Below are 57,671 nucleotides of genomic sequence, written 5' to 3' on the forward strand. Positions count from 1 at the left end.
TTGAAAGCTACGGGAGGGAAGACTGGAGGAAAAGCAGGCTGTGTATGTCACCCTATGTGGCCAGTTCCAATGAAACGCCGTTGGAGGAAGAGCAGGGAAATGGACCGCAGATGGAACTATAGACACAAAACCATGCAGGACATGAAGGAGGTGAGAAATCATAAATAGTTTTATATCGTGGGTTGGCGGTAAAAAGGCATTGCGGAATACGATTTATGAAATATCCCCCGCTCACTATGAACGCTATATTGAAGTGTTCGGAGGCGGAGGCTGGGTGTTGTTTGGACGGCCGCCCGATCCGAGGGTGATGGAGGTCTACAACGATTTCAACTCAAACCTGACCAACCTCTATTCCTGTGTCAAGAACCATACCATGGAATTTTTACGTTTGCTGGGTTTCCTTCCATTAAACAGCCGGGAAGAGTTTCTTGTTCTGCGCAGGTTCTTAGAAAAGAGGGAGTTTGATCCGGCTTTTTTAAGGGAGGAGATGGAACTGGCGCAGCATAACCTGCCGCCGATGGAGTTTGAGGAGCTGCGGTCCCTCCTCTTAGAACATGCCGGCCCGGATGATGTCCAGAGAGCGGCCGCTTTTTATAAGCTGATCCGGTACAGCTATGGGAGCGGCTGTACATCATTTGGCTGTCAGGCCTTTGACGTGCGTAAGACCTTTTCCCTCATCTGGCAGGCTTCAAACCGGCTTGCCAATACCATCATAGAAAATAAGGATTTTGAGGCGCTCATCCGGCAGTATGACCGGGAGAACGCCTTTCTTTATTGTGATCCGCCATATTTTATGACAGAAGACCATTATGAAGTGGAATTTCCGAAGGAAGACCATGTAAGACTCCGGGATACGCTGGCAGGCTGTCTGGGAAAATGGATGGTTAGCTATAATGATTGTGAATATATCCGGAACCTGTATGTCGGATACCAGATTACTGCGGTCACCCGGATCAATAACCTGGCCCAGCGCTATGACGGAGGATGTGAATTTCCCGAGGTTATTATAACGAACTATGATCCTGCAGAACGGAGAAAGTCAGGGCCGCAGCAAATGGATCTGTTTTCCGCAGGACTGCTGGGAGGTGATGACGGAAATGAATGAGATTGAGAAGCTCTGGCAGGCAAAGCAGCGGATTGAGGAAGCAACGGCTGGAAAGCAGCGTCTGACAATCGGATTTGGCGGGTGTTTAACCGTGCAGGTGGACCAGGGATGTCTGGCAGCCATCTATCTTGCCATGATAAAAAAACGGCAAAGCGGTATGTTCCACTGTGATGTAAAAGGCTATGTGCGTACCTTCAGCGGATACCGAAATGGAGCGTGCATGGACCAGCTTACAGCGGAATTGGAGGCAATGGCCTCCCTGGTCAAGGAACTGGAGCAGTTAGAAATCTGTATTGGAGAAGAAGAGCTTCTGACCTTCTGCCAGGAATTAAGAAGCCAGGAGCTGGAGAAAGAAAACCAGAAAAAGGAGGAGCCATGAGGAATGTTTTCGTAAATGGGAGAATGGCGGAGGATGGAAGCCTGGTCCTGCCGCCCGGTGCGCTGGAGGAGATTGGGGTGACCCCGGGGGATCTGGTCCATTTATCCTGCCGGAAAATGGGACTGCCCGGAGAGAATGACTTCCTGAAAAGGGAAACGGAGGAAGAACATCAGGCAGAAGAGGAAGAGGCGGAACTGGTCATCCCGCACGATTTGCTGGAGGCAGCCCAGATTCCACTGGATGCCGGTCTGGTCATACAGATGGTGCCGGGTGCCATCCTGATTGGAGATGAAGATCCCATGGAGGTAGTGCGGGGACCATTGTTGGAGATTCTGTCCCTGTTTGGAATCTCGGAGGAGGAAGTAAATCAGGCCATTGAGGAAGGAGGATACTACGATGAGTAAACCGGTGTACAAGCTAATGGATCACAGGGGTAGGGTGTTGATTCCCAAGGAGTTTCGGGAGGCTGCCGGCATGGAGTATGGCGGCATTCTTGCCCTGAATCTTTGTGACGGACAGGTCATGGTCCGGAAGGTGGAGTTAATTGAAGTTGGAGACCAGTCGCCGGAGGCGGTAGAAGCCTATGTGCGCGCCGCCATTAAGACCATGCCGGATTCCATCCGGTTAAGCCTGATCTCAGACCTTTCAGGTTTGGTACAGCAGAAGGGGGAATAGAGATGGAAAAAGGAATCTATACAGAATCGGATTGTATCGAGACAGGAACCTCCTGTTCCATCAAAGGGAAAGTCATTGTGCTGAAAGCTTCCGCTCTGGGGGAGGACAGCCCGAGCCAGCTTTGCTACTGTGTCGGGGGTGACGGGGCGGATGCAGATGCGGTCAATCAGTCCGTATTTGTCATTGATTTGTATCAGGGTGAGTATGCCAGATGGAGACGGTCCGATGTGGTGGGAGTCTTAAAGCCGGAATTACTTTCGGAGCATGAGCGCCTGCAGCTGTCACAGATCCGTCCGGCAGGGGCGCTGCCGTTAGAAGAGCATGAGCCGCGTTACAGCGGCTATAGCTTCCTGCCGGATGGGAGATATACAACGGGGGTGTGGCTCTGCAGTGAGAAAGAGGTCGAAGACTATGTGGAGATGCAGCTCCCCTACCAGCACCGGATCATGATCTGTGACAGGAATGATTTCTGCGTGTTGGAGATTGAGGAGGGGACTGTGTTATTTCCGACTGCGGAGGATATCAAAGCGATGGAGCAGGAGCAGGGGGATGTTTCGGGAACGATGGATATGACATGATGGAAGGAGGCGGACAGGATGCGCGGAATCCAGATTGAAGACGGAGGTATCCTGTACTTCGGAAATAAGGCAGGATATATCCGGAACAGAAAGGCGGTCATTGATCCCATCTTTAAAGGGGAAGCAATGGAGCGGTTCCTGAAAAAACAGGGAAGTATTGAGACGGTCGAATGGGTGGGAGGTGTGTATGACCGTCTGATGAACGGGTGCAGTGAGACACAGGGAGAAGGGGTTTTAAAGAACTGCCGGATCTGGCAGCTGAAGCCGGAGGTAAATGTTCATATGAAGTTCATTGGATATGATGCACTGCTCCGGAAATTTGGGGAACCGGAGCCGCAAAATTACCGGGCTGTCTACGATGGAGAAATCGGAACCAATGACCTGGATGGGATTTGTGCAAAATTCAGTGGGGAACAGAAAATCCCGGAGTATGATGGGCATGTGATCACCATTTCTGATGTGATCGAACTCTATGACGAGGAGGGAAGCCTTTTTTATTACGTGGATACCAATCAATTTAAGCCGGTCGCGTTTGGAGGCCCGGAACCGGTACAGACGCAGATGATGCAGATTTAACGATGAAAAAAGGGCGGCAGCGATGCTGTCTTTTATTATTTTAATCCAAGGAGGAAGAGTGAAAAATAAAGTGGATTTTTGGGCGCACTTATATAAGGGTTCATAAAACCCCTGATTTTGCGATTGTTTGACAATAGAATAAAGATTAGTTATCGTTGCGCTTCACTAACTTAGAACTATCGTAACCAAGACTTTCAAGATAGGCAAAAACATTGTTTTCATTCAGAACAACACGCTCTACATGGTTTTGAGGCTTCATCAATTCCTCATAGTCAGCAGGGGTAAAAGGTTTCTTTTCCGAGACCATATGGTAAATACAGACCATCATCATTCTTGCGATGGCAATGATTGCTTTCTTATGGCCACGACGCTTTTTGATTCGCCCATATTTGATTGCAAAATAAGGCTGCTTTTTGTTTTTGATTGCGGCAAGGGCACACTGTACCATCATCGGTTTCAAGTAAGCGCCTGCTTTGGCAATTCGGACAGATTTTTTCTTACCTGCGGATTCATTGTTGGAAGGAGAAAGTCCACACCAGGAACAGAGGTGTTTGGCATCATCAAAAATGTTCATGTCAACGCCTGTTTCTGCGAGAACAATGGTGGAACTTAACTCTGTCATGCCGGGCATGGTGCTGACAAATTCCACAAACTCATAATAAGGTTTGATACGGACATAGAGTTCCACTTCGGTCTGGGTAATCATACCGTCAAGATATTCCAGATGGCCAAGGGCCAGTTCCAGTTTTTTTGCCTGGTCTGTTTCAATGTTGCAGCCTCTGATTGCTTCGATGATTTCATCAGACTTGGCTTTGGCCCCTTTTTTTATCAGTTTTCGGACAGCCTTTTCGTCAATGGAATCAGCGGTATGCTCCAGCAGATAAGACATGATTTCGGTTGCTGTTTTGCCGAAAGGGTCAGAAAGCACGCTGGCAATGCCGACATTGGAAACGGTCATACAGTTCTGGATGCGGTTCTTCTCAGAGGATTTCATGCAGACCAGCTTAAAGCGGTATCTGGCAAGTTCCCGGAGCTGGCGGAAATCCTTGGGAGGGATAAAGGAACATCTGACAAGGTCAAATTTGTAGAGGTCGGCAATCCATTTTGAATCCTTTTTGTCCGTTTTCTTGCCTTTGATAGCTTTGACATATTTGGGATGTGTAAGGCAGACCTCTATGTCCTTTTCGAGATAATTAAAAATAGGAATCCAATACTTTCCTGTGGATTCCATACAAACGTGATAACAATTATTCTCGATAAGCCAGTTGTGAAACTTTTGAATATCCGAGTTGATGGTTGAAAAGGATTTTTGCCTGTATTCGGATACTCCGTCCCTGTTAGTGATTACGATGGTTGCAACGATAACATTTTTGTGGACGTCAAGCCCACAGCAGATGGGGTATTTTAACTTCATCATAAGTATCACCACCTTATAAAAAGGAATAGCAACAGTGACTGTCATCCTGTGACTGAATAAACATGGTTTATTACCAATGATAAGAGTCCGGGCTCAAAGTCCACTTGTTTGTGCTTGAAAGGATGACGGCACATATAATGATACGGGGTCGGAATAAATTCGCCACTCCTCCTTCCGTGCTCTGTAGTGTATTGCTATTCCCTACAGGGATTATAAATCAAATAGTGGAGAGGTACAACATTTTTTCATAACTTGTTTGTGCCTTGAGCGAAGCGAAAGGAATGACAAAAATGATGAGCAAAGCAAAAAGAAGTGTGGAATGGAATCTGTGGAGAGCGGGACAGATCCTGAAAAACCAGTCAGGGGAAGGATTTGTGGATACCGCCATTTTTTCTTAACTACAGCAACACTATATAAATGTATACGATATAGACAGTGGTTAATCCCTTTAAACATAAGGGATTGGCAGGGGAAAAGATTTAGGTGGAGACGCTGGTTTACTCCCTGTTTTATGTACACGATATAAACTATAAGGAAAGAGGTAGAATCCTATGAAAGAGAAGATGAATTCCATTAAGACAAAGGCAATAAAGCTGTATGTAAGGACAAGCGGTATCCTGGCAAACAACAGAGGGGAAGGCTACATTGACATGGCCGTTGTCATATTGATATCGGTGGTGCTTGGCGCTTTACTGCTGGCTGGATTATACGCTTTATTCGGAGACGTTGTGCTTCCTGAATTAACAAGGCGTATTCAGGAAATGTTCAATTATGCCGGATAGAGGAAGTAAATGGCATGGATTCATGGTATAGTTAGCCTGTGCCAGAGGCGCGGGAAGGATAAACCATGGAAAAACGATTTCAGGTAAAACGGTTTCTATTTGAAACCACAGCAGGAGAAGAGGTCTGCCGCTATATGCTGACAGACCGGCTTCTCCCTATGCTGGCGCCAAATCAGTACATTGAGATGAAGAGCATCAATAAACTTGGCACAGGAAAAAGTTACGCCTACAAGCTGTGCGTATACTTTAACTTTTTGCATGAGAAGCAACACACGAATTATGAGGCAGCAACCAACAAACAGGTTCTGGAGTTTGTGGATCATTTGATTTACGGGGATAAGGAAAATCTAAGAATATTGAGTCCACAGGAAAGTCTCTGTTACAGCACGCTGTCCGGATATGTGACTGCCATAACAGACTTTTACCGATGGCTTGACCAGACCTACAGTAGTGAGATGGTGTTTTACGAAGGAGAGCGCAGATGCCGGCCACAGTCCTATCTGTATGGACAGATCTACACTTACCAGTATAAATACCTGATTAACCGGATATTGCCCGATGTAAAAGGAGGCAGAGAATATATTAAATGGTATACAGATGAAGAGAAAGCGCTCCTTTGTAGCAGTTTTCGTACGCTGCGGGATGGGGCGGTGTTCCGGCTGACGCTGGAGGGATTTCGGATTGATGAAGTACTAAGTATGCGTCTCAGTAATTATCAAGCCATGGAACGGCTGATACAGCCCTCACGCTCCAAGAAGAGGCAGTCTGCGGTCAATGGGTATGAGAATAAGCTTCGTACCGTGCGGATCTATGAAGAGACGGCAAGGGTATTGAATGATTATCTTTTTGTAGAGCGGCCGTCTGCTGAAAATGAGGGCGGTATCATCAGTGATTGGTTATTCCTTACTTTACACGGGAAATCGGTGGGACAGCCGCTCACTTATCATAACTATCGCAAAATCCTGAGAGACTGTGCTGAACGTTGTGGCATCTCAGCAGTAAATGTCAGAACTCATAGTGGCAGAAGCACGAAGGTGATGGAGGTATTGGAGCATAACGTATTGCATCCGGAGCAGGAAAATTCAGATATCCAAATCAAAGCTTTGTTTGGCTGGTCGCAGATTGATTCCATTCAGCCGTATATGAACCATAACAGCGAGATTATGGCCAACGCCGCATACAAACGCCATGGTAAAAAGGATGGTGGCGGTAATGATTAAAATCACACAGAGAATTAACGCTTCTGCTGTCTGGGACATCGAGGGAACCGAGGTACGCTTTCCGTATCGGAAGGAGTATCCGGAACCGGTAATGAGGAAGAAAATTGAGGACTACCGGAGGGTTTTGGAAAGCAGGACTTATGAGCAGGACAATACTGGACTTTGCGAGGCGTTTACTGTCTTTGGAGGGATTGCTTTCGTTGCAATCGGACTATCATGCAGGGAGGAATTCCTGAGATGCTTTTCTTACTACGCAATGCAGTTTGCACGGGAGTGGGCTGATGGAGAAAAGCGTCTGAAAGCTAAATACATTGGCTATGAGTACGTGTTTGCAAAGATGCTGCAAAATGAAAAAATTACAATCCATTATGATTTTCGTTATATTTTAGATCAGGCAAATGGAGAGGATTTCTGCCAGATGAATGAAGAAGCTTTTGCAGAGTATTGGATATCAATTATGCTGCCCCTTATGAAAAGGTGTTTATCGATTGAAGAAGTGCCAAAGCGAGTGGGATATGTAAGAGTATCTAGGTATCTGATGCAGATGCCAGATCAGACGCTTGCTTATTTAAAAGATCTTGCCGACAGTTACACACAAAGGAGGGAATTAATCAGCCTTACGAAAATAAACAACTTTATTCTGGGAAATGATAGCCGGACAGAGTTTGCAGGTGCAGAACCGGATTTCCTGAAGCTGCTGAAGCAGATAACAGAGGAAGAAACAGATATTCAGAAGACACGATTTATTAAGGAAAACAGGAAAGAAATGTCGTTGCACAAAGATGTGTGGATTCTATATCAAAGACATGGAACTGGCATGAAGTTGCTGACCGTGGATTTCTGTAAGGTAAATCAGCCGTCATTCCGAAAAGAGATAAAGTGTTTCCTGAAGGTAAGGTTTTCAGGCCATATACGCGCCAGTGACAGAAGCCACATCTCCATTTTTGATGCAGTGAACCAGATTTGTGAAATGAATGACTGCATACGGTATTTTTCTGATATCGATCATATAGACGTAAAAAAGCTGCAGATATCCTTGGAGCAGGAGATGGATCAATCAAAAATCATGACCATGTTCTCTGCCTGCAGAACTTTATACCATTATCTTTGCTCAGACGAGAATGACAGTAAACTTCCTAAACCTCATAGTAATCCGTTCGAGAGCCTGCATTTTGTAAACGCTAAGAAATACCATAAGAATACACCATATATTCCGGATAAGGTAATAGAAGAACTTTCTGACCGGCTGGAGGAATTGGATGAGACAGACAGGCTGGTATTCCAGATATTCTCCGAAACCGGGATGCGGGCCAAAGAGGTGGCATTTTTAGAGGAAGACTGTCTTGAAACCGCTCGTTATAATGGGGCAGTGAAACTAAAATATATTCCTTACAAGACGCTAAAGGCCAGACGCCGCAACGGAATCGGCGAGTATCATAGTGTTTATATCTCGGCGGAGTTAGCAGAGAAAATCAAAAAACAGATTACTGCCAGTGAGAAATTTCGCAGAGAACATGCTCTTCCTTACATTTTTCTGCATCAGAAGAAAGGCTATAAGGTTGCAATGCTGAATGTGGAGTATTTCATTATGAAAATCAACAAGCTGATTTATAAATATGAGATTTGTGATGACACCGGTGAGCTTTGGAACTTCACCAGCAGACAGTGCCGCAAAACGCTAGTGGTAAACATGATTGAGAACGGCGCCACCACTATGGAACTTGTCTATCAACTGGGACATTTGAACCAGGGCACAGTCATGCAATATTATGCGGAAGTTAAATCAGCTAGATTGGCAGAAATGAATACCAAATTTTTTAAAGAGCAGTTTCACCTGTTGTTATCCAATGAACAGCTTACCACGTTCTCGGAAGAAGAGAGACGGCTCTTATATGTTGATTTTCGTTTGGGAAAGCGCCGGGTAGAATTCGGTTTCTGTACAAGGAAACTGTGCGATGGAGCATGTAAAAGCCGCAGCCGTTCTGTTCACTGTGTCAACTGTCCACATCTGTGCACGGGAATAAAATATCTGCCATTCTGGAAGGAATTGCTGCAGGCTCAGGAAGTGCGGGTGCAGGAAATAATAAAGGGCTATCAACGGGCGGAAATTGCAGATTATGAAGAATATACAGAGTACCGACAGGAAAAACAGTTGCTGGCGGCTTATAGGAATATCGTTGAGATGATAGAGAAAAGCGGGGGTGACTGTCTATGAGCGCGATACCAAAACAAGAGTATATGGAGTATTACAGGAAGTGTGAAGAAAGACGGTACCGGGATTTTTTGGACAGCTTATCTGATAGCATTTCTTTTGACAGTGACAGGTGGATCTGTGAGAAGCGGCTTAAAAATCAATCCCAGCTTCTGAGCAAGGTCACGATTTATTTTTCAATGGTTCCAGAGCAGCATAGAGAGATGGTGAAATACTTTGCACTGATCCGATTAGTGGAGGGGAAAGGCGTGGGTACAGTTTGCGGGAACGTGGGGAATATCGCCATCTTTCTTCGGTTTATGGCAGATATTTCACTATCAGAAATTCAGGTGACAACCGCTTCCCGGTTTAAAGAATATTTGGATGGAAAAGGCTACAGTGAAAGTAGCAGAAGCAGTATCTGGTCAGCCGTGGGTATTTTTCTTAATCGGATGAGTGATTTTGAAAAAACGAAACTGCTGAATCCTTTTTACAATAATCCCTATCAGTCAAAGCAGCTTGTAGATCAGAAATATATACCGGAGTATGTAGCAAAGCAGCTTGACCGAATATTTATGGAAGAGGATATTCCTGTGACAACGCGATGTATTTACTGGCTGCTGCGGCTGATTCCGTCAAGGATATCGGAGATTCTGGGTATGAAGATTGAATGTCTCAAGCCTTTTGACGGACATTACTGTCTCTTTATTCCTATGTGGAAACAAAATGGCGGATATAAAGAACCAATCATGCGTACTATTCACATCGAGAATAAGGAAATGGGAGGTCACCTGATTACTCTTATTCAGGAACAACAGATAATGGCAATGTCTTACCAATGTTATCTGCCGAAAGAGAAGAAAGGGGCGCTGTTTGCATACCGGTCACAGATTCTGCAAAATGGCGTTTGGTATTCGGAAAACAGATATAGTGTGGCATCGTGGCCGTATATATCCTATCAGTTAAAAGAGATTTGCAGGAGATATGATGTACGGGATGAAAATGGAGCAGAGTATGTGGTAACTTCGCACCAGTTCCGCCATAATGGGGTTACAGAACGGCTGAGGGCAGGGTTTACTCTGCCGCAAATTGCGGAGATGACGGCACACCATGGAACGGCAATGCTTTATGCCTCGTATGCTCATCTAAATCTGTTCCCGGAGACGATAGTAGAGCCGATGAAGTATCAGACAGAGACAGAGAATCCATTTGTGTTGTTTGGAGGAAGGATTCTGAACATGGATACCGTTACAGAGTCGAGGGTGCTTAAAAATATCCGCGCCCACAGGGTGCCGGGTGGAGTATGTGCCGATGTCACTCGTTGCAGGAGCGGTATTTGGGAATGCATCAGTTGTAGGGATTTTGTGCCGGAAATGGAGCAACTGGCATATTTCAAGGAGCAGGCGGTTGACTGGGAATCTAAAGCGGAGAAGTTCAGGAGTGACAGACAGCTGGCAGATAATTTTACGGCAATAGCTGCAGGATTTAATGCCGTTGTGGAAAAATTGGAAAGAGGGGACGGGGATGGGAAGGAATAAAGGACTGCCCAAGCAATTAACTGAGAAACAGGAGCTTTTGCGTCAGCAGTCGATTAATAAGGTTTTGAGAGCGATTGAGCAACTAAAGGCGGAAGGAAGGAGCGTGACGATTACGGCGCTGGTGGAGTTCACAGGACTTTCTCGGTCTGTATTTTCTAAAGGTCATATCAGGGAACTGCTTGTGGATTATGGATATTCTGGGATAAAGACGCAGGAGCGTAAGAAGATTACAAAGAAAGAGAAATTGGCGGATATTGTAGCTGAAAAGGATAGAAAGATACAGGAGCTTCGCGCAGAGAAGGCGGAATTGGAAAGGGAGTGTGAGTTACTGCGTGGGAGGATATTCCTTCTTATGCAGGGTGAAGCAAGAAAATAGTTGCGTAAAAACAGCAGCTTTTATTTTATGGGAATAACAATATACAAATAAATACAGAAAAAACGAAAATAGATGTTGATTTATTCGCAAAATGGCATATAATAAGATTAAGAGCGTAAAAGAGTGGGAGATGAAGGAGAGTGCCATGCTGATACAGTTTAACTTTAAAAATTTTAAATCCTTTCGGGATGAGGTATCCCTGGATTTATCGGCTACAAAGATTACGGAGCATGAAGATCATGTGGTGGAGATGGCAAACGATAAGCTGTTGAAAGTTGCGGCCATCTATGGTGCAAATGCCAGCGGAAAGTCTAACATTTACGATGCTTTTAAATTCATGAGCTATTATGTGGAGGAATCGTTTAAGTTTGGCGGTGAAAGCGACAGCAGGCAAAAAGCAGATTCGGATTACATCAGGGTAAGCCCGTTTTTGTTTGACAGCAAGAGCAGGAGTGAGGAATCAACCTTTGAAGTGTTCTTTGTTGATAATTCAGAGAATACGGGCAAAATTTATCAGTATGGGTTTGCGCTGCAGAATGATGAAGTGGTGGAGGAGTGGTTCTATTCCAAGGCGAAAACAGCGAGAAACCGGTATAAAACTATTTTCTACCGAAAAAAGGGAGAAGAACTGGAAGTAAACGGGCTGCCAAAGAGCAGTATTGAAAATATAAAGGTCGCATTGGAAAAGGAGACTTTAATTGTATCGTTAGGGGCAAAGCTGAAGATATCGAAACTGAAAAAGGTAAGGGACTGGTTTCTGAATAACGAGGTTGTGGACTTCGGAAATCCTGCAGAGAACTTTTTCCGTTCCCAGGTACTGCCGAAAGGTTTTACCACCAGTAGGGAAATACAGAGCAATGTAGTAAACTATTTTGCATCATTTGATAATGCCATTTGTGATTTTAAAGTGGAGGAAGTTCAGCGGGAAATTGAAAAAGAGTCCGATCTCAGTTATAAGATTGACGCATTGCATAAGATGGCAGATTGTGATGAATTTGAATCCATTCCGTTGAAAAGTGAATCTAGTGGGACGCTGAAGATGTTTGCTTTATATCCATCTTTGAAAGAGGTGCTTGATAACGGCGGAACCCTGTTTGTAGATGAACTGAATGCAAGGCTTCATCCGTTATTGGTTAGAAACATCATATTGACCTTTTTATCACCGGAAATTAACACCAACCATGCGCAGATGATTTTTACCACACATGACATCTGGCAGCTATCCAATGAGCTGTTGCGCCGGGATGAGATATGGCTGGTGGATAAGAATCAGGATGGAGTTTCCGATTTGTATTCCCTTGCTGATTTCAAGGATGAAGACGGAAATAAGGTACGCCGTGATGAAGCGCTGGCAAAGAATTACCTGACGGGAAGCTATGGCGCTATCCCTGCGCTCCGGCCTATGGAAATGTTAAAGGGGAGGAGCACGAATGGCGAATAAGAGTGGAGGAAAGCCCAGTGACCGCAGGGCCGGCAAGAGGAAAGACCGGAATCAGCGGATGGGACAGAGAATACCGGAACTGGGATATTACCTGATTGTGACAGACACCGAAGAGACAGAAAAGAATTATTTTGAGGGACTTCGTGACAGCATACCGGCAGAGCTGAAAGATCGGCTGATTATTAAGGTGGAGAAAGCCAGGACGGTAGAACTGGTAAAAAGGGCTTTGGAGCTTGTCGGAAAGGAATCACAATACCGAATACCATGGATTGTATTTGACCGGGATCAGGTGAAGGGATTTGATGAGATTATATGGACGGCGGAGAAAAACGGGGTACATGCCGGATGGTCAAATCCCTGCTTTGAGATATGGATGTATGCGTACTTTGGGGAGATGCCTGCAATCAGGGAGTCTTATACCTGCTGTGATCGGTTTGCGGACAAGTTTGAAAAGGTTACCGGGCAGAAGTATTATAAGAACGACAGGGATGTTTATCGCAAGCTGGTGCAGTATGGTGATTTTGAACAGGCGGTTGTGTTGGCGGAGAGAAGTTTGAAGAAGTGTGTGGAAGATGGGAAGAAGCTGCCATCGGAGATGTGGCCGGCTTGTATGGTGCAGCGGTTGGTGGTGGAAATAATCTATAAGACAATATAATGTCGATGAATTGGGGAGGTAAAAATGTCTAAGAAAAATGATGATTTTTTTGAAAAAAAGAAGGTATGGTCCGAAATTAAAGACCAATTACTGGGGTGTTATTTAGTGCCGTATTTTTCAAAGATTTCTATGACAAAGAAACCTGTTTACTATATAGATGCGTTTGCCGGAAAAGGGAAATTTGATGATGGTAGCCCAGGATCTCCGATAATTGCATTAGATATAATAAGTAAATTTCCAAATAGTAAAATTTGTTCAGCTTTTATAGAACTAAATTATGCAAATGATTTAATGGAAAATATAAAAAGGTATCCAAATACTAAGATTGTTGAAGGCAGATATGAAGATTACATTGAAAATTTACTTGTAAGTAGAGCAGAACAGAATATTTTTGTATACATAGATCCTTATGGAATAAAATCTTTGAAATTTTCTATATTTGAGCCTGCAAATAAAAAGTCAATAGGAAAATGAGAAATTTTCAAGATTTATTGTTGATTAAATTTCAGGTACAACAAATAGACCACCGTTATCCGCTGGTCTGAAAGGATGCGGTATTCTCTATTCTGGAAGAGACATTAGATATTCTTTTACCCTTCCGTAATAGATACGCAGAAACTTATTAGCGCCTGCAGTCATGTAGACATAGTAAGGCTTTCCCTGAGCACGTTTCTTATCAATAAACGCATATACAGGGTCGTCCTGCGGTTTTGTTTTGATGAGACAGTCCATGACCTGAAATAAGGTTTTTCGGAGGGAAGATGAGCCGCGTTTGGAGGTTGGAACGCTTTTTTGTTCATAGGTTCCGGATTCATTGACACCTGGGTCTACACCAGCAAATGCAGTGATAGCGCCCTTGTGGGTAAAGCGTGTGACATCTCCGATTTCAGCCATAAGCTGAGGACCAAGAGACGGGCCAACACCCTTCATCCCCATAACAACGGGATATTCAGGCAGCTTGGCGGCTGTGTCATTCATCAGGGTACGGAGTTCTTCCACGGTTCTGGAAGCAGTGTTTAATTGTTCTATGGACTGTTTCACGATCAGCTTGGTTAGATCATCTTTTGGAAGTATAGGAACAAGCTCCTTTGCGGCCCCATAGATTTCTTCAGCCTTGTCTTTGCTGAAGTTGTACTTCCTGCGTTTGCACCACTTCTGATAATGGTCGACAAATGCATTTAATGAAAGTTTACGAACACAGTCCACATGCCAGTATGTAGTAGCAAAATCAACCCACTTCTGGCTGCCGTCCTCACGGGCAGGGCTATCAAAGTAAGTATTAACACCAGGGTAAGTCTGATCGAGGATACCGATGAGGTTATTCTTCATAGCTGTTTTGTGTTTCATGTAGAAGCCAAACTGACGGTTCATGGTCTTTAATTGATTGCGTAGTTCGTCCATAAGACTATACTGTTTCAATTCCGTCCAACTGTCAAGGGTGTAACGAGCTATTTTTACAGAGTCAGCTTTATCAGATTTTACTTTGCGGAGGGAATGAGCTCCAAAATCTTTAATGAGCTTAGGATTTACGGCAGTTACAAAAAGACCTGCCAGAGAAAGCTCACGAGCCAGTGGTTCGTAGTAACGGCCAGTATGTTCCATAACGATGCGTGATTCACCATCGATTGATCGGATCTGCGCAATTAAGGATTGGATGTTACTGGAAGTGTGCTTGATTTCAAAGGGAGAAGAAACGATTTCTCCATAAGGTCGTAGAATGGCGACCATACTTTTCCCTTTGGAAACATCAATACCAACAGCGTTCATGTTCATAAATTTGTCACTCCTAAAGAATATTGCAATAGATAAGTACCAGTTTTACTCATTGCCTATTCAATCTACTGTGGTGTGACACGAACGTACCAAAGGCAGTTCAACCTGCATAAAACGAACGCTGCAAATGAGGAGCTGGTTATCAGTCTCAAATACGGACGCGAAGTCCAAGAAAGGAAGCCGATATACCGATTGCTCCAACATTGTAACAGCTTAAGCAACAAGATGGATAATTCCTTACTGGCTGTAAGGGATATTAACCATAAATATATTGTAGTAGAAAGGGGACACTATATAAAACTGATCAAAACTATTATTTTTTATGGGCAATGTTATTTAACATTACTTTAGAAGAAATTAAAATAAACAAAGCATGTCTGTTTAGGAATATAAAAAAATTTTTCCAGATAGCACAAAAGGTCCCCAATGAATGTACAGTTGAAAAATTTATTAACATGTTAAGTATTAAGTTAAAATGATAAAGATAGGTGTGGCAAAGATAAGTAGCTGGATCGTATTGATGAGGTTTTGTATGCCTTTTAAAAGGTGCTGAATGAATTTCTCATTGGTAGTAGTAAAGTGTTGAAAATATAAATATACGTTTTTCGTAGTGGATTTATTTTGATATGGGAAGGAAGACCGCATGTCCGCCCAGGCCCAATTCTACTCTGTGGACATCACTATTATACACTCGTGACATTGCGAGTCCATCGTCCTGTTGCAGCGGAGAGGGTGAGGTGGGAAAGAGGGAATATGGGGTGAAAGTAAGATGGAGAAGATATTGAAAAATTGTATTCAGTGTAAGGTGTGTGGAGATGTGATTGAGTCGAAATCGGTGCATGATTTTAAAACCTGTTCCTGTGGCGCCTGCAGTGTGGATGGTGGCTTGGAATATCTGCGGAGAGTAGCAGAAAGTAAGGAGAGTTATGCAGAACTATCAGTAACAAAAGAAAACGCTGATATAAAATAGCATAGAAGAAGTTAAGACGTAAGGGCGAATATGCTTTTGCGTCTTTTTTCTTATGAGGAGGTGGAAATACTTTGTGAAGAAAATCAGATTAATACCTGTTCTGCCCAAAGAATCAAAGCAGTTGCGAGTAGCGGCTTATTGCCGCGTCAGTACAAGGAGTAAGGAACAGAAAGCCAGCCTGTTTTGATAAATATGGGCGTATATGAATCAGATACTGAATCATCCAGATTGGGTATTTGCCGGAATCTTTTATGATTTTGGAAAAAGCGGATTACGGAAAAGAGGGCGTACAGGGTTAGAAAAGATTCTGAAGCAGGCGCAGGCTGGGGAGGTGGATTACATACTCACCAAATCGGTGAGCAGAGTGTCGAGAGACACGTTGGAGATTCTAAACATAGTCAGATATTTAAAGGAAAGGGGTATTTCCATGTATTTTGAAAATGAAAAACAGGATTCTATGAATCCCGAAGTTGAGGCGTATATTACACTGGCAGGTGCGGTGGCGCAAGAGGAGAGTAGAAATATGGGTGAAAACATGCAGTGGACGGTTACAAGAAAATTTGAACAGGGAATTTTTGCAAATTATAAGGCATTTATGGGATATCGGTGTGTAAACGGAGAATTGGAGATAGTGCCGGAACAGGCAGAAGTAGTGAAAAACATATTTGATTTATATCTGGCAGGGAATACCTTTGCGCAGATTAAAAGAGAGTTGGAAAAACAGAAGATAAAGACGGCAACAGGAAAGGAAATCTGGGATGTCACGTCCATTCAGAAAATGTTGAAAAATGAAAAATATAAAGGGGATGCATTGCTGCAAAAGACTTTTACAGAAGATTATCTCCATGGTATTAGAAAGAAAAACACAGGCCAGCGGGCTAAGTATTATGTAAAGGGAAGTCATCCGGAAATTATTTCTCCTGAAATCTTTGATAAGGTGCAGGAGGAAATGTTTCAAAGAGCGAGACTGATAGTTGATGAGAACGGAAAACAGGTAAATAGTGGAAATCGGTATAGCAGCAAGTATCTGATAAGCAATCTGCTGGTCTGTGGAAATTGTGGTGCAGGATTTAGGAGGAGAACAGAGCGGGGGAAAACCGTGTGGAGATGTGGTACGAGAATGGAAAAAGGAAAGGACGGTTGTGGACATTCTCCGACATTGCAGGATCAGTGGGTAAAGGATATTCTTGGAGAGAAAGTATGTGATGGCGCTTATGATGAAAATATTGTACGAAAAAAGGTAAAAAGGATAGACATATATAAAAATCAGATTATTATTTGCCTACGTGAGGGAGATGAATATTATATTTGTCAATTACTGCCGAGTTAAGGACATCTCAAAAACAGTGGAAATACAAATGGAAAATATGGCATATATCCCATTTTCTTATAGAAAGAGTGGTAGACTGTAAAACATTTTATTTTGCGTTTTTAGAACAATAATATTTACTTTCGTATCACATTCAGGTATAATTGTGATACCAAAGGAAGTGACAGAATGACAAGATTTGAGCAGTTAGAGCAAATGTTAGCGAAGCATGGAGGAATGTTACTCACCTCACAGGTGATGGCAGAAGGCATTTCCAAGCCGCTATTTTATGATTTTATTAAAGAAAAAGGACTGGAACAGGCGGCGCATGGCATCTATGTGTCAGAGGATACTTGGGTGGATGCCATGTATTTGATTCATCTGCGCTGTAGCCAGGCAGTCTTTTCTCATGAAACAGCATTATTTTTCCATGACTTGACGGATCGGGAACCGTCTCCCTATTCTGTCACAGTAAAAAGAGGGTATAGCCCTTCACGGTTAAAGGCAGATGGAATCAAAGTCTATACAATCAAACCGGAATTGCAAGAGATTGGCATTGTTAATCTTCAAACACCATTTGGACATACTGTGTCTGTTTACAATATGGAGCGTACAATCTGTGATTTAGTTCGCTGCCGGAGCAATATCGAAATCCAGACTCTGCAGGGAGCGTTAAAACAATATACGCTTCGGAAAGATAAAAATTTTCGTGTGCTGATGAAATATGCGGAAGTGTTTCACGTAGTAAAGGTTTTAAGCCAATACTTGGAGGTGCTGCTATGATAAAGACGGCAAGACAGTTGAAAGACTTGATCCGCAATTTGTCAAAAGAAAAATCGGCGGATGCTCAGATTTTAATGCGAAACTATATGATGGAGCGTTTTTTGGAGCGAATTTCTCTTTCGGAGTATCGGGACAAGTTTATCTTAAAAGGTGGTATGTTGGTGGCTGCAATGGTTGGATTGGATGTACGTTCTACTATGGATATGGATGCGACGATTAAAGGAACGAATGTGAATATTGAAGATGTGGAAAAAATGGTTCATTCAATCGTGACAGTTTCAATTGATGATGGAGTGGCTTTTCAGATAAAAAGTATTTCAGAAATTATGGAAGAAGCAGAATATCCGGGAATCCGAGTCAATATGACAACGCTGTTTGATGGTGTAGTAACGCCGCTGAAAATTGATATTTCTACTGGCGATGTAATCACGCCGAGAGAGGTTCGATACCGTTTTAAACTCATGCTGGAGGAACGAACAATTGATGTTTTGGCATATAATCTGGAAACGGTTCTGGCAGAGAAATTGGAGACTATCATTACACGGGCGGTTACCAATACCCGAATGAGAGATTTCTATGATGTTTATATTCTGCAGCAGCTTCATGGTAAAGCCTTAGACCAAACTATGCTCCAAGATGCTTTGCGGGCAACTGCCAGAAAAAGAGGGACAGAACAACATCTGACGGAAGCTGGAGAGGTGATTGATGAGGTGAAGAACAGTCCGGCAATGCAGCGGCTCTGGACAGTTTATCAGAAGAAGTTCTCCTATGCGGCAGATGTGGATTGGAGCAATGCTATAGATGCAGTACGGGGATTATGCAAGTGATTTAAAACTTCAACCTTTTGTTTTTTGAAGAAATCAAAAAGACACTGGAGTAATTGTACAGCGGTCTGTTGCACAATTAGAATCCACTCATGCAGTTGTATATTTATTGATACAAGAGAGCAAAGAGCGACAAAAGAAAATAAGGAAATTGCTAGATTAATACATGTGAAGACGGTTGCAATGCCTTTCTGCAAAAACCTGACAGCGTAATCAACGTAAAAGAAGAGTTTGACGAGGGTGAAGGCAAAGTACCGTTTGATGTTACAGTCAAGAGATAAGCGTATAAGTTGAAAGAGTGAGTTGCCTACAAGATGAATAAAGAGTACATAGAAGCAAAGTATGGCTTCAAAGTATATATTGCACATATCGCAGAGGTGAAAAGGGTTTTGGTTTGCCGCTTTACGATGCCCCAATGCAGTAGAAGAATTGAAACTGCCGAGGAGGTATCCAACAGCAGAAAAAATTGAAGCAATCAAAGATGTCTTAAAACATTTTAAAGTTTCAGCAAATAGGTATTGTAGGGTAGGGAATGTAAAAAAATACACGTTTTAATTCAAAGAGGAGGGACATTTAAATGGATATAAAAATACAAGCAGGTAAGTATTTTTTACCTGCACCAGTATCAGAATTCATGGATACGTTATCTTGTTCTTCTATAGTTGAATTTCTTAGTGATTTGAGTGATACTATTCAGAATTTATGGTGGCTTTTCATACTTATAGTTACGATATTTGTTCTTATAGTTTCACTTTTTTCAATTCGGAGAAAGGCAAATAAGTTTACAAATGAGCAGATTAATCATTTAATTAAAGATGGAAAATATATTCCAGGTGTTTTTGTAGAGTTAAATGAAAGCAAAGAAGTGTTGAGATATTTTATATATAGCAAGAGATGGAAAAAACGGTTAGTTCAAAATTTCAATTTAGTATATGATAACGCTTATGGTGACATTTTGAGAAAAGCATATAATAATCCAGATGTGTGCTATAGGCTTAGTAGAAAAACTTCATTAGAGAAAATTGAAGAAGTAACGAAATCGGCATTCGATTTACATGATAACTTTAATAAATCTAATGTGGAGTTTAAATCAGACTATAAAGAGTCACAAGTTCTTTTTGAAATATTACGTTATCCCTATACCAATATATTGGGCTATGTAAACCAATGCAGTAAGGCGGCTAATAGGAAATATTTTATACTTACTGGTAGTGCGGGTAATGGTAAGACGAATTTACTATGCAGTATCAGTGAACTATTGATTAATCTTAAGGAAGCGATTATATTTTTAAATGCCAGGGATATAGAGGGAGATGCTTTAGAGTTTATACTCCGTGAATTAAAACTTCCGAATATATATAAGAAGCACAAAGATATGTATCTTTATCTGGTAAATTTACTGTTGACAATTCAACATAAGTATCTTTTTATAATTATTGATGCAATAAATGAGAATGATAGCGATGGATTTGGCAGTCGTATTGCTAAATTTATTAATGAAATTGTTGAGTATAGTAGAGTAAAGGTTATTGTGTCCTGTAGAAATGAATATTATAAAGAACGTTTTAGAGAATGTCTTGTTGGAGATGTTGACATAACGGCATTTGAATTTGATTTAAAAGAGCAACATTATACGCTTGCTGCGATTAATCAGATTATTAAGGCTTACAGTAAATTCTTTAATTATAGCGGGAATATTGCTCCTACTGTGCGAAACATGCTTAGTGAACAATTATTGTTGTTACGAATGTTTTTTGAAGTTAATAAAGACCGAAATGTGGATGTGTTTTCGATTCGGAAACATGAAATATACGCTCAGTATATTGAAGTAATAAAACAGAATAGTGGAGAATATATCGTACGGGTGCTTGACGCAGTGACAGATTTCATGATAGAAAACGAGAATTATGATGAAATTAGTTTGTCTGACTTGGAAAAGATAGGGATTGCTTCAGATGTGGTAAAAAAGACAGTAGATAGTAGTATTCTTCTCAGCAAGAAGTTGATTTTTCATGAAGGAACGATTGCCAGAAATGAAAATGAAGTTGTGTATTTTGTTTTCGATGAGATGAGAGATTATTATTTGGCACGACGTATCCTATTAAGAAATATATCGGCAAACAATATAGACGGAGAGGCGGTTCTTAAAAAGTTAAAACAATTAAAAGCAGCAGGTGCATCTTGTGAAGAAGGGGTTATTCATTATTGCTATGCTTTTTTTAGAACAGATGAAGTGGTTGCAAAATTAGGTCAGACAGAAAAAATGTGTAATTCTATTCTTGATCTATATCGTATTCCAGAAGGTAGAGAAAGGAAGTCATATTGGCATATGCATCATAGGGAAGAATTTCAAAATCTGGGCTTGAGAATTATTTTAACATCTGGTATTGAATTGTTTGATTTTGAAATTTCTTATATCCAAGATTGCTTAAGTAAAGATCCATATGAAGATGGTGGAATATTTTTTGATACAATGTTGGATGGAACATTGTATAGAGGTATATACAATCTTGATCTTTATTTTGAAATCCTGTTTGGATTAAAAAATAAAGATGCAATTTTTAATGCACTTCGTAAGATTAGTGCACGTAATAATAGGGACAATCGTTTTATTCCAGAAGATTTTATCCAATATTATAAGGCATTGGCAGATTCGGAACGAAAATTGCAGATTCAAAAAATTGCTGAATTATTTCTGTTATGCTTTGAATTACATGATGCAGACGTACAGGAAGAACTGGAAGATTTTTTCTACAATTTGCCTACACATGATAAGGTACAACGTGAGATGATTTTTAAAATGAGAGAGGCTTGTGGTTTAGAGGTAAGTGATTATGAATGAAATATCGTGCTATAAGATAAATGGACGAATTTATTTTCGACAGAAAGATATACCGCATAAAAGGCGGGTGATGAAGGCATTAGGAGTAAAAAAGAATACCTTTGCTGGAAATATGATTTCTAGAGTTTATGATTATTATTTTCAAGGAGCAATAAATTTTAGAAAAGAATATAAGAAGTATTATCGGAAAGAGTTTTCTTCTGTAGATAAGTTTATTCAAGAACGTTTTAATATTGAATGTGAAGATGCAAAAAAGCTGGCTGAAGGAAATTACTCTATAAAAGAGTGCTCTCTTTGTTCAATTGAAAGAAATATAGAAACACTCAATTATGATGAGAGTTTTAAAAATGCTTTTTCAAAAGCAGTAGGAGGATTGGAAGATGAAGATAAGGATGGGGTTTATTACGAATAGTTCCTCTACTAATTTCCTTATTATATCAAAAGAGGAATTAACAGAAGATTATTTGTTAGAAAAATTAGGTTTTGTTAAGGGTGGTTTATTAGAAAAACAAGGGCGACAATTATGCAATAGCATTATAGAGGCGATTGATGGTGGATTAAGATACTATTCTTTTGATACGCCTAATTATGAAACGATAAAAGAGGTTTTTGGAGATAAAGCTGCGATATTATATGAGAAAAATAGAAACCATTATACATACTGGGGGTATACAAGTAGTGACGATCCACCGATAACACAGTTTTTTACAACAGATAGTTTTGAAATAGAGGATAAGGACTTTTATCTTAATGGTAGATCTTGTGTGTGGTAAAGATGATTATTTATAAGGATGAAGTATTTAAATTTTTTGAAATTTTTAACGAAGATAATGGCACTTTGTTTCGAAGCGATATAAATGGTGTTGATCCAGTGATGAGATCATTTCCAGAATTACTTGATGTAGGAATTATGGGGCATTGTGATAGTGGTGAATACTGCAGAAGGGCAGGAATTGATTGTTATCAAAAAGGCTTTACAGTAAATACTCCACATATGTCATATAAGAGCTTTCTGAAAATTGTGAAACAGGCATCTGGTAAAACTTTTCAAATTGCATTAGGCGGGGCTGGAGACCCCAATAAACATCCTCAATTTGAAGAGATATTAAAATCTTGTAGAGAATATCGAATCGTTCCCAATATGACAACGAGCGGTTTTCTTATGACGGATAATGAAGTTGAATTGATAAAAAAGTATTGTGGAGCAGTTGCAGTATCTTGGTATTCACGCCTGATAGATGGAAAAGAAAGTAATCAAGAAACAATAAATGCTGTAGAACGATTGATAAAGTACGGCTGTACTACGAATATTCATTATGTTGTATCGAAAGACACTATTGATGAAGCAATTATAAGGTTGAAGAATCATTTGTTTCCCAAAGGCGTCAATGCAGTTGTGTTTATTTTATATAAACCTGTGGGTAATGGTATAGTAGAAAAAGTATTGGAGAATACGGATGAGCGAATTGAAAAATTCCTTTCTATTGCAACGGAGATGAAATATTCTTATAGAATTGGATTTGATACATGTTTTACACCAGCAATCTTACGATGGGTAGAGAATATTCCGAAAGCTAGCATAGATGCTTGTGAGGCAGCAACTTTTTCCATGTATATTGATAGTCAGATGAATTGTTATCCTTGTTCGTTTGGTATATGGGATAAAAATACATCTGAGTCAATGAGTAGTAAAACGTTACGGGAAATTTGGTTAGGTGAAAAATTTGCCGTATTCAGAAATGGGAAGAAAGAAAAGTGTATTAATTGTGACCGAAAGGAATCTTGTCAAGGTGGTTGTAGAATTAAAGTGGATATAGACTTGTGTTAAGGAATGCAAAGCTCCATTGCTATTTTGTAGTCTAGCTAAAGACAGTGGAATTTGAATCTGGGTTTGCAGGGAAGTGGCCGTTTTATTTATCTACAAGTGATGGAGAACTAAAGGCGGGTATGACAGTTTGAATTGTGGTTTGAAAGGAAAATAGGGAGTGATTTTGGTAAAAACACTGTGTTTTTATAGTTGCTATTTTTAGGGATTGTGTTATGCTTAAGATTATGAATTATTAGTAAAAATTATTGGAGTAATAGTTACCAATATGATATCCTGACACATAAAAATATTTTTGAGAAGGTGAACTAAACTGGGCTTCGGTTGTTGCAAATTTTGCAACAACCGAAGCCCATGGAATAAGATATCATTTGGATTTTATAATCTTGATGCTATCATTTCTGCTGGTTTACAGAATGTTTGGAATTTCCTGTAAATACATATTCGGGAGGCAATTCATAGTAATGGAATATTTTGAACCAATTAATGAGACGTCTTATTTATCTGTCCCCAATGCGCCGGTATACCGTAAAATTATGCGGTGTTTTTACCGTGAATATGAGAAGATGCATTTTCAGATATACAAAGAAGATATTTTCCGGCTGCTGAAACAGGATGAGATGTTTGCTGGATATACAATGGAGCAGTTGGTGGCGGATCTGGAAGCCTTGGTCAAGTGGAAAAATCTTACTCCGATTCAGGATCCGGGAAGGGTTTACACCATAGCGGATTACAAGAATAAGCAGTATCGCTATACCATGTCAGAGTATGCGGTTGAGATTGAGCGTCTCACTGTGCGTCTGGAAACTATTTTTTTGGAATCCGGCAATTTATCTACGAATTTTTTTGTGCGGCTGGAAAAAAGCCTGCAAAAGGCGGAAGAAATCAAAGACAGCAGTTTGAAGGAGATCAACGAGTGGTGGGGGCTGCTCCAGGAGGATTTTAAGAGGCTGAACCAAAATTATCAGGATTATCTGCGGGATTTCTATTCCGGAAAAACGGAACAGCTTATGAAGTCGGTGGAGTTTGTTGTGCATAAGGACAAGTTTATCAAGTATTTGAATGAATTTGTGCAGGAATTGCAGCGCCATTCCAAGCGGATTGAGCAGATTTTGACGGATAATATGTTGATGATTGAAGAGCAGATCCTGATAAAGGTGATACAGAGTGAATTGGATATTCCCCATGCGGTTTTGCAGCTTCACGGGAATGCAGAGCCGAGCATACGGGAAAATGTAATGGGAAAATGGAACTCTTTGAAAAACTGGTTTTTGGATTCACAGGAAAATGAGTGTGAGTGTAAAAAAGTATTGAAAATTACGAATGATGTAATAAGAAGTATTATTCAGAATGCAGCACTAATCGTTCAACTCCAGAATGGCGGAATCAGCAGGAAGGATGACTACCGCAAATTTTTGGAGTTGTTTTTGAAATGTGAGGATTTGGAAGAGGCGCATAAACTATCGGCGCATGTTTTTGGAGTACAGAAAATCCAGCATTTTAAGACATTGGAACCTCGTGAGGGAGAGGGGATAAATGACAGTATTTATAAGGATGATCCTGCTGTATTCCTGCTGAAACCTCATACAAGAGCTTATCGGGAGAAAAAGGATCGGAGAGGATTTACGGATAAATCCCTGGAGAAATATATGCAGAGGGAGAAGTATCTGCAGAAGATAAAACGACAGAAAGAGATCGTTATGCATTACATCAAGGGCAACAAGATCACATTTTCGGAAATAGAAGAGGTTATTTCGGAGGAGACAAGAATTATATTTTTGCAGTGGATCACACAGGCCAATATGAATTCCCGGAAAACAGGAAGGACGGAATATGGGCAGGAATATCGTTTGACACGGACAAAGGGAAAATGTGTGTTAAAGTGCGAGGATGGAGATCTGGTTATGCCGGCGTTTGTATTGGAGTTTAAAACATTATGAATGAATTTAGAACACTATTAGAGAATTTCTGGATCTGTAAGGATACAGATAAGGAAACGTATTATAAAGTGAAAAGAGATCTTCCTAATTTTCAGAAATTTGTCAGGGAGCAGCTGGGTTGGAAACTGGTTCATACGGAAAATTTGTTAAAATTAGAGAAAAGACCGGCCCATGCGGAAGCATTTATGGGAATCGGGGAATTTATGGAGATCAGGGATTACTGTATTTTGTGTGCTGTGCTGATGTATCTGGAGGATAAGGAGGAACAGGAACAGTTCCTTTTGTCGGAGCTGATTGATTACGTTGAAGCGCAGTTGAAATCTTATGTATCTATCGATTGGACTTCTTTTACCCAGAGAAAATCCCTGGTTCGTGTTTTGCAATACATGGAGAAATTACAGATGATCCGGGTATACGAGGGGCGCAGCGAAGCCTTTGGCTCGGAGGCCTCGCAGGAAGTTTTGTATGAAAATACCGGATATTCAAAGTATTTCGCGACCAGCTTTCCAACGGGAGTTTCCATATTTGAATCCTGGGGGGATTTTGAAAAGACAGACTTCGAGGAATTTGAAGAAAACAGAGGGGCCCTGCGCGTGAACCGGGTGTACAGGCAGTTGGCGGTGTGTCCGTCTATGTACTGGGAAAGCAGTGAGGATCCAGATTCTCTTTATCTAAAAAACCAGCGCCAGTGGGTCTCAAAATATATCAATGACAATATGGGAGGAAATCTGGATCTGTACAAAAATATGGCTTGTATCTCACTGGACGGAGATGACTGTTATGGTTCTGTTCATCCAAGGGATGCCATGCTTCCGGAGATCGTTCTTCTGGTTTGCGGGAGGATACAGGAAGAGGTTTCGGAAGGAAATTTAGAAAAGCAGGAAAATGAATGTATCTACATGACAAGGGAACGTATTTCGGATATGATTTTGTCCTGCCGCGGAGAATGGAGCAGCGGATGGAGCAAAGAATATCGGGAAATGGATGAGGATCTTCTTGTGGAACGAGTGTTAGAATATATGAAAACCTGGCTGATGATTCGAAGCGATGGAACGCAAATTACCGTATTTCCGTCTGTGGGAAGAACAGCAGGAGTGTATCCGGAAGATTTTAAGGGAGGTACCGGGGAGTGAAAGATCGCTTTAAGATGAACCGTATAGGGTTTGTGAATTTCTGGTTATATGATGAAGAAGATTTTGAATTTGAGGATGGAAAACTCCTCCTGCGAGGACAAAATGCTTCTGGTAAATCCATTACGCCCCAGAGTTTTATTCCCTTTATATTAGACGGCGATCGTACGCCGAGCCGACTGGATCCCTTTGGGTCCAGCGACCGAAGAATGGAATATTATTTCCTTGGGGAGGAAGGGAAAGAGGAATACACGGGATATTTATTTTTAGAATTCAAAAAGGAACAATCGGAAGAATACCGCACCATTGCTATTGGGCAGAGGGCCAAAAAGGGAAAGCCAATGGACTTTTGGGGATTTGTCATTTTGGACGGACGAAGGATTGGCTATGATCTGAAGTTGTACAAGGAAATTGGTTCGAGTAAAATCCCTTATGACAGGCGGGAAATGAAAACTGAGCTTGGCGAAGAGAATTTTTTTACAACAAGCCAGAGTGAATATAAAAAAGCGGTCAATCAGTATATTTTTGGATTCCGAAAAGCGGAGCAGTATGAGCAGTTTATCAAATTGCTGGTGAAGGTCCGCGCTCCCAAACTTTCCAAGGAATTTAAACCTACCAAGGTTTATGAGATTTTGAATGATTCTCTGCAGACACTGACGGACGAAGACCTGCGCGCCATGGTGGACGCCATGGAAAAAATGGATGAGATTCAGGAGAGTCTGGAGCTCTTGAAACGGGCCTTCGATGATGTGAAAATCATACGGAACGAATATACCCGGTATAATCAATATATGCTTGCTAAGAAGGCACAGGCCTATATGGCGATGAAGCAGAAGGTGGAGACGGAACAGTGCCAGCTTACCATACAGGAGCAGAAGCGGCAGGAGACAGAGGAGGCCAGAAACAGCAAGAGTCAGCTGTTGGCTGATTTAGAAGAGCAAAAAAAGCTGAAAGAAATCGAGCGGGTCGGGCTTCTGGATGCGGATTTGGAAGGAATCGACCGCAAGCTGGAGCAGGCCAGGAGGGAGAAAGAAGAAGCAGCCAAAAAGGTTACTGATTGGGAGAAGAAGACGCGGGATTATCAAGAGATGATTTATCAGGGCGAGCAGAGAGCGAAGGAGATTGAGGCTCACCTGGATCAAATACAGCAGGAGATAGGGGAGGCCAAGTCGGAACTGGGGGAGCAGCAGGAGATTCTTCAGTGGGAACAGCACGAAGCGGCCCTTCAGATGATAGACAGAGGGGAGTACGAGAAAAGCGGTGAAATTGTAAAGGGCCTTGATTCGCTGAGAAAACAGCTGGCTGAATGTAAAAGAGAGATATGTGAGTATGAGGAGTTGTCCAGACAGTATGATGAACTGGCAGCGCAGCTGGAGAGGCTTGGTAACGAAAAAGCAGAGAATGAACAAAGACTGAAGACCGCGCGGGAGGAGGTGGTCCGCTGTGAAGACCAGTGGATCGAGGATATCTATGATGCAATGCGAAAATCTTCTCAATGGAGACCCGACAGCGGGATGCTTCCAAAACTGGAGGAGAAAATTCGGGAGTATCAGTCGGCGGCGGATGCAGAAACGGTACAGGCCCTTTTGCGCACCGATTATGAGCGCCAGCGCCAGGGACTGATGGACCTAAAAAATAGTCTGGAATATCAGAAGAACAGCAGGACGAAAGAGCTGGATCAGGAAAAGGAAAAACTTACAGCTCTGGAAAACTCAGGAGAGTTGGAGCCGGAGCGGGACGAGAATATCGAAACTTCAAGAAAGGCCCTGGAGGAGGCGGGTATCAAAGCAGTGCCCTTTTATAAAACGGTGGAATTTTCTGAGCATCTGGATGAGAGGGACTGCGCGAGGTTGGAGGCGCAGCTTCAGAAAATGGGGATTTTAGACGCGCTTGTAGTATCCACGGATGAGTTTGATAATATCAGAAAACCGTGTCCCGGCTTTTTGGACACGGTTTTGTATGTAAAAGAGGATGGAGGTTCGGGCTTTTCCAAACTGACTGTCAGTGAAGAGCTGGAGCCTGCTCTGAAAGAGACCGTTTGGAGGATTCTCGGCAACATTTATGAAGATAAGGACGGAAGGCAGGGAATCCATCTTGGCACAGACGAAAGACGGGGAATTTACCTTGGCAAAGACGGAAGTTTCAAGCAGGGAATTCTGGCTGGTAAAGCGGGCAAAGCCGGCAGTGCTGAGTTTGTGGGAGTTCTGGCAAGAAAAAGACGGAAAGAACAGAGAATCCGCGAGCTGGAGGACCGGATTTCTGAGATTACAGAGATAATTGAAAGTCTGGAACAAGAGATAACGACGGTGAAAGGACATTTGGAAAAGCTGCAGGAAGAATATCAGAAACTTCCTGGCTTTTCAGAGATCAACGCTGCCCTGGATCAGGAAAAGGAATGTGAATACAAGCTGCAGAAGACTTGTGAGGAATACGGAAAGAAAGAGGCGGGGGAGCTGCAGCTGAGATTGAAAAAGAGCCAGCAATACCAGACAGTGCTTCAAAAGTGCAAGCCATTTCCCTATGGCAGAACAGAAGACGCCTATGTGGAAGCCAATGACGCGCTGGAAGAATATAGCCGCGTCTGGCAGGAAATCAGGCATGCATTGCTGCAGCTTAAGACGGCGAAGGAGAATCTCAGGGCAGAGAAGGATCGGATCGTTCAAAATGAACAGTCGATGGATGATGCTTTTGCAGAGAAGCGCAGCTGGAGTACGAAAGAAAAAGAGAGCGAGATTCAAATCCGGCAGTTTGAGGAATATCTTAGCCGTCCGGAAATTGCAAAAAAAGCCGAGCGCTTAAAGCAGCTGAAGAATGAACTGGATGAGATTGGGGCTGAGCGTGATGCTCTAAAGAAAGATCTGATTATTCTGGAGGAAAGGCTTCGGGGGATTCTGGAGGAAGAGCCAAAGCAAAAGGAAAGTCTGCGGCAGAAAATCGTAGTGGAAACCTGCCTGAGAAATTATTTTGAAGAGGAGCTTGCGCTGAACCTGGTATTTGCCAGGGAAAGTCAGGGAATTTTCGAATGTGCAAAGAGAGCGGTGTCAGTGTTGCGGGAAGGCGACAAGAACAGAGAGCCAACGGATTTGCTGCAGGCACTGCATCAGGTATATCAGCGCCATAACGGGAGCCTGGTAGGCTACGGCACCTCTCTGGAGGAATGTTTTGACACGCCGGTGGAGGCGGCTCTGGAAACTGAGGCGGCCGGCGCGATACGTAAGCGGGTGAGGATTGTTTCCTCATGGAATGGCAAACGGGTATATCTGGAGGAATTTTACGGAATCTTAAAACAGGGAATTGATGAGACGGAACTGTTGATCCAGAAAAAGGACAGGGAGCTGTTTGAGGATATTCTGTCTCAAACCATCAGCCGGCAGCTTACGGATCGGATTGCAGAAAGCAGGAAATGGGTTTCGGATATGTCGCAGCTTATGAGGGAAATGGATACCTCCATGGGCCTGATCTTTTCGCTGGACTGGAAACCATGCAAAGCAGAAAATGATATGGAATTAGACACCGCGGAGCTTGAGCAGATTCTGCTCAGGGATCATACACTTTTGACCATAGAGGATATCGAGAAGGTCGCGGCGCATTTCAGAAGCAGAATCCGCATGGAGAAACTGAAACTAGAAGAAAAAGGCGACATGATCAACTACATGGATCTTGTCAGGGACGCGCTGGATTATCGCAAGTGGTTTGAATTTCACATGTATTTCAGGCGTGGGGAAGGAGAGCGGAAATTGTTGACGAACGCGGCGTTTAACCGCTTCAGCGGTGGAGAAAAGGCCATGGCGATGTACGTTCCTCTTTTTGCGGCAGTCAACGCGCAGTATAAAAAAGCGGAGCAGGAAGACCATCCGCGAATCATTGCTTTGGATGAGGCGTTTGCAGGAGTGGATGACAAAAATATCAGCAGTATGTTTGAGCTTGTACATAAGCTGGATTTTGATTATATTATGAATTCCCAGGCTTTATGGGGATGTTTTGAGACTGTCAAAGGACTTCGGATTGCAGAACTTTTAAGACCCCAGGATTCACAGATTGTTTCGGTGATCCTTTATACATGGAATGGACGTGAGAAGATATTAGATGTGCAATAATAAGAAATGTGCGGATTACTTTAAAAGCCAGCAGGCATATCACAGATGTTTTGAAGAATTAAGAAAAAAGTGGAGATCTTACGGGAAAACCGCGGGAAGAATTACGCTTAAGCAGACTTCGGAGGAAGAGCGGCGGGCAGTGGGCGGCATAATCGGCAAAGCATTTTACGAGGAAACCATTCAGTTTTCTTTCCAGGAGTTTGAACAGGGACTGCAAAAAACGCGTTTTGCGCCGGTGAATATGAAAGCGGTACTGGAGGAATATTTCGGGGAGACGCTTATTACCACACAGGGGCGGAAGAAAGAGGCGCAGGAGAGAAGAAAAAGGTTTCTGGACAGAATTTGCGGTTATTTTGAAGAGAATTTTGGCAGGGAAGCTGTGGCGCTCATATGGCTGCGTGAAATGATTTCTGAGAAAAAATACGGGTATCAGCTGCTGATGAGGGAGTATGTAAAGGATGAAAAGCAGGCGGAACTACTAGCGCGTAATGTAGGGAACGCGGTGATGAAACTAAACGAGCTGACGACCATGGAAAATGAATACCCATTAGCTGTTCTGGCTGCCGAGATCACGGATAATCCTCATTACTTCGACCGCGGCACAACAGCCGGCCTGCTTTTTGTACACGCGATTTGCAGCCGAGAAAAAATGAAATTGCCCGAAAATGCACATCAGTGGCGGAAGCTGCTGTTGCAGGTTTCCATAGTTCCTGACAACATAGCTTCCATGGTTCATGGTTATGGGCTTCGACTGCTTACGGGGCAGGGGTGGCATGAGGCCTATGAGGCCTTTTGCGACCGAAAGGAACCCTATGTGATTACCATGGAGAATATGAATGGGGTCATCGGAGCGCGGGCGGTGGGCGGGAAGGTGTATATCGTGGAGAATGAGATGGTTTTCAGCTATTTGATTCATAATCTGAAAAATTCGGATGATACCCTTCTATGTACTTCCGGTCAGCCCCGTTCAGTGGCCCAGGTGCTGCTCCCTTTTATTTTGGCCAGTGGAGCAAAAGCATACTATAATGGAGATATCGATCCGGATGGGATCTGTATTGCCGACAGACTTTGGAAGAAATTTGGGGACGGCATTCATATATGGAGAATGTCCCCGACAGATTATGAAAAAAGCCTCTCGAAAGAAAAAATAGGGGATATTGGAGTAGCAAAGCTCGCTAATATCAGTCATCCCATATTGAAGCAAACGGCGGAGTGTATGAAAGAAAGGCGGCTGGCCGGGTATCAGGAGAATATGCTGAAAGTGTTGCTGGAGGATATGAAAAAATGAGGTGGGGATACAGTTAAAAATTAGGTAAGACATCTTAAAATCTTTTGGTTCGGCCAAGATTGGATTTTGCTTTGGGGGAATTATAATTATTTCTCAATATATACGGATAGTATCCCTTTGTTGCAGCAGAAAGGCAATATAAAATAGATATGACAGGTGGATGACAATGGATAAAAAAGAAATCATCTTATTTACAGATTGCTCACTATATTTGGGTGTTGAAATTCGTATAGTATAAATAGAGGAATTTGTTTAAAGGGAATAGCGAGGTAAGAAATTGGATAATCGAAATCATATGGGAAAGAATAAAGATGGAGTAATACTCCCAGTTGCTCCAAATCTTTCCGAGATGAGTGATGCTTATTTGAGAATTATAGAAGAAGTAAAATCGGAAATTCAAAAACAGCGGATTTCGGTTGTATTAAATGCTAATTCCAGTATGATTTGCTTGTACTGGAACATTGGCAAAAGTATTCTAAAAAAGCAGGGAGAAGAAGGCTGGGGCGCAAAAATTATTGACCGTATGGCAAAGGATTTAAAGGATGCCTTCCCGGAAATGTCAGGATTCTCTCCAAGAAACATAAAATATATGAGGAAGTTTGCTGAGAGTTGGCCTGACTTTGAAATTATGCAACGGGTCGTTGCACAAATACCATGGCGAACTAATATTTCTTTAATGGACAAACTGAAAGATGAAGAAAGTCGTATATGGTATGCTTATAAAGTAATTGAAAATAGCTGGAGTAAAACAATCTTAGACTTGCAAATAGAAAGCAGACTGATGGAGCGTACTGGTAGGAGTGTGAATAACTTTCCATCTGCACTTCCGCCAGCGGATTCCGATATGGTTAATCAGGTGTTCAAAGACCCGTATTTGTTTGATTTTCTGGGAACGGATATGCCTCGGCGGGAGATAGAGATTGAACGGCAACTTACTGAACATATTCAGAGCTTTCTGTTGGAACTGGGGCAAGGGTTTGCGTTTGTAGGTCGATAGGTACATTTAGAAGTAGGCGGTGATGATTTTTATCTCGATCTACTGTTTTACCATCTGAAACTGCGGTGCTTTGTTGTAGTTGAGCTAAAAGCCTGTGACTTTGAACCAGGATTTATTAGCTAACTAAATATGTACCAGAATGCGGTTAACGATATTCTGAAACACCCGGACGATAAGCCAACGATTGGTTTGCTGTTGGTAAAGGGTAAAAACGAAACTGTAGTAGAGTATTCTCTTGCAGGTTACCAGAACCCCATTGGCGTGGCAGAGTGGAAAAATCAGCTTGCTAAGACATTACCGGAAGAATTGCGTAGCAGCCTTCCGTCCATTGAAGATATTGAAAAAGCGCTGAAGTAATTGTACAACGGCTTGTTGCCTAATCTAATTCCGCATTATGTTGAACAGAGCTAGTAAGAATAAAAGTAAGCGCGACATGAAAATGTGCCTCTCAAACGGAAAGTATTGTCCTGTTGCAGAAAAAAGTAATGCAAAATAATTAGAATAGGGGCTAGAATGGATAAAAAAGAAATAGTTTTATTTACTGATGGTAATGTTGCATTAGAGATACTCATTACAATGGAACAGGGCACCGTATGGTTAAACCGAAATCAGAGGCCGAATTATTCGAGCGAGATGTAAAAACGATTGGAAAACGTATTAATAATGCTTTGAAAGAGGAATTGCTGGCTCAGACCGCAACTGTCGCAAATTTTGCGATAGTTCTATAAAGAAGGGGAAAGATCGGAATGAGGCAGGTTGCTCACTATAATAAGGTAAAAATAAATGTACAGTTAAGGCTATTAAGGAAATACATATAATAAAGAACCAGTACATTAAAAAAGTAAAGGCATAGCAAAGGCGAGGAGGTGAACTGCATGAACAGTCAAGGTGATATTAATAGGAAATCAAATATTATTATCTACACAACAGAAGATGGTTTGGCAAAGATAGATACAACTTTTGATGGAGATACAGTCTGGCTGTCAATCGATCAGATGGCAGAGTTGTTTCAAAGAGATAGGAGCGTAATAGGCAAGCATGTGAGAAATGTTTTTAAAGAAGGAGAATTGACTAAAGAATCAGTATGGGCAAAATTTGCCTACACTGCTGCTGACGGAAAAGTTTATAACGTAGATTATTATAATCTTGACGTGATTATTTCGGTCGGTTATCGTGTGAAGTCAAAGCGCGGCACACAATTTAGAATATGGGCAACAGGCATTTTAAAAGAATATATGAGAAAAGGTTTTGCGCTGGACGATGAGCGGCTGAAGAATTTGGGTGGTGGAGGCTACTTTAAAGAATTGCTTGAACGTATTAGAGATATACGTGCTTCTGAGAAGGTATTTTACAGGCAAGTCTTAGAAATTTATGCTACAAGTATTGATTATGATCCAAAAGCTGAAATATCCATTCAGTTCTTTAAAAAGGTTCAGAATAAGATACACTATGCGATTCATGGACAAACTGCAGCAGAAGTTATATATACCAGAGCGGATGCTGAAAAAGAGTTTATGGGACTTATGACATTTGCGGGAAATCAGCCAACACTAAAGGAGGCTGTCATTGCCAAAAACTATCTGAATGAAAAAGAACTTCGGGCGATGGGACAACTTGTTTCAGGGTATCTTGATTTTGCGGAACGTCAGGCAGAGCGGGAACAGATGATGACTATGAGCGATTGGGCAGCGCATTTGGATCGTATACTTACAATGAGTGGCGAACAGTTACTTCAAGGAAACGGAAGTGTTACTCATAAACAAGCAGTTGATAAAGCAACGAGTGAATACAGAAAATATAAAACCAGAACCCTCAGTGCTGTAGAGAAGGATTATTTGGATTCGATAAAAATATTGGAACATAAAACGGAAAAGAGTTGAAACGGTGATATTATTCACGAGTTAATAAATAAGACAAGCGAAATTCCGCCAGGGGTGAGGCACGTCTTTCAGACATCATTATCATCCACTCACCACATACGGAAAGTATTGTCCTGTTGCAAAAGAGTGTTAAATGATGATTAGGTGAGGTTGGATAGTTGCCATGTGGTGAGGCGTGAAGGCTTTTGGCTTTCGCGCCTTTTCCTTATTGATGAGACAAGGTTGGAGTGTTGTGAAAAAGATATATTATATGCCTGTGAAAAAAGAGAATATGGAACCGCTGCGTGTGGCGGCATATTGCCGCGTCAGCACTAAGAAAGAGACGCAGTTAGCTAGTTTGGCTCATCAAATTGTGGCATATACAGAACAGATATCAGATCATCCGGATTGGGTATTTTCAGGAGTATTCTGGGATTGTGGAAGAAGTGGATTAAGGAAAATGGGCCGTAACGGATTGAAACATATGTTAGAAAGTGCAACAGAGGGGAAATTCGATTACATAATTACTAAATCAGCAAAACGAGTATCCAGGAATACGGTAGAACTATTGCAGATTATGAGATATTTGAAAGAAAGGATTATTTAGCAGTTACAAACATTTTATGGGATATCGATGTGTGGAAGGGGAATTGGCAATCGTTCCGGAGCAGGCCAAAATAGTGCGATTGATCTTTGAGTTATATTTGAAGGGATACACGTTTTCGCAGATAAAAAAACACTTGGAGGAAAGTGGTATAAAAACGGTAACAGGCAAAAAGGTATGGAGTGCAAATGTAATCCAGCAGATATTGAAGAATGAAAAGTATAAGGGAGACATGATGCTTCAGAAAACATTTACCGAGGATTATCTGAATGGTATACGTAAGAAAAACGTAGGACAGCGTACCAGATATTATGTGAAAGGAAGTCATCCGGCCATTATTTCACCGGAGATATTTGATAAAGTGCAGGAGGAAATGATTAATAGAGCCAGACTGCTTAGAACGGATGGCGGCAATCAGATTAGCAGTGGTAACCGATATAGCAGCAAATATTTGCTTAGTAATTTATTAGTATGTGGGGATTGCGGGGGAGGATTCAGGCGTAGAACGGAGCGCGGGAAGCTTGTATGGAGATGCGGGACAAGGATGGAAAAAGGAAAGGCGGAGTGTAAAAATTCACCTACCTTGAACGATCAATATGTAAGAGATACGTTGGGAAAGGTTGTGTGTAATGGGGAATATGATGAAAATGTCGTAAAAGATAGAGTAAAGAGGATAGATGTTTATGAGAAGTAACTGATAATTTGTTATGCTGAAAAAGAGGAATATCAGATATGTGAATTAATAATAGACAGATGAGATTGTTTGATTGAAGAGGTACGGGTTAAGGGAATGAGAAAATTTTTCAGATGGTAATGGCGGGGGGAGTATGTTAAAATTAAGTGAAATGGGTATTGGAAAAGTACTTTGCTCTGGATGATGAACGTTAAAAACTATGCAGTGGAAATTATTTTGATGGGTTGTTGGAATGTATTCGGAATATAAGGTATTCAAGAAAAGGTGATAAGTTTATATAATCAGTATTGATTATAATTCAAAAGTGGAAGAACTCTTTTTTGTATATATTCCAGTTTTTTCGTGGGAATTAAATGAATTTTTGTGGGAGGTAAAGAATGGCTATTCAAAAGATTGAACTTGGTTCAGAGGGTATAAAGCGTGTATTGGTCTAAATGATTACACGGCAACAGAACCAAAAGAGGTGGAGAGTAATATTGAGTTGGGCCGTAACCATCCGTTATCTTCAAGTTTTATTGGTTCTTTAAAATTAAATGAATCGTCTAAAATGAATTTTGCTATTTTGAGGTATGCATGAATATCAACAGGGGGGCGGTAGCAGCTACACCTGGAGAAAAATGTGCCTTTTTGAAATTATTTTTATACACTTACCACATTGTGAGGTCTGCGTGGGATTGTGTCGGAAATAAGGTTAGGCTAATTTACTAAGTGATTAATGATTCAAGACAAGAGAGGAATTTTACAATGGAGAAAAAGGAGATTGTTCTATTTACAGATGGCAATATTGCATTGGAAGTTCCGATCACACCAGAACATGATACTGTGTGGCTGACACAGGAACAGATGTCAGAGTTATTTGATACAGCACGTTCTTCGATTGCCTATCATATTAGCAATATTTTTAAAGAAGGCGAATTGGACAAGAGTACTTCTGTCGAAATTTTCGACAGAAGTAAGAACTCAGCATCTAGGCCGCCTATGTATTATAATTTGGATGTTATTATTTCAGTGGGATATAGGGTGAAATCAAAGCGAGGCATTGCATTTCGCAGGTGGGCAAACAAGGTGCTCAAGGATTACATAGTAAAAGGCTATGCTGTCAACAATAACCGCATAAATCAGCTAAAAGAGGTGGTGCGGATTATGAAACGGACAGAGAACCAATTAGATGCGAAACAGATATTATCTGTTATTGAGAAATACAGTGTAGCGTTGGATCTGCTAGACGCATACGATCATCAGAACATGGACAGGCCGGAAGGTGGAGAGGCCATTCATGTACTTTCTTATGAAGAATGCCGGAGCGTGATTGACAGCATGAGATTTGGAGATTCCAGTGATATTTTTGGAAATGAAAAGGATGATTCCTTTAAGGGAAGTATAGGAGCAATTTATCAAACCTTTGCAGGACAGGACGTTTATCCATCCTTAGAAGAAAAGGCAGCAAATTTGTTATATTTTATTACAAAGAATCATTCTTTTTCAGACGGGAATAAAAGAATTGCTGCGGCTATTTTCTTGTATTTTATGGATAGGAATCAGGCGCTGTTTCGGGATGGCGAAAAGGTGATTGCTGATCATACGCTGGTGGCCTTGACAATTATGATTGCAGAATCAAGGCCAGAAGAAAAAGAGATGATGATTAGTGTGATTATGAATTGTATAAAGTGATTAAAAAATAGTAGGTTCCGCCCAGGCCCAATTCTGCCCTGCGGACATCATTATTATCTACTCACCACATGTGGAGACGGTAATAATGATGCGGAATTGTGGTTTGAAAGTCTAACTATTAAAAGTCAAGTCTAAAATGAAAGTTTTTTGAATGAATTGAAGAAATGCAGCCCGCCCTTGGGCGAGCTTATTAATAACGCTTGTTGGGGGCTATTACTGAGTAATGTTTTCAGGACAGCCCCTTTCCGATACGTGCGGCCGGAACATCTCCTCAATCCGCTATCTGTATTTTCTCCATGCCCCTGGATTTCCCCAGTCGCCCATGGTATGATAAAGCATGTATTGATTTACGCCACAAACCGGTACATCAACACGTAGTGGCACAGGCTTCCGCCCATGACGAACAGGTGGAAGATCTCGTGGGAGCCGAAATACTTATGCTTGGAGTTGAAGAACGGGAGCTTTAGGGCATAGATGACTCCGCCCACGGTGTAGATGATGCCACCCGCCAGAAGCCAGGCGAAGCCGGCCGGAGACAGGGAGCTGACGATCTTGGTGAACGCCAGGATGCATACCCAGCCCATAGCGATGTAAATCAGGGAAGAGAACCACTTGGGGCAGGTGATCCAGCAGGCGTTGATGATGATGCCCACAATGGCAATGCCCCAGACCAGACCAAGCAGGATCCAGCCGGTCTTGTCGCCCAGCACGATCATGCATACCGGAGTGTAGGTGCCGGCGATGAGGATGAAGATCATCATGTGGTCCAGTTTGCGCAGAAGCTGGTTGACTTTGGGTGAGATATCCAGGCTGTGATAAATGGTGCTGGCGGCGTAAAGGCCGATCATACTCAGGATAAAGATCATGAGCGAGATAAAATGCACGTGGTCCGGTTCGCGGGCCGCTTTCAGCAGCAGGGGAGCGGTGGCGCAGATGGCTAACACCATGGCGATGAAATGGGTGATTGCGCTGCCCGGGTCCTTGATCCGGCTTACGCCCTGTTTGATGTGTGTCTTCATAAAAATCAACCTCCCTGTCTTAATGTCGATTCTCTGTCACCAGAGAGAAAATATCAATAACTTTGATATGTAGTAATGGAAACTATGTTGTCTTATATTTTATACTATACACCAGCCGGGAAAATTATGCAAGACTTTTGAAAAAATACTTTTACAATCAAAGTATTTTTCATATCAGTTCAGACGACGGGAAGATTGGTGCCGCAAGGCACGCCAAGTGTGCATGTAAACACTCTCCGGAACCAATTTTCGCGTCGGATGGACATCCGAGGCAGCCTGACCGGTGTTTTCGGTCAGAAAGACAGACCGTCGGAGTGGTTACGAGTATTTGTACCGAAAACGAAGGAGGAACGATGATTACCGTATTATATGAAGATTCTGATGTGATTGTTGTGGAAAAGCCGGCGGGAATGGAATCTCAGTCCGCCCGGGGCTTTGAGCCGGATATGGTGAGCCGGATTCGCACACATATCCACAAGTTATCACCAACCCCTTCCCCAAAATCCACAAACCATCCACCATATGTGGGAGTTATCCACAGATTGGACAAGCCGGTCCGCGGCGTGATGGTTTATGCCAAAAACCAAAAATCCGCCGCAAACTTAAGCGCTCAGATTCAAGAGGGAAAAATGCGGAAAATTTATGCCGCCGTGGTTTGTGGAAAACCTGTGGATAACCAGGGGGCCTATGTGGATTATTTGTTGAAAAATCAGGGAAATAGCGGTTCTGAAATTGTGGATAACTCTGTGGACGGTGCGAAGCGGGCGGAGCTTACTTACCGGGTTTTGAGCACGGTAAAAGCGGGGAGATGGATGGCGGAAAATCCGGAAATGGAGCTGTCTCTGCTGGATATAGAGTTAATGACCGGCCGCTACCACCAGATACGGGTCCAGATGGCCGGACATGGAACGCCGCTGTTTGGGGATAACCGGTATGGAAATTCGCTGGTCAGTGGAAAACGTGCAGGAGCCGGGGAATGTGGATTTGGCGAGGACCAGGGGAAAGCCCCTGAAAATGGGGCTGGCGGGAACCGTATGGATCCCGGGACTACCGGGAGCTGCATGAAGTACAGAGCCGGCGGGCCGGGAGTGGTTCGCGGGCCCAGGCAGCCGCTGGCCCTGTGCGCCAGGAAGCTGACCTTTTTCCATCCGTCCACCGGCCGGGAGATAACCTGTGAGATAAAGCCCTCAGGCGGGGCCTTCGGGCTTTTTGATCAGAATTTATTTGGATAAAAGCGGTTATGAAAGGCGCAGGGCCCATTCGCGGCAATCCCACACCGTGGTGGCCAGGCCGCTGTAAAACTCCGGCTCATGACAGATGAGCAGGATGCTCCCCTTGTATTCCTTCAAAGCGCGCTTTAATTCCTCCTTGGCCACCACGTCCAGATGGTTGGTGGGCTCATCCAGGAGAAGCACGTTGGTTTCCTGGTTGATCAGCTTGCACAGGCGCACCTTGGCCTGTTCGCCGCCGCTGAGCACCCGCACCTGGCTCTCGATGTGATCCGTGGTCAGACCGCATTTTGCCAGAGCGGAGCGCACCTGGTACTGGGTGTAGGCGGGAAATTCCTTCCAGATTTCCTCGATGCAGGTGGTGGTGTTGCCGGGGGCCATTTCCTGTTCAAAGTAGCCGATGGACAGGTAATCGCCCAGCTCCACGCTGCCGCTTAAGGAGGGGATCAGACCCAGAATGCTCTTTAACAGGGTGGTCTTGCCGATGCCGTTGGCGCCGGAGAGGACCACCTTTTCCCCGCGCTGCATGGTGAGGTTTAAAGGCCGGGACAATGGCTCGTCGTAGCCGATCACCAGATCCTTTGTCTCAAAGATCAGCTTTCCGGGGGTCCGGGAGGTGAGAAAATGGAACTCCGGCTTGGGTTTCTCCCTGGCCAGCTCGATCACTTCCATCTTATCCAACTTCTTCTGGCGGGACATGGCCATGTTGCGGGTGGACACCCGGGCCTTGTTGCGGGCCACGAAATCCTCCAGTTCGGCGATCTCCTGCTGCTGGCGCTTGTAGGCGGCCTCCAGCTGGGATTTTTTCACCGCGTACACCTCCTGGAACTTATCGTAATCCCCCACATAGCGGTCCAGGCGCTGGTTTTCCATGTGATAGATCAGGTTGATCACACTGTTGAGGAAGGGAATGTCGTGGGAGATCAGGATGAAGGCGTTCTCATATTCCTGAAGGTAGCGCCTCAGCCATTCGATGTGCTGCACGTCCAGATAGTTAGTGGGCTCGTCCAGCAGCAGAATGTCCGGCTTCTCCAACAGCAGCTTGCCCAGCAGTACCTTGGTGCGCTGCCCGCCGCTCAAATCCGTCACGTCCTTTTCCAGGCCGATCTCATTCAGACCCAGGGCCCGGGCCACTTCCTCCACCTTGGCGTCGATCACGTAGAAGTCGTGGGCCATCAGCAGGTCTTGTATGGTGCCCAGCTCCTCCATCATGGCGTTCATCTCGTCCTCATCCGCCTCACCCATGCGGTCGCAGATCTGGTTCATCTGCTCCTCCATCTCAAACAGGAAGGCGAAGGCGCTCTTTAATACGTCCCGGATGGTCATACCCTTCTCCAGCACCGAATGCTGGTCCAAATAGCCCACGCGCACCCGCTTGGACCACTCCACCTTGCCCTCGTCGGGCTGCAGCTTCCCGGTAATAATGTTCATAAACGTGGATTTGCCCTCCCCGTTTGCCCCCACAAGGCCGATGTGCTCGCCCTTTAAGAGCCGGAAGGACACATCCTGGAAAATGGCCCGGTCCCCGAAGCCGTGGCTTAGATGTTCGACATTTAATATACTCATGATGAAAACTCCTTTATTGTTGTCAAAACGGTAATTTCCGCTTGATTTAGAACGGTTGAATGAATACAGCAGTATTATTCTACATGAGGGAGTATGTTCTGACAAGCGGAAATCTTATTTTTTGTGGAAATGTGGGGAGGGAATAGAAATATTGCGATCGGGTCTCGAAATTAATATTTCTCGATTTTCAGTGTGCAATAAAAAATTTAAATTTTTATTTTCATAGTCAAAGCTAAAAAACCTATGAATCTCTGCTCTTATGCAAAATATAGGTCTGACATAAAATAAACCTACTTTTTGTACGCTTTATCATACAAATACGCACGTGTGTTCGGAAAATAAATGGCTAATCGTTTCTTCCAGCGGTAATAAGTATCGCTGGAAATTTTTAATTTGCGGATGATATCGTTATAGGAAAGGTCTGTGTTATAGATTAGATGGCTAAAATGGATGAACTTGTTGAAATCTGTGGGGATGCCTGCTCCTTCCTTGAAAGTCACATTACAGTTCTTGCATCGGTAGCGGATTTTTGAGGTAGCAAGCGGTATAAGGGTACTTGCTGGTGTGCAGGTTGGGCAGACTCGCGGTTTGGTTGAGTTGGGAAAAGTTCCGAAACATTTTGGACAATATAGCGGAGGCGCTGCCTTTTCATGTACGATTGTGCTATCAGAAAGGCATTTTGGACAGGCGGGTAGCGGAAGCGGCGGCTTTAAGGCGGGTTCTTTGCCAAGGTATCTGATACAGAGATTTAGGGCACTGTTCAGACTCTGTGCGATTGGAAGAAGGGCTTTGCTGTTTGACGGAGACGGGGCAGCCGCAATGCGTTTTAATACGTTCTCCAGGTGGACGACGTCAGATGATTTCATATAGATACCATTTGCTCCTTTCGTTTTGATAATCACAGTTTATCGTGAAAAAACTCAAAAAGTCAACGGCTAGTTTGGAATATGTAGTAAAATGTGTTATTATGTCAATTAGTGACGAACATATTTTTTGTAATAATATAACAAGAGGAATCGTATGAAGGAAAAACCTACTATAAAATCTTTGGGAAATATTTCTGAATTAAGATACATAAATGCAGATAATGTCACGCGCTATCGGGCGATTATGCGTTATCTTTATTTGCAGTATGAACGTTTGAGCTATTGGCTCAGCCCTGAGCAGATCTATTCAGGGGTTATGGAATGGAATGTTCTGAGAAACTATACGCTGGAGCAGTGCCAACTGGACTTGGATCAGCTTGTTTCGTGGAAAAATTTGACCTATCGGCATGACGGATCCAGGGCCAGAACGGTTGAGGAATACCTGAGAAAAAAATATCAGTATCTGATTACGCCTTATTCCATTGAGCTTGAGCGTTTTCTTGAACACCTCGAAGGGGTAAAGGGCTATGGGGGCTCACTGGAGCCGACGCTGTTTGACAAGATTGCGGATAGCATAACGGAGATTTATGAGCATGCAGGAGATTATGAACCCAAAGCTGCTCTGGAAGCTTGGAATTCCTTATATGACTCATTTCAGAAATTAAACCAGACATCAATGGACTATATCGCCAGCCTGCATACCGGAGCAGCCGAAGATTTGATGATGACAGCCTCATTTTTAATCTATAAAGATTCGATTACACTGTACCTTCAAGACTTTGTCCAGGCGCTGCAGCGCAGATCCTATCGTATAGAAGGAAATTTGAAGTTAATCAATCAGGATATGCAGACTCGATTTTTGGGGTGCGTATTGGAAGGCGAATGGTTGATTCCGAAGGTGGAGGAGCTCGTCACAAGAGAGGAATATCTGCAAAATTTGGAGCGCAGATGGGGACAATTATGCCGCTGGTTTTGCGGAGATGACCAGACGCAAAGTGAGATGTTCCTTTTGGAGCAGGCATCGAAAGAAGCGATTAAGAAAATCGTACGGAGTACACTGCGGATACAGGAAAAGCAGCGATCCATTGTCAGCAGGCGCCGGGATCTGGATTATCTGGGGAAATGGTTCTACCGTCTGGATGATGTAAATGAGGCCCATAAATTGGCGGCATATGCATTTGGAATATTTCCGACCCGACATTTACAGGGGGAGGACAATCGCGGTTCCGACAACCAGGATATTTCTATGTGGGACGAGATTGCTATTGAGCGCGTAATCCGAAGCAGAAGCCGAAAACGCGGCGGGAAGGGAAGTGGGGAGAGCGAGACTATTGCCGACCATCATTTAAAGAAGGAGGCATTAAGAAACGAACTTGTTGCGTATCAAAAGCAGGAACTGGAATTCCTAATTGAAATGACAAAAAAAGGAAATGTAAAAGTCTCAGAGCTCCAATGCCTATCAGCAGTTGCAAGGATACAGCTGCTGAGCTGGATTGGAAGGTGCATTTCATCGGAGGGACAGGAATTTTATACATCTGAAGGAGTCAAGGTTACGCTTTATATGCCGGAGGAGAAGCAGTATGCCACATTAGATTGTGAAGATGGTACATTAAGTTTGTTAGATTATTCGTTTGTATTCGAAATAGAGAATCAGGAAACTTGGCAGAACTTGCTGAATGGGATGGCTGGTGATTTAGATGGCTGATAGAATGGAACGACGCGGCTTTGAGGATCATAACGAAATAGAAGAACGGCGCAGGATCTGTATGAATGCGTTGTTGAATCGTCCCTGGATCGAGCGGGATCAGGACCCGCAGCTCTATCATTGGGCCAGGGAGCAATATCTGGAAATACGGGATTGGTTTGCCAATTATCCGGGGTATTCCGTTATTATGAACAGAAAGCTGATCAAACTGGAAAAGATCCCAGTTGAGGCGAAGTGCTGGATGGGCTTTGAAGGATTTAAGGAACCCATCGATTATGCGCTTTTTACCTACGGACTGTGGTACCTGGAAGATAAATCCGCCGGGGATCAATTTATTTTGACTGCTATGGTCAGGGAGATAAAGGAATTTATGAATGGGCAGGGCCTGGATGTGGACTGGAAAAATTATTTTCATCGGTTATCCATGGCGAGGGCTTTAAAGAAGCTGAAAAGTCTGAATGTACTGCGCAGCTTAGACGGGCAGGAGGCGGATTGGGCGGCGGATGCCCAGAATCATGATGTGCTGTATGAATGCGCCCCCTGCGCTAGTTATGTTTTGAGAACGTTTCGCAGAGAACTGTCATCCTATGGGTCCATGGAGGAATTGAGCGACCTGCCGGAGGAAGCGGATAAAAAGAAACGGCAAATACTATACCGCAGATATTTGCTTGAACCGTTCGTGGGTATGAATTTATGGGAACAGGATTTGTTTTATTTTCATGGACAAAAGAACAATATAATCGGACAACTCGATAAGATGTTTGGCTGGGGCGGGACCAAATATAGAGAAGGTCTCTTGTTTTTCTACCCGGAATTGGTGGGCGATATGGAGCTGTTTCCCACATTATCGGCCATATCGGATCTTGTTCTGCTGTTTTGTGGAAAGATCAGAACTCTGTATGAGTTAGGTGAAATAAAAACAGAATCAGTGTCGTCCGGTAATATCCGGCTGACCAGAGGCAGAATTGAACAGATTTTGCTTGATTTGCAGGGCGAATATGGAGTCCGCTGGACAAAGGAATACCGAGGAATGAAATCGTCACAGTTGGCTGAAGCGGTGTGTGAACATATGGAGCAGTGGGAGTTCGGCAGGTGGCAGGACGATATGTTCTTTGAACTGTATCCAGTTGGAGGAAGGTATCATACCCAATATGGAGAAGTGGAGATAGAGGAGTAGCATGATGAAACGATGGCGAATGAATCGCATGGGCATACTGAATTTCTGGCTTTATGACGAAGAGGTTTTTGAACTGGAACAGGGGAGATTGCTGTTTCGAGGGGCAAACGGATCGGGGAAATCTGTGACGATGCAAAGCTTCATCCCGCTGGTGTTGGATGGTGATAAGCGCCCGGAGCGCCTGGATTCCTTCGGGTCCAGAGATCGCCGCATGGAATATTATCTTTTAGGCGATAATGAGACCGGCCATATGGATCGAACTGGTTATCTCTGGATTGAGTTTTATCATGAGGAAAAACAGAGCTATAAAACCATTGGAATTGCCCTACGGGCCAGAAGAGGGGCAGCGCAGATGATTTTCTGGGGATTTCTGTTGGAAGATGGTAGACGAATCAATCGGGATTTCTATTTGTATGATTATCCGAATTGGCTGGAGACGAAGAAAAAGGTTCCGCTGACCAGAAAGGCATTGACGGAAGCCATAGGGGCCGGCGGAGTTGTGGTTCAGGAGCAGGCGGCGTACCGTGATCTCGTGAAAAAAAGTATATTTGGGTTTAAGGATCATAATGATTCATACAAAGATTTGCTGAAGCTTCTTTTGGAGATCAGGAGCCCAAAGCTTTCGAAAGAGTTCCGTCCATCCTCGATATACAGTATACTGACCAATTCGCTTCCAGCGCTTACGGACGACGAATTGGGGGATCTGTCGGATGTTCTGGAGGATATGGATCAGATTTCCGAGCGGCTGGAGGAATTGCAGATTCAGATTCAGGAACTTGAAGGTCTGGAGAAGCAATACAATCACTACAATAAGGTTTTGCTGTATCAAGCGTCTCTGGAACTGAAAGTACAGAATCGCACTTTTAATGACCGCAAGAAAGAGCTAGACGAATGCAGGCGAAATTTGGACAGTGCGATTGATTGTGGTATCGCATTAAAGACCCGAATCACGAAGGCAGAACTTGAAATCGAGAAAATACAGTCGGAATTAGACTATCTCCTGCAAAGTGAGGGATTGGAAAAGCCCAGGGAACTGGAACGTTTACATACGGATTATAAGAAATTGAAGGAACAGTATGCGGCGGTCAGCAAACGGATGGCTGACAATGAAAAACGGGTTCAGGCATGGCAAAAGGAAATAGCGGAAAAGAAAACGCTGAGAGACGAATTGTTCTGCAAGCAGAATAGCTTATTGGAGGAGCTGGAAAGCTATGCGAGAATCATGGAGTTTTATGAGCACGACATATACCACCGGCAATGGCAGCAGGGGGGAGATGACTATGTACGCTGTGCGGACCATTGGAATCAAGACTTGCTGGCACATCAGGGAAAATTAAAGGCCGCAGTCCAGGCTGCCGAAGGAGAACGGGAAGCCAGTTTGGATATGGCAAAGGAAAAGGAACGGTGGGGAGAGTGCTATAGAAAGAGAAGCCTTGCGGAAGAAGAATATTTGCTTGCGGAGGAAAAATTTGGCGCCGGAAAAACGCAGTTGAAGGAGCGCATCATTAGTTGGCGTCAGGATCTTTCACAACTGGAAGTGAGTAATGAGGCGGTGGGCCATATTTTAACGGCGCTATCGGAACTGAATCAGGATAACCGCAATTATGAGTCTGTAAAATCTACGGTGAACGACCTGTTTCTTGATCAACATCAACGGATGACAAACCAGGTACTTATTTTAGAACAGCGATTCAGAGAATTTGAAGAAAAGCGAGAGCTTTTGCAGGCGGAGTTGGATTCGTGGAGAATCCATAAAGAACCTGAGCCGGTGCGTTCACCCCTGAGAACTAAGTGCCGTGGGGAGAGAGCGGAGCGGATGGGCGCGCCTCTTTATACAGTTTGTGACTTTTCCGCCGATTTATCGGAAATGGAAAAGGCACAGATCGAGACTACCCTGGAGCAGGCGGGGTTATTAGATGCCTGGATTTTGCCGGGGGGAAGAATGGGTTATTTTGCTCATGAAAAAGATGAGGAGATCTGGATTGAACCCTGCGAAAACCCTGGAGCGGATACCTTACTTGACGTGTTGGAGCCGTGCCCCTCTGAGGCGAGTGGTTTGACAAAAGATGATATTGCGCTTGTGTTGTCCAGCTTCATCTGGAGTGGGGAAACGGATTGCTCACAGGGGGATATGAGGCTGGCGGCATTTAATCTCATTGGAAAAACGGGATTCCGGCTGGGGGCTCTGGCGGGGCAGAATTCTGCGAAAGAGCAGGCGGAATATATTGGTGTTGAGAACCGTCAAAAAGCAAAGAGGCGAATGATTGACCAGCTGGAGCAACAGGTGCTGGAGTTGGAAAATCAACAGAGTATGATCCGGGAGGACGTACGCCGGGAGCACGAAAAGCAGGCTATTTTGACAGCGGAGAAAGAGTGTTTCCCGGATGATAGGGAAATTCAATTATGTCTGGACGATCTGACAAGTAAGGCGCATCTTTTCCGGGCGGCGGTTAACCAGGAAAAAGAAGCGGAGCGCATTTTCCATAAGAAGGAGGCTGTCTGGAAGGAACGAAAAGTTGAACTGACCGAAATAACCTCTGCCTGGACAAGGCTTAAAACCCTGAGCGTACTCAGGGAGGCGCTGAATTGTGTCAGTGATTACAGGACCAGTCTGTCACAGCTGAAAACAGAGTTTGTGCATTTCAGAAGCCTGCAAAATGATTGTGACAACTATCAGGGGTACATCGACGAGACCAATGAACAAATCAGTGATGATCAATTCGAGCTGAGCGGAGTCCTGAAAGCACAAATGTTGATGGAAAGCCAGATAAGCCAGCTTGAAGAGCTGATTGAGGCCAAAGGACTCAGAGATATTTTCGATAAAATTGATCAGTGTAAGCAAACGAAAAAGGATTTGAGCAATGAGGTATCAAAACAACGTGATGAATTGGAACAGAATAACAAATTGCAAGGCAACCTGGAAGATCAGTTGCACACAAAACAAGAACGCTTAGAGGAAGCATCTGAGAATCTGAAGGTTTCTGCCTCAAATTGGCAGACAGAGATGAAGCTGGGCTTGGTGTCTGTTGAACATGCAGATACGTATAATCTGACGGAACATCGGGATATTGTGCGTCTGGCAGAGCAGCTTGTGAAGGCGTTTAAAGAGGCCTGTGGGAGCCTGATAAAGGAGACCGTGATAAGCGACCTGGTCGCAGAATTCAGCAAAGTAAATGTGAATCTGCGCGAGTATGCATTGGAGCGGGAATCTCTGGAGACTGGACGAATCATAATCCGTTCCAATCGGGATCGGATGAATCCCATGACACCCAGGGAGTTGTTAAAAGAACTGCGGGACAGGGAAGCGGAACAAAGACTTCTTCTAACAGAGCAGGACAAAAAACTGTATTCAGAGATTATTATCGGCAGCGTAGGAAAGTCGATTCAGTTAAAAATACATCAGGCGTTTGATTGGATCGATAAGATGGATCGGCTGATGAAACAGAGAAACACTTCCAGCGGCCTGAGATTGTCCCTGAAATGGGTTCCGCTGCCACCGCAGAGCGAGTCGGAATTGGACACGGACACCCTTGTCAAGCTGCTCCTGAGCGATACGGAACGGCTGGATGAAAGCGAAATCAACCGAATGATTGAACATTTTAGAAAGCGGATTCTATTGGCAAAGGAGTCGGCAAAAGAGGACCGGGGCTCTCTGCGTAAGTATATCAATGAAATGCTGGACTACCGGACCTGGTTCACGTTCCGATTGGATTTTCGCAAGGGAGACCAGTCGAATTACCGCGAACTGACCAACAGCAGATTTAATGTGCTGAGTGGCGGGGAGAAGGCAATGGCGATGTATATACCACTGTTTGCGGCTGCAAATTCTCGGTACAGTAAGGCTGAGGCCGATGCCCCCAAGATTCTGGCGCTGGATGAAGCATTTGCTGGAGTGGATGACTCTAATATGCGCGATATGTTTGAACTTTTGACCGATATGGATTTTGACTACATTATGACATCACAGGTTCTGTGGGGATGTTATGATACGGTTCCTAGTCTGGCCATTTATGAAATCCACCGGCCGAAAGATATTGATGTCATAACCCTACTTCACTATCGGTGGAATGGTAGGCAAAAATTATATGTGGAGAATTAGTAGCAGATATGGAGCATAAGAGGAACATAACGGCAGAGGAATACTACAGCGATCCAAGTTTGAAGCGTATGCTAAACGCTGCCTTTAATAAGTACAGAAGTTACGGCAGCGGTAGGGGAAAAATCAAACTACTGATCTCCAGTCAGGTCGAGGCCCAGCGGTTGCAGGCATATTTTGGACCGCGGGTCAGAGGCCTTTTGGGGGAAGGCGATCAGCTGACCATGGAAATGAGCGCAATAGAGGAGGAACTGGGGAAACGTTTTATGCTGACCGTTCCATCCTTGTATAAATTGTTGTACCATGAACCATTGCTGACAAAAAAGGAATGTATTGAGAAGGCGGATACAGAGTGGGAATCGCTGTTTACCAATGTAGTTGAGAAGCTTCAGGATGAAGAGAATATCAATATAGTGGACAAAGCGTTCTGTGATTTGACTTATGATTGGCTATATCGTCTCTGGAAAAAGGAACCCGGTTCAGGGTATCGGATTTTGCAGGCGGGGATGAAAGAATTTGACGCTGCGTTGACGTCACTTAAAACTTGCTTGGCTGCGCTCTGGTACCTGTTTATGGATCGGGAGAGACTGGAATTGGTAGAGGGAAAAAGATCGGATAAAATCTCTCTCGCTGTGCTGGCGACTTTCGTTTATGGTGATCACGCATTAGATGAAAAAAAAGCATTGGCAGGCAGGCTATTTTTCCGAGCTCTGCAAGATAATTATACACAAAAATATCGTGTAACTGGAGCGGCGGACCCTTTGGAACATGTTCCGGCTTTTATGCGGAAACGGATGATTTATCGTTTGTATGATTTTCGCGACGATACGATCAGTTCGATTTTTCATAAGTTTACGCTGGATCTATATGAATTTATGAAAGAAGAGACTGTAAATCTGAGCAATGTGGAGGCGATGGACGAAATCGAAATCAAGTCCGATCTGTTTCTGATCGAAAACCCTTCGGTATTTCTATATTTGGCTGACTGTTTAAGGGATTATGTGAGTGGCCATGGGGTTTCAACAGAATTAATAAGAGATAAGTTCCCGACTATTATCTGTACGTCGGGTTGTTTGCGAACAGCAGTGTTGGAGTATGTAAGGAAGTGTATCGAGAGAAATCCAAAATGCCGTGTTTATTTTTCGGGTGATTTTGACCGCGCCGGGATTGAGATGCTGGAAAAGTTAAACGAATATTTTCCCCAATATGTATATCCGTTTAAAATGGATGCGAAAACGTATCTTTCCGGGCTGAATGGAAAATGTCGGGAGATGTCGGAAAAAGATCGGGAGATTTTGGCACAAAAGAATAGTGAGTTAGCTAAATTAATGGCCTTACATGGAAAAAAGGTGTATCAGGAGCGCATTACTGCTGATCTGTGGAACGTCCTTTTGAAGGAGATTCAGCGTGTGGAGACAATGGTATAGTTCACGTTAAAAGTAAAACGAGTTTGGAGGTAAAATGGATTTTAATCCTGGGATCAATATAGGGGATCATCTAACGAATAATGAGTTATGTCAACTTTTTAAATGTGGAAACATGGGAGGTATGCGGAGGTCGAAAAAGACAGGTACATTGGTCATTATTTCTGATCACACGAAGAATTTTTACCACGATGAGTGGAAAGATGGGATTTTGCATTACACAGGGATGGGAAAAAATGGAGATCAGGTTTTAGAGGGGAATCAAAATGGAACCCTTTATCATTCGGATACAAATGGTGTAAACGTGCATTTATTTGAGGTATTAGAAAAGTCTGTATATACGTACAAAGGAATTGTTAAGCTTGCAGCCCAACCATATCAAGCGGCTCAAGAAACGTTTGACGGGGAGATGAGAAGTGTATGGATATTCCCGGTAAAGCCTGTTTTGGATATAGAGGAATGGGCGATAGAGGTTATGGAGAAAGAGGCGGTAACACTTTCTAACACAGAATTATATAAAAGAGTTAAGACGGTAAAATGTGAAAGTAGAAAACCGAGGACTGTAGAGACTAAGGTGTATGACAGGAATCCATACCTAAAGGAGCTGGTAAAACGGATTGCAGAAGGGAAATGCCAATATTGTGGTGAGACAGCACCTTTTATAGACAAGAATGGGGAGCCATATTTGGAAGAGCATCATGTCACATGGCTTGCGCGGGGAGGAAGCGACACCATCGATAATGTGGTTGTGGTCTGTCCGAATTGCCACACAAAAGCACATGTGTTGGATGACGATATCACTAAAATTACGCTTGAAGAGGTGGCTAAGCAGAATGTTAAGAGATTAAAGCGCTTGCTGGCATATGAAAGGGAAATAAAGACACCTTAAGTAGGGAAGGGACGCGATGAATACAATAAATGTAGTGGCTGCGGTAATCAAACATAAGGATAAAATTTTTGCGACACAACGTGGATATGGGGAATTTAAAGGTGGTTGGGAATTCCCCGGCGGTAAGGTAGAGCCGGGGGAAGAACCTGAGGCAGCGTTGATACGTGAAATACAGGAAGAATTAAATACAGAGATAAAAGTTCACGATATGATTGGTACAATCGAGTATGACTATCCGACATTTCATTTGAGAATGAGCTGTTATTGGTGCAGTGTTGTTAGCGGGCAGCTTGAATTATTGGAACATGAGGCGGCAAGGTGGCTAGGGCGCGATGAACTTTATAGCGTGTCTTGGTTGCCGGCGGATTGGCAAGTGTTGGGGGAAATAGAGGGGGAGATGTAGCCGTGAAAATTATTGGTAGCCAGATGGAATGGTTTTATGGCAGTGTGGTATTCTTCCATACAAGACTGCTGATTCGAATAAAATTGAATAATTACGGGATCATGATCATCTAAAGGACAGAGTGTATGTGCTTGTACATACCAAAGGTATGAAAATCATACCGAACTCCAACTTCTCTAGTATACCTTAAAGTGATTTACTCAAACCTCCCTCACCATTTGGTGTGATGAACCTTGAAAACAGGGAGGGAGTTTCCTTCTACAGATAAAGGGGAACTAGCCCCAGAGCTATGGGGAAGTTGTAAAATATTTTGAGGAGATGTCAGAGGATTACAAAAAAATGAAGGAAAACGAAGATTTTAAGTCAAGGCAACCGGAGATGATGGAAGGATATGAAGAGGTGTACTGCGTGAAAAAAACAGGAATCGCTATGAAAGGCGTTGGTACAAAGTATGCAGTACCCCCAGCCTCCTGACAAAGACACAGGAGGAATGGCCTTTTATAAAGACGGTCGGGCAGGTGGAGCGGATCCGGATACTGGTAGAAAGAGATGCGAAAGGCAGGGACATCCCCCCGGATTTGGAAACTTTCCTGAAAGAGGGCTCACGAAGGCAGCTAATCCCAACAATAGGGGATAGTGAAAGCAGTGACATACAGGTGAAGGGGATCATATCAGAAATTATCGGCCGATGAAGTGGGGAAACTCAAAAGAAGCCACTGGGCGGTTGAAAGTCTGTACCATGTGCTGGCTGACACATTACGCGAAGACAGGTCACCAGCAAAGATATCCGAGATAAGCCTCGCACTGTTCCGGAAGTTTGCTTACTATATCCTGAGGCTGGCCATGCTGTCAGAAGACTGTGGGGAGATAATGCCGGAGGCAATGGATGGATTTTGTGATGACCATGCATATTAAAATTTTTAAAAAGTGTAAATATCTCAAGGGGTAATTCTGCGCTTTTTTGCACAGAAAAGTTTTTAAAAGAGCAAAAAATACAAAGGGCTGCTGTGGTTGAATTAAAAAATATATAACTGGGCTTCATGTAACAACCCTGAGCAAAGGTTGAAAAACCATTGACATTCATCTCAAATATGTTATAATAAACTTACCTAAAAGGTAAGATTTAAACAGGGAGGTGATCCTGTTCTGTATATCGAATATGAAGATGCTGGAGTCAAAGAGCTGTTTGACGATTTGAATGATGTTCGTAATTCTAAAAATTTGATGAAAGAGATTGGTGCGGAATTAACAAAAGCTGTTAAAAAACGATATAATCAAATCGTGGCATTTTCTTCGTTTTCAGCCCTTCAGCAATCTGGAATAGGAAAGATGGAATCCCTGGAAGGTGATCGTAAAGGTTCATATTCATTAAGAGTATCTGCAAACTACCGTTTAATTGTAAAACCCAAGGCAGAGGATTTACGCGCAGAAAGTTTGAAAAGTTGTGACACACTAATTATCGAAGGGGTGATTGATTATCATGGTAAAGGAAAAAAATTTAGTTGGATTATCCCGTGATTATATTATTCATCCGGGAGAGACATTAGCGGAAGTAATTGAAGACAGGGATATGACGCAGAGGGAGCTGGCTGTCAGAACAGGAATGACTGAAAAACACATTAGCACTGTTATTCATGGCAAAAAAAATATTTCATCTGCATTTGCCAGGAAGCTAGAATATGCTTTGGGCATCGAAACATCGTTTTGGATGAATCTTCAGGCAAATTATGATCGCGAACTTCTTGAGTTTGAGGAATTAAACAATATTACAGAAGAAGAACTAAACGTTCTCAAAAACCTGAAGGAAGTATCAGGAGTGTGGACTTCCTTAGGTTGGCTTGATGAAGGAGCAAATCCTGCGGCAATGATACTCGATTATAGGATGATATTGGGTATGAGTAATTTGCTTGATATTCCAAAGATATCATATGCTGCGGCATATCGCGCTCAAAGTAAAAATGCAAGCGTTGATCCGTATGTTCTCTTTGCTTGGCAAAGAATGTGCGAATTGTTAACAAAAAAAATAGAAATAGCAGATGAGGTTGATATTGATAAGCTTCGATTAAGTATCCCGGAAATTAAAAAGGTAATGTTTATGCGAGCGAATCAGATTCAAAAAAGATTATCAGAAATATTTTCTGATTGTGGTATTGCGTTCAGAATCGTCCCCAATTTTACAGGTGCCCCTGTACAAGGTTTTATTAAGAGAACTGAAGAAGGCGCATTGATTCTTTGTATGACGTTACGACAGAAATTTGCCGACATTTTCTGGTTTACTCTGTTTCACGAAATAGCACATATTCTTAATGGGGATACAAAACATGAGTTTATTGATTTTGATTCAGTATCTGGAGATATGGAGGCAAAAGCTGACAGCATGGCCGGAGAGTTCCTGATTAACTCAGAGGAGTATAAGGCATTTGTGAATGCTAAAGGTTATAAAAAGACGAGCGAATTAGAGAACTTTGCGGCTTCACAGAATGTCAAAGATTATATTGTTCAAGGCCGACTCATGAAGGAACAGATTATCCCTTGGAGTGCCAGACCTAGATACGAGTGGGCATAAGAAAGCTATATATCGAAAGGCATCGGCCAAAATGGCGGGTGCCTTTATGACTATTATTTAGATAATGAAGATTTGTAGATACTTTCCCTCATACGGTGGAATTTTATGATATTTTCGGTTATACCATTGACATTCATGGTATTATTTCAACACATGTCGAGTCAGTAATAATGATGCAGAATTGCGATTTGAAATGAAAATAGAGGAGTTAATAAGCAGCATATATATTAACCGAGTGATGGATTGTATATGGAGCATATCAGATGAATATTAAAGCACACAACCTGGACTCCCTCCGTAACCTGGTAAGAACCCTCCAAACTGAGAATAAACGTTTAAAAGAATTGCTGGAACAGTCCAACATCCCCTACGAACCATCCAATATTTTCGATACCAAAATTGAAAACATACAGGAGTATGACCCCGACCAAGGCGGCCGTATTTTAGACAAATATATCACGAGAGATCTGGCAAATCAATTTTTTTCCATGTTCTGGGGCAGAACGGATGTGTATGCCAAAAGAGGCGCAAAGGGTGGATATTTCCCTCAGTGCAACAACCGGTGGAATGACCGGATCTGTCCGAATCAGCGGGGGGAGAGGCTGAATTGCGAGGCGTGTGATCATACGGAGTGGACCAAACTGACGCCGGAAAAGATCATAAGCCACCTGGTCGGCTACAAAGAGGACGGCTCTGACGTACTGGGGGTATATCCATTATTTCCGGATGGGACCTGCAGATTGATTGTGTTTGATTTCGACTATCATGAAAAAGGCGCGGAACAGACTGATTTTGCCAACATTACGGAGGACTGGCATGACGAGGTGGATGCGCTGAGACTAATCTGCGAGAGCAACGGTATCACGCCTCTGGTAGAGCGGTCGCGGTCAGGCAGAGGCGCCCATGTCTGGATATTTTTTAAGAAGCCCTTGTCTGCTGCAATGGCAAGAAATTTTGGATTTCTGTTGTTGGATAAGGGGTCGCATTCTATTAATCTGAAATCATTTCATTATTATGACCGCATGTACCCATCTCAGGATGTGGCGAGCAGTATTGGCAATTTGATCGCGCTGCCGCTGCAGGGAAGGGCATTAAAATGCGGCAACAGTGCATTTGTAGATAAAAATTGGAATGCATATCCTGATCAATGGGATATTCTTTTGAACCATACGAAAAAGCTTTCAATCGAAGAGATCGAAAATCTTATAGGAAAATGGCAGCGTGAGCTTGCTGAACCCGGAGATATGGCAGCGGCGGCTGCGCCACAGGATAGGCCCAAGCCCTGGAAGAAAAAAGCGGGTTTTACAAAATCCGATGTCGTGGGAAAAATGCACATTGTACTGGGAGATGGTATATATATCGACGCACTTAATCTGATGCCACGTCTGCAAAATCAGATCAGAAGCATGGCTGCGTTCGACAACCCTGTATTTTATAAAAATAAAAGGCTTGGATATTCCAATTACTATCATTTCAGCTCCGTCTATATGGGGAAGGATGTGGATGGATATATCCGTATTCCGAGAGGACTTTATGATAATCTGATTACAGCCTGCAGGGAGGCGGGAATTGATTATGAGATTGAGGATCACAGAGAAAAAGGACGGCCCATAAGAGTTTCATTTCTCGGAGACCTCAGGATACAGCAGGATTTGGCAGCGCAAAGACTGCTTGCTCACGATCATGGTGTGCTCAGCGCGGCAACTGCGTTTGGCAAAACCGTTGTGTGCAGTTATCTGATTTCGGAGCGTAAGGTCAACACGCTTATATTGCTGCAGAGCAAGGATTTGCTGGAACAGTGGGTGGAAGAACTGAACCATTTTTTGAAAATAGACGAGGACCCTCCGGTTTATAAAACAAAAAGCGGGAGAGAAAAACGCAGAGACAGCGCAATCGGAATTTTACATGGAAACAAAAACACGTTGACCGAAATCATAGATGTGGCGATGGTTGGGTCCATGTACGGCAAGGGCAATTTTAACGAGTTGATTAATTCTTACGGCATGGTTTTGATGGACGAGTGCCATCATTGCGGTTCAAGCACCTCTGTGGAAGTGATGCAAAAAATCAATGCCAGGTATGTTTACGGGGTCTCGGCCACACCGAAACGGGGCGATAATCTGGAAAAAATCATTTATATGCTGATAGGCCCTATTCGGCACAGCTTTACGGCGAAGGAGCGCGCCATAGAGCAGGGAATCGGTCATTATGTGTACCCCAGATATACAAGAGTGATCGATACCCGCGAAAGTAAGAATGATATTAATGGGGCCTATTCATTGATCAGCAGCAGTTCTGTCAGAAATGATATGATCCTGGAAGATACCAGAGCCTGCGTAAAAGAGGGAAGAACGCCTGTTATTCTGACAAGGTTCAAAGAGCAGGCAAAATATCTGTATGATCATTTGCAAATGGACGCGGACCAGGTGTTGATTCTCTATGGGGACAACAGCGACAAGGAGAATTTTGCCGTGAGGCAGCGCTTGAAGGCGGTTCCGAGGGATCAGAGCCTTATTTTGGTGGCAACCGGCCAAAAGATAGGGGAAGGCTTTGATTTTCCGCGGCTGGATACATTGATGCTTGCCGCGCCGGTTTCTTTTGAGGGCAGGCTGGAGCAGTATATCGGGAGATTGAACCGGGATTATGAGGGAAAGACAGAAGTCATTGTCTATGACTATATTGATTCTCATATCAGAGTCTTTGACAGAATGTATGGAAAACGGTTGAAAACATATAAGCGCACAGGATTTCATTTGAGTGCCAATGGAAATGGATCCAAACAGACGGTAAATGCGATTTATGACAGTGAGAGCTATATGGATGTGTTCGAACGTGATATCATAGAGGCGGAGAAGCGGATCATTGTTTCAAGTCCTGAATTGACCTGGGAAAAGGTGGAACGCTTTACCGGCCTTGTGAAAGCAAGGCAGGAAGCGGGATGTAAGGTGACGGTCATAACGGTAAATCCGCAGTCTATTTCCTATGGCAGCCCGGAGTTCTGCCAGGGACTGGTGCTGGAAATGCAGCAGAACGGCATTCACGTTGTGGTAAGAGATGAAGTTACAGAGCATTTTGCAGTCATAGATGATGAACTGGTTTGGCACGGCGGTATGAACCTTCTGGGGAAGGTGGATGCATGGGATAATCTGATGAGGATCCAGTCTGCGCAGGTGGCTGCGGAGCTTTTGGAGA

General features: G+C 43.2%; 46 protein-coding genes and 2 pseudogenes (2 of these 48 running past the window's edge). 44 read left to right on the forward strand and 4 right to left on the reverse strand.

Annotated elements, in window-relative coordinates; genetic code table 11:
- The 7 genes in view from ACK2JC_RS16195 to ACK2JC_RS16225 are tightly spaced (at most 38 nt apart) and all read left to right on the forward strand, a layout consistent with a single transcriptional unit that may run on beyond the window.
- Positions 1–122, forward strand: the end of a protein-coding gene (locus ACK2JC_RS16195; RefSeq protein ID WP_368272530.1) for a hypothetical protein. Its footprint begins 622 nt before the window's first position; only the last 122 of its 744 coding nucleotides appear in the window; the start codon falls outside the window, past its left edge; it ends in the stop codon at positions 120–122.
- A gap of 38 nt (positions 123–160) precedes the next feature.
- Positions 161–1,105, forward strand: a complete 945-nt coding sequence (locus ACK2JC_RS16200; protein ID WP_368272534.1) for a DNA adenine methylase — start codon at positions 161–163, stop codon at positions 1,103–1,105.
- Positions 1,098–1,484, forward strand: a complete 387-nt coding sequence (locus tag ACK2JC_RS16205; RefSeq protein ID WP_320936371.1) for a hypothetical protein — start codon at positions 1,098–1,100, stop codon at positions 1,482–1,484. The genes ACK2JC_RS16200 and ACK2JC_RS16205 overlap by 8 nt, the downstream gene beginning before the upstream one ends.
- On the forward strand, positions 1,481–1,888 hold the full coding sequence (locus ACK2JC_RS16210; protein ID WP_320936370.1) for a hypothetical protein: 408 nt from the start codon (positions 1,481–1,483) through the stop codon (positions 1,886–1,888). The genes ACK2JC_RS16205 and ACK2JC_RS16210 overlap by 4 nt, the downstream gene beginning before the upstream one ends.
- A complete protein-coding gene (locus tag ACK2JC_RS16215; RefSeq protein ID WP_103226983.1) occupies positions 1,881–2,159 on the forward strand; it encodes an AbrB/MazE/SpoVT family DNA-binding domain-containing protein in 279 nt (92 codons plus the stop codon). Before ACK2JC_RS16210 ends, ACK2JC_RS16215 begins: the two co-directional genes overlap by 8 nt.
- Positions 2,160–2,161: 2 nt before the next feature.
- The gene (locus ACK2JC_RS16220; RefSeq protein WP_320936368.1) at positions 2,162–2,737 is read left to right on the forward strand and encodes a hypothetical protein; all 576 of its coding nucleotides are present in this window, start codon (positions 2,162–2,164) and stop codon (positions 2,735–2,737) included.
- A gap of 18 nt (positions 2,738–2,755) precedes the next feature.
- Positions 2,756–3,313 carry a YodL domain-containing protein gene (locus ACK2JC_RS16225; protein ID WP_368272533.1) on the forward strand — a complete coding sequence of 186 codons (558 nt, stop codon included), beginning with the start codon at positions 2,756–2,758 and terminating at the stop codon, positions 3,311–3,313.
- A gap of 145 nt (positions 3,314–3,458) precedes the next feature.
- Here ACK2JC_RS16225 and ACK2JC_RS16230 read toward each other — a convergent pair whose 3' ends face one another.
- Positions 3,459–4,730, reverse strand: a complete 1,272-nt coding sequence (locus ACK2JC_RS16230) for an IS110 family transposase (RefSeq protein ID WP_022512864.1) — start codon at positions 4,728–4,730, stop codon at positions 3,459–3,461.
- 551 nt (positions 4,731–5,281) lie between these two features.
- On the opposite strand from ACK2JC_RS16230, the gene ACK2JC_RS16235 reads away from it, so the two are divergent.
- From ACK2JC_RS16235 to tcmP, 8 genes are all read left to right on the forward strand, one after another.
- Positions 5,282–5,512: a DUF6133 family protein gene (locus tag ACK2JC_RS16235; protein WP_320998630.1), complete on the forward strand. Its 231-nt coding sequence runs from the start codon at positions 5,282–5,284 to the stop codon at positions 5,510–5,512.
- A 65-nt stretch (positions 5,513–5,577) separates the two neighbouring features.
- Entirely contained in the window at positions 5,578–6,732 is a 1,155-nt protein-coding gene (locus ACK2JC_RS16240) for a tyrosine-type recombinase/integrase (RefSeq protein WP_320998631.1), read from the forward strand.
- A complete protein-coding gene (locus ACK2JC_RS16245) occupies positions 6,725–8,947 on the forward strand; it encodes a tyrosine-type recombinase/integrase (protein ID WP_368272499.1) in 2,223 nt (740 codons plus the stop codon). Before ACK2JC_RS16240 ends, ACK2JC_RS16245 begins: the two co-directional genes overlap by 8 nt.
- On the forward strand, positions 8,944–10,461 hold the full coding sequence (locus ACK2JC_RS16250; protein ID WP_368272500.1) for a tyrosine-type recombinase/integrase: 1,518 nt from the start codon (positions 8,944–8,946) through the stop codon (positions 10,459–10,461). The genes ACK2JC_RS16245 and ACK2JC_RS16250 overlap by 4 nt, the downstream gene beginning before the upstream one ends.
- A complete protein-coding gene (locus ACK2JC_RS16255; RefSeq protein ID WP_368272502.1) occupies positions 10,448–10,837 on the forward strand; it encodes a DUF6262 family protein in 390 nt (129 codons plus the stop codon). Before ACK2JC_RS16250 ends, ACK2JC_RS16255 begins: the two co-directional genes overlap by 14 nt.
- 145 nt (positions 10,838–10,982) lie before the next feature.
- The gene (locus tag ACK2JC_RS16260; RefSeq protein ID WP_368272504.1) at positions 10,983–12,278 is read left to right on the forward strand and encodes an ATP/GTP-binding protein; all 1,296 of its coding nucleotides are present in this window, start codon (positions 10,983–10,985) and stop codon (positions 12,276–12,278) included.
- The gene (locus ACK2JC_RS16265) at positions 12,268–12,933 is read left to right on the forward strand and encodes an RloB family protein (RefSeq protein WP_368272506.1); all 666 of its coding nucleotides are present in this window, start codon (positions 12,268–12,270) and stop codon (positions 12,931–12,933) included. Before ACK2JC_RS16260 ends, ACK2JC_RS16265 begins: the two co-directional genes overlap by 11 nt.
- Positions 12,934–12,957: 24 nt before the next feature.
- The gene (gene tcmP, locus ACK2JC_RS16270; RefSeq protein WP_368272508.1) at positions 12,958–13,407 is read left to right on the forward strand and encodes a three-Cys-motif partner protein TcmP; all 450 of its coding nucleotides are present in this window, start codon (positions 12,958–12,960) and stop codon (positions 13,405–13,407) included.
- Between the two features lie 87 nt (positions 13,408–13,494).
- On the opposite strand, the gene ACK2JC_RS16275 is transcribed toward tcmP, so the two are convergent.
- Positions 13,495–14,700, reverse strand: coding sequence for an IS110 family transposase (locus ACK2JC_RS16275; protein ID WP_368282939.1), 1,206 nt, complete (start codon positions 14,698–14,700; stop codon positions 13,495–13,497).
- A gap of 775 nt (positions 14,701–15,475) precedes the next feature.
- Between ACK2JC_RS16275 and ACK2JC_RS16280 the strand changes: the two genes are divergently transcribed.
- From ACK2JC_RS16280 to ACK2JC_RS16365, 18 genes and pseudogenes are all read left to right on the forward strand, one after another.
- Entirely contained in the window at positions 15,476–15,676 is a 201-nt protein-coding gene (locus ACK2JC_RS16280; protein ID WP_368271050.1) for a hypothetical protein, read from the forward strand.
- 202 nt (positions 15,677–15,878) lie between these two features.
- The gene (locus ACK2JC_RS16285) at positions 15,879–17,006 is read left to right on the forward strand and encodes a recombinase family protein (protein WP_368271049.1); all 1,128 of its coding nucleotides are present in this window, start codon (positions 15,879–15,881) and stop codon (positions 17,004–17,006) included.
- A 168-nt stretch (positions 17,007–17,174) separates the two neighbouring features.
- Positions 17,175–17,768, forward strand: a complete 594-nt coding sequence (locus ACK2JC_RS16290) for a type IV toxin-antitoxin system AbiEi family antitoxin domain-containing protein (RefSeq protein WP_368271048.1) — start codon at positions 17,175–17,177, stop codon at positions 17,766–17,768.
- Complete coding sequence (locus tag ACK2JC_RS16295) at positions 17,765–18,595, forward strand: nucleotidyl transferase AbiEii/AbiGii toxin family protein (RefSeq protein WP_368271047.1); 831 nt, start codon at positions 17,765–17,767, stop codon at positions 18,593–18,595. The genes ACK2JC_RS16290 and ACK2JC_RS16295 overlap by 4 nt, the downstream gene beginning before the upstream one ends.
- Positions 18,596–18,786: 191 nt before the next feature.
- A pseudogene (locus ACK2JC_RS16300) lies at positions 18,787–19,147 on the forward strand (hypothetical protein); the annotation flags it as partial.
- A 22-nt stretch (positions 19,148–19,169) separates the two neighbouring features.
- Positions 19,170–21,434: a hypothetical protein gene (locus ACK2JC_RS16305; protein WP_368271046.1), complete on the forward strand. Its 2,265-nt coding sequence runs from the start codon at positions 19,170–19,172 to the stop codon at positions 21,432–21,434.
- 70 nt (positions 21,435–21,504) lie between these two features.
- Positions 21,505–21,846: a hypothetical protein gene (locus ACK2JC_RS16310; protein WP_368271045.1), complete on the forward strand. Its 342-nt coding sequence runs from the start codon at positions 21,505–21,507 to the stop codon at positions 21,844–21,846.
- The gene (locus ACK2JC_RS16315; protein ID WP_368271044.1) at positions 21,815–22,207 is read left to right on the forward strand and encodes a hypothetical protein; all 393 of its coding nucleotides are present in this window, start codon (positions 21,815–21,817) and stop codon (positions 22,205–22,207) included. The genes ACK2JC_RS16310 and ACK2JC_RS16315 overlap by 32 nt, the downstream gene beginning before the upstream one ends.
- Positions 22,208–22,209: 2 nt before the next feature.
- Positions 22,210–23,262 (forward strand): radical SAM/SPASM domain-containing protein, encoded by a 1,053-nt coding sequence (locus ACK2JC_RS16320; RefSeq protein WP_368271054.1) that lies wholly within the window; start codon positions 22,210–22,212, stop codon positions 23,260–23,262.
- A 461-nt stretch (positions 23,263–23,723) separates the two neighbouring features.
- Entirely contained in the window at positions 23,724–25,199 is a 1,476-nt protein-coding gene (locus ACK2JC_RS16325; protein ID WP_368271043.1) for a TIGR02677 family protein, read from the forward strand.
- Positions 25,196–26,332 carry a TIGR02678 family protein gene (locus ACK2JC_RS16330; RefSeq protein ID WP_368271042.1) on the forward strand — a complete coding sequence of 379 codons (1,137 nt, stop codon included), beginning with the start codon at positions 25,196–25,198 and terminating at the stop codon, positions 26,330–26,332. Before ACK2JC_RS16325 ends, ACK2JC_RS16330 begins: the two co-directional genes overlap by 4 nt.
- A gap of 14 nt (positions 26,333–26,346) precedes the next feature.
- The gene (locus ACK2JC_RS16335) at positions 26,347–30,426 is read left to right on the forward strand and encodes a TIGR02680 family protein (protein WP_411338520.1); all 4,080 of its coding nucleotides are present in this window, start codon (positions 26,347–26,349) and stop codon (positions 30,424–30,426) included.
- The gene (locus tag ACK2JC_RS16340; protein ID WP_368271041.1) at positions 30,416–31,714 is read left to right on the forward strand and encodes a TIGR02679 domain-containing protein; all 1,299 of its coding nucleotides are present in this window, start codon (positions 30,416–30,418) and stop codon (positions 31,712–31,714) included. The genes ACK2JC_RS16335 and ACK2JC_RS16340 overlap by 11 nt, the downstream gene beginning before the upstream one ends.
- 349 nt (positions 31,715–32,063) lie before the next feature.
- Positions 32,064–33,068 (forward strand): annotated as a pseudogene (locus ACK2JC_RS16345) (PDDEXK nuclease domain-containing protein).
- A gap of 518 nt (positions 33,069–33,586) precedes the next feature.
- Positions 33,587–34,591: a virulence RhuM family protein gene (rhuM, locus tag ACK2JC_RS16350; RefSeq protein ID WP_320937198.1), complete on the forward strand. Its 1,005-nt coding sequence runs from the start codon at positions 33,587–33,589 to the stop codon at positions 34,589–34,591.
- A gap of 232 nt (positions 34,592–34,823) precedes the next feature.
- Entirely contained in the window at positions 34,824–35,177 is a 354-nt protein-coding gene (locus ACK2JC_RS16355) for a recombinase family protein (protein WP_331681248.1), read from the forward strand.
- A 31-nt stretch (positions 35,178–35,208) separates the two neighbouring features.
- Complete coding sequence (locus ACK2JC_RS16360) at positions 35,209–35,868, forward strand: recombinase family protein (protein WP_368271040.1); 660 nt, start codon at positions 35,209–35,211, stop codon at positions 35,866–35,868.
- 744 nt (positions 35,869–36,612) lie between these two features.
- Complete coding sequence (locus ACK2JC_RS16365; RefSeq protein ID WP_320937197.1) at positions 36,613–37,539, forward strand: virulence protein RhuM/Fic/DOC family protein; 927 nt, start codon at positions 36,613–36,615, stop codon at positions 37,537–37,539.
- 347 nt (positions 37,540–37,886) lie between these two features.
- On the opposite strand, the gene trhA is transcribed toward ACK2JC_RS16365, so the two are convergent.
- Complete coding sequence (gene trhA / locus ACK2JC_RS16370; RefSeq protein WP_092364696.1) at positions 37,887–38,558, reverse strand: PAQR family membrane homeostasis protein TrhA; 672 nt, start codon at positions 38,556–38,558, stop codon at positions 37,887–37,889.
- Between the two features lie 353 nt (positions 38,559–38,911).
- Between trhA and ACK2JC_RS16375 the strand changes: the two genes are divergently transcribed.
- Positions 38,912–39,790 (forward strand): RluA family pseudouridine synthase, encoded by an 879-nt coding sequence (locus ACK2JC_RS16375; RefSeq protein ID WP_320937196.1) that lies wholly within the window; start codon positions 38,912–38,914, stop codon positions 39,788–39,790.
- A gap of 6 nt (positions 39,791–39,796) precedes the next feature.
- Here ACK2JC_RS16375 and ACK2JC_RS16380 read toward each other — a convergent pair whose 3' ends face one another.
- The gene (locus ACK2JC_RS16380) at positions 39,797–41,353 is read right to left on the reverse strand and encodes an ABC-F family ATP-binding cassette domain-containing protein (RefSeq protein WP_320937195.1); all 1,557 of its coding nucleotides are present in this window, start codon (positions 41,351–41,353) and stop codon (positions 39,797–39,799) included.
- Between the two features lie 1,020 nt (positions 41,354–42,373).
- On the opposite strand from ACK2JC_RS16380, the gene ACK2JC_RS16385 reads away from it, so the two are divergent.
- From ACK2JC_RS16385 to ACK2JC_RS16430, 10 genes are all read left to right on the forward strand, one after another.
- A complete protein-coding gene (locus tag ACK2JC_RS16385; protein ID WP_320937194.1) occupies positions 42,374–43,924 on the forward strand; it encodes a TIGR02677 family protein in 1,551 nt (516 codons plus the stop codon).
- A gap of 61 nt (positions 43,925–43,985) precedes the next feature.
- Entirely contained in the window at positions 43,986–45,101 is a 1,116-nt protein-coding gene (locus ACK2JC_RS16390) for a TIGR02678 family protein (RefSeq protein WP_368274709.1), read from the forward strand.
- 1 nt (position 45,102) lies between these two features.
- The gene (locus ACK2JC_RS16395) at positions 45,103–49,200 is read left to right on the forward strand and encodes a TIGR02680 family protein (RefSeq protein ID WP_320937192.1); all 4,098 of its coding nucleotides are present in this window, start codon (positions 45,103–45,105) and stop codon (positions 49,198–49,200) included.
- Between the two features lie 8 nt (positions 49,201–49,208).
- Complete coding sequence (locus ACK2JC_RS16400) at positions 49,209–50,624, forward strand: DUF2399 domain-containing protein (protein WP_320937191.1); 1,416 nt, start codon at positions 49,209–49,211, stop codon at positions 50,622–50,624.
- 34 nt (positions 50,625–50,658) lie between these two features.
- The gene (locus ACK2JC_RS16405) at positions 50,659–51,510 is read left to right on the forward strand and encodes an HNH endonuclease (RefSeq protein WP_320937190.1); all 852 of its coding nucleotides are present in this window, start codon (positions 50,659–50,661) and stop codon (positions 51,508–51,510) included.
- 16 nt (positions 51,511–51,526) lie between these two features.
- Positions 51,527–51,913, forward strand: a complete 387-nt coding sequence (locus ACK2JC_RS16410; RefSeq protein WP_320937189.1) for a (deoxy)nucleoside triphosphate pyrophosphohydrolase — start codon at positions 51,527–51,529, stop codon at positions 51,911–51,913.
- A gap of 339 nt (positions 51,914–52,252) precedes the next feature.
- Positions 52,253–52,387 (forward strand): hypothetical protein, encoded by a 135-nt coding sequence (locus tag ACK2JC_RS16415; protein WP_320937188.1) that lies wholly within the window; start codon positions 52,253–52,255, stop codon positions 52,385–52,387.
- 720 nt (positions 52,388–53,107) lie between these two features.
- Entirely contained in the window at positions 53,108–53,431 is a 324-nt protein-coding gene (locus ACK2JC_RS16420) for a type II toxin-antitoxin system RelE/ParE family toxin (protein ID WP_320937187.1), read from the forward strand.
- On the forward strand, positions 53,394–54,479 hold the full coding sequence (locus ACK2JC_RS16425) for a HigA family addiction module antitoxin (RefSeq protein ID WP_320937186.1): 1,086 nt from the start codon (positions 53,394–53,396) through the stop codon (positions 54,477–54,479). Before ACK2JC_RS16420 ends, ACK2JC_RS16425 begins: the two co-directional genes overlap by 38 nt.
- 263 nt (positions 54,480–54,742) lie before the next feature.
- Positions 54,743–57,671, forward strand: partial view of a TOTE conflict system archaeo-eukaryotic primase domain-containing protein gene (locus ACK2JC_RS16430; RefSeq protein ID WP_368271039.1) — the 5' portion only. 35 nt of this gene lie beyond the right edge of the window; the window shows 2,929 of its 2,964 coding nt (coding positions 1–2,929); it begins with the start codon at positions 54,743–54,745; the stop codon falls past the right edge of the window.

The organism is Enterocloster lavalensis, assembly GCF_046603895.1.
In the GTDB taxonomy this organism is placed as follows: domain Bacteria; phylum Bacillota; class Clostridia; order Lachnospirales; family Lachnospiraceae; genus Enterocloster; species Enterocloster lavalensis.

Excerpts from the sequence above, each read along its gene's own strand:
- ACK2JC_RS16385 (WP_320937194.1), top strand. The coding sequence starts at position 42,374 with ATGAAGGAAAAACCTACTATAAAATCTTTGGGAAATATTTCTGAATTA.
- ACK2JC_RS16410 (WP_320937189.1), top strand. The coding sequence starts at position 51,527 with ATGAATACAATAAATGTAGTGGCTGCGGTAATCAAACATAAGGATAAA.
- ACK2JC_RS16205 (WP_320936371.1), top strand. The coding sequence starts at position 1,098 with ATGAATGAGATTGAGAAGCTCTGGCAGGCAAAGCAGCGGATTGAGGAA.
- ACK2JC_RS16335 (WP_411338520.1), top strand. The coding sequence starts at position 26,347 with ATGAACCGTATAGGGTTTGTGAATTTCTGGTTATATGATGAAGAAGAT.
- ACK2JC_RS16325 (WP_368271043.1), top strand. The coding sequence starts at position 23,724 with ATGGAATATTTTGAACCAATTAATGAGACGTCTTATTTATCTGTCCCC.
- ACK2JC_RS16380 (WP_320937195.1), bottom strand. The coding sequence starts at position 41,353 with ATGAGTATATTAAATGTCGAACATCTAAGCCACGGCTTCGGGGACCGG.
- ACK2JC_RS16425 (WP_320937186.1), top strand. The coding sequence starts at position 53,394 with ATGGTAAAGGAAAAAAATTTAGTTGGATTATCCCGTGATTATATTATT.
- trhA (WP_092364696.1), bottom strand. The coding sequence starts at position 38,558 with ATGAAGACACACATCAAACAGGGCGTAAGCCGGATCAAGGACCCGGGC.
- ACK2JC_RS16305 (WP_368271046.1), top strand. The coding sequence starts at position 19,170 with ATGGATATAAAAATACAAGCAGGTAAGTATTTTTTACCTGCACCAGTA.
- ACK2JC_RS16365 (WP_320937197.1), top strand. The coding sequence starts at position 36,613 with ATGGAGAAAAAGGAGATTGTTCTATTTACAGATGGCAATATTGCATTG.
- ACK2JC_RS16210 (WP_320936370.1), top strand. The coding sequence starts at position 1,481 with ATGAGGAATGTTTTCGTAAATGGGAGAATGGCGGAGGATGGAAGCCTG.
- ACK2JC_RS16285 (WP_368271049.1), top strand. The coding sequence starts at position 15,879 with ATGAATCAGATACTGAATCATCCAGATTGGGTATTTGCCGGAATCTTT.
- ACK2JC_RS16230 (WP_022512864.1), bottom strand. The coding sequence starts at position 4,730 with ATGATGAAGTTAAAATACCCCATCTGCTGTGGGCTTGACGTCCACAAA.
- ACK2JC_RS16330 (WP_368271042.1), top strand. The coding sequence starts at position 25,196 with ATGAATGAATTTAGAACACTATTAGAGAATTTCTGGATCTGTAAGGAT.
- ACK2JC_RS16340 (WP_368271041.1), top strand. The coding sequence starts at position 30,416 with ATGTGCAATAATAAGAAATGTGCGGATTACTTTAAAAGCCAGCAGGCA.
- rhuM (WP_320937198.1), top strand. The coding sequence starts at position 33,587 with ATGAACAGTCAAGGTGATATTAATAGGAAATCAAATATTATTATCTAC.
- ACK2JC_RS16265 (WP_368272506.1), top strand. The coding sequence starts at position 12,268 with ATGGCGAATAAGAGTGGAGGAAAGCCCAGTGACCGCAGGGCCGGCAAG.
- ACK2JC_RS16245 (WP_368272499.1), top strand. The coding sequence starts at position 6,725 with ATGATTAAAATCACACAGAGAATTAACGCTTCTGCTGTCTGGGACATC.
- ACK2JC_RS16275 (WP_368282939.1), bottom strand. The coding sequence starts at position 14,700 with ATGAACGCTGTTGGTATTGATGTTTCCAAAGGGAAAAGTATGGTCGCC.
- ACK2JC_RS16240 (WP_320998631.1), top strand. The coding sequence starts at position 5,578 with ATGGAAAAACGATTTCAGGTAAAACGGTTTCTATTTGAAACCACAGCA.
- ACK2JC_RS16400 (WP_320937191.1), top strand. The coding sequence starts at position 49,209 with ATGGAGCATAAGAGGAACATAACGGCAGAGGAATACTACAGCGATCCA.
- ACK2JC_RS16405 (WP_320937190.1), top strand. The coding sequence starts at position 50,659 with ATGGATTTTAATCCTGGGATCAATATAGGGGATCATCTAACGAATAAT.
- ACK2JC_RS16290 (WP_368271048.1), top strand. The coding sequence starts at position 17,175 with ATGACAAGATTTGAGCAGTTAGAGCAAATGTTAGCGAAGCATGGAGGA.
- ACK2JC_RS16215 (WP_103226983.1), top strand. The coding sequence starts at position 1,881 with ATGAGTAAACCGGTGTACAAGCTAATGGATCACAGGGGTAGGGTGTTG.
- ACK2JC_RS16235 (WP_320998630.1), top strand. The coding sequence starts at position 5,282 with ATGAAAGAGAAGATGAATTCCATTAAGACAAAGGCAATAAAGCTGTAT.
- ACK2JC_RS16315 (WP_368271044.1), top strand. The coding sequence starts at position 21,815 with ATGAAGATAAGGATGGGGTTTATTACGAATAGTTCCTCTACTAATTTC.
- ACK2JC_RS16295 (WP_368271047.1), top strand. The coding sequence starts at position 17,765 with ATGATAAAGACGGCAAGACAGTTGAAAGACTTGATCCGCAATTTGTCA.
- ACK2JC_RS16310 (WP_368271045.1), top strand. The coding sequence starts at position 21,505 with ATGAAGGCATTAGGAGTAAAAAAGAATACCTTTGCTGGAAATATGATT.
- ACK2JC_RS16250 (WP_368272500.1), top strand. The coding sequence starts at position 8,944 with ATGAGCGCGATACCAAAACAAGAGTATATGGAGTATTACAGGAAGTGT.
- ACK2JC_RS16395 (WP_320937192.1), top strand. The coding sequence starts at position 45,103 with ATGATGAAACGATGGCGAATGAATCGCATGGGCATACTGAATTTCTGG.
- ACK2JC_RS16375 (WP_320937196.1), top strand. The coding sequence starts at position 38,912 with ATGATTACCGTATTATATGAAGATTCTGATGTGATTGTTGTGGAAAAG.
- tcmP (WP_368272508.1), top strand. The coding sequence starts at position 12,958 with ATGTCTAAGAAAAATGATGATTTTTTTGAAAAAAAGAAGGTATGGTCC.
- ACK2JC_RS16255 (WP_368272502.1), top strand. The coding sequence starts at position 10,448 with ATGGGAAGGAATAAAGGACTGCCCAAGCAATTAACTGAGAAACAGGAG.
- ACK2JC_RS16415 (WP_320937188.1), top strand. The coding sequence starts at position 52,253 with ATGAAGGAAAACGAAGATTTTAAGTCAAGGCAACCGGAGATGATGGAA.
- ACK2JC_RS16225 (WP_368272533.1), top strand. The coding sequence starts at position 2,756 with ATGCGCGGAATCCAGATTGAAGACGGAGGTATCCTGTACTTCGGAAAT.
- ACK2JC_RS16390 (WP_368274709.1), top strand. The coding sequence starts at position 43,986 with ATGAATGCGTTGTTGAATCGTCCCTGGATCGAGCGGGATCAGGACCCG.
- ACK2JC_RS16280 (WP_368271050.1), top strand. The coding sequence starts at position 15,476 with ATGGAGAAGATATTGAAAAATTGTATTCAGTGTAAGGTGTGTGGAGAT.
- ACK2JC_RS16220 (WP_320936368.1), top strand. The coding sequence starts at position 2,162 with ATGGAAAAAGGAATCTATACAGAATCGGATTGTATCGAGACAGGAACC.
- ACK2JC_RS16320 (WP_368271054.1), top strand. The coding sequence starts at position 22,210 with ATGATTATTTATAAGGATGAAGTATTTAAATTTTTTGAAATTTTTAAC.
- ACK2JC_RS16260 (WP_368272504.1), top strand. The coding sequence starts at position 10,983 with ATGCTGATACAGTTTAACTTTAAAAATTTTAAATCCTTTCGGGATGAG.